The 57,671-nt window shown below is 54.1% G+C and carries 50 protein-coding genes (1 of these 50 running past the window's edge); 34 read left to right on the top strand and 16 right to left on the bottom strand.

The features are described 5' to 3' along the window. Positions 1-445 precede the first annotated feature (445 nt). The 17 genes from AAC060_RS12405 to AAC060_RS12485 all read left to right on the top strand — a co-directional run bounded on the left by AAC060_RS12405 (position 446) and on the right by AAC060_RS12485 (position 23,435). Positions 446-3,496 (top strand): TonB-dependent receptor, encoded by a 3,051-nt coding sequence (locus AAC060_RS12405; protein ID WP_339826680.1) that lies wholly within the window; start codon positions 446-448, stop codon positions 3,494-3,496. Positions 3,497-3,649: 153 nt separating this feature from the next. After that, complete coding sequence (locus AAC060_RS12410; RefSeq protein ID WP_339826682.1) at positions 3,650-4,390, top strand: FadR/GntR family transcriptional regulator; 741 nt, start codon at positions 3,650-3,652, stop codon at positions 4,388-4,390. A 339-nt stretch (positions 4,391-4,729) separates the two neighbouring features. Further along, complete coding sequence (locus AAC060_RS12415; protein ID WP_339826684.1) at positions 4,730-7,798, top strand: TonB-dependent receptor; 3,069 nt, start codon at positions 4,730-4,732, stop codon at positions 7,796-7,798. 153 nt (positions 7,799-7,951) lie between these two features. Next, a complete protein-coding gene (locus AAC060_RS12420; RefSeq protein ID WP_339826686.1) occupies positions 7,952-8,692 on the top strand; it encodes a FadR/GntR family transcriptional regulator in 741 nt (246 codons plus the stop codon). Positions 8,693-8,828: 136 nt separating this feature from the next. Then, positions 8,829-11,102, top strand: a complete 2,274-nt coding sequence (locus AAC060_RS12425) for a polysaccharide lyase 6 family protein (RefSeq protein ID WP_339826688.1) — start codon at positions 8,829-8,831, stop codon at positions 11,100-11,102. Positions 11,103-11,134: 32 nt separating this feature from the next. After that, positions 11,135-13,285, top strand: a complete 2,151-nt coding sequence (locus AAC060_RS12430; RefSeq protein WP_339826690.1) for a heparinase II/III family protein — start codon at positions 11,135-11,137, stop codon at positions 13,283-13,285. Further along, complete coding sequence (locus tag AAC060_RS12435; RefSeq protein WP_339826692.1) at positions 13,282-13,656, top strand: cupin domain-containing protein; 375 nt, start codon at positions 13,282-13,284, stop codon at positions 13,654-13,656. The genes AAC060_RS12430 and AAC060_RS12435 overlap by 4 nt, the downstream gene beginning before the upstream one ends. Then, on the top strand, positions 13,653-14,939 hold the full coding sequence (locus AAC060_RS12440; RefSeq protein WP_339826694.1) for an MFS transporter: 1,287 nt from the start codon (positions 13,653-13,655) through the stop codon (positions 14,937-14,939). The genes AAC060_RS12435 and AAC060_RS12440 overlap by 4 nt, the downstream gene beginning before the upstream one ends. Before the next feature lie 44 nt (positions 14,940-14,983). After that, positions 14,984-15,739 carry a 3-oxoacyl-ACP reductase family protein gene (locus AAC060_RS12445; protein WP_339826696.1) on the top strand — a complete coding sequence of 252 codons (756 nt, stop codon included), beginning with the start codon at positions 14,984-14,986 and terminating at the stop codon, positions 15,737-15,739. Positions 15,740-15,769: 30 nt separating this feature from the next. Beyond that, positions 15,770-16,423 carry a bifunctional 4-hydroxy-2-oxoglutarate aldolase/2-dehydro-3-deoxy-phosphogluconate aldolase gene (gene eda, locus AAC060_RS12450; protein ID WP_339826698.1) on the top strand — a complete coding sequence of 218 codons (654 nt, stop codon included), beginning with the start codon at positions 15,770-15,772 and terminating at the stop codon, positions 16,421-16,423. A 9-nt stretch (positions 16,424-16,432) separates the two neighbouring features. Further along, positions 16,433-17,464 carry a sugar kinase gene (locus AAC060_RS12455; RefSeq protein ID WP_339826700.1) on the top strand — a complete coding sequence of 344 codons (1,032 nt, stop codon included), beginning with the start codon at positions 16,433-16,435 and terminating at the stop codon, positions 17,462-17,464. Between the two features lie 628 nt (positions 17,465-18,092). Next, on the top strand, positions 18,093-18,497 hold the full coding sequence (locus AAC060_RS12460) for a hypothetical protein (protein WP_339826702.1): 405 nt from the start codon (positions 18,093-18,095) through the stop codon (positions 18,495-18,497). Between the two features lie 130 nt (positions 18,498-18,627). Further along, positions 18,628-19,644: a YHYH protein gene (locus AAC060_RS12465; RefSeq protein WP_339826704.1), complete on the top strand. Its 1,017-nt coding sequence runs from the start codon at positions 18,628-18,630 to the stop codon at positions 19,642-19,644. 1 nt (position 19,645) lies between these two features. Then, positions 19,646-19,951, top strand: a complete 306-nt coding sequence (locus AAC060_RS12470) for a hypothetical protein (protein WP_339826706.1) — start codon at positions 19,646-19,648, stop codon at positions 19,949-19,951. Continuing rightward, positions 19,948-21,207: a YHYH protein gene (locus AAC060_RS12475; RefSeq protein ID WP_339826708.1), complete on the top strand. Its 1,260-nt coding sequence runs from the start codon at positions 19,948-19,950 to the stop codon at positions 21,205-21,207. The genes AAC060_RS12470 and AAC060_RS12475 overlap by 4 nt, the downstream gene beginning before the upstream one ends. Then, positions 21,204-22,283, top strand: a complete 1,080-nt coding sequence (locus tag AAC060_RS12480; protein WP_339826710.1) for a HupE/UreJ family protein — start codon at positions 21,204-21,206, stop codon at positions 22,281-22,283. The genes AAC060_RS12475 and AAC060_RS12480 overlap by 4 nt, the downstream gene beginning before the upstream one ends. Positions 22,284-22,343: 60 nt before the next feature. Continuing rightward, a complete protein-coding gene (locus tag AAC060_RS12485; protein ID WP_339826712.1) occupies positions 22,344-23,435 on the top strand; it encodes a YHYH protein in 1,092 nt (363 codons plus the stop codon). 22 nt (positions 23,436-23,457) lie between these two features. Here the strand turns inward: AAC060_RS12485 and AAC060_RS12490 are convergent, their stop codons facing one another. From AAC060_RS12490 to AAC060_RS12500, 3 genes are all read right to left on the bottom strand, one after another. Then, the gene (locus tag AAC060_RS12490) at positions 23,458-24,141 is read right to left on the bottom strand and encodes a response regulator (RefSeq protein WP_339826714.1); all 684 of its coding nucleotides are present in this window, start codon (positions 24,139-24,141) and stop codon (positions 23,458-23,460) included. After that, on the bottom strand, positions 24,138-25,625 hold the full coding sequence (locus AAC060_RS12495) for an ATP-binding protein (RefSeq protein WP_339826716.1): 1,488 nt from the start codon (positions 25,623-25,625) through the stop codon (positions 24,138-24,140). Before AAC060_RS12495 ends, AAC060_RS12490 begins: the two co-directional genes overlap by 4 nt. A gap of 311 nt (positions 25,626-25,936) precedes the next feature. Then, on the bottom strand, positions 25,937-26,719 hold the full coding sequence (locus AAC060_RS12500; RefSeq protein WP_339826718.1) for a pyrroline-5-carboxylate reductase: 783 nt from the start codon (positions 26,717-26,719) through the stop codon (positions 25,937-25,939). Between the two features lie 184 nt (positions 26,720-26,903). On the opposite strand from AAC060_RS12500, the gene proB reads away from it, so the two are divergent. Further along, on the top strand, positions 26,904-28,070 hold the full coding sequence (gene proB / locus AAC060_RS12505) for a glutamate 5-kinase (RefSeq protein ID WP_339826720.1): 1,167 nt from the start codon (positions 26,904-26,906) through the stop codon (positions 28,068-28,070). Here the strand turns inward: proB and AAC060_RS12510 are convergent. Beyond that, the gene (locus AAC060_RS12510) at positions 28,067-28,531 is read right to left on the bottom strand and encodes a MarR family transcriptional regulator (RefSeq protein WP_339826722.1); all 465 of its coding nucleotides are present in this window, start codon (positions 28,529-28,531) and stop codon (positions 28,067-28,069) included. The genes proB and AAC060_RS12510 overlap by 4 nt on opposite strands. 186 nt (positions 28,532-28,717) lie before the next feature. On the opposite strand from AAC060_RS12510, the gene AAC060_RS12515 reads away from it, so the two are divergent. The 3 genes from AAC060_RS12515 (at position 28,718) to AAC060_RS12525 (ending at position 32,928) form a co-directional block, all read left to right on the top strand. Continuing rightward, positions 28,718-29,893, top strand: a complete 1,176-nt coding sequence (locus AAC060_RS12515; protein WP_339826724.1) for a DUF3667 domain-containing protein — start codon at positions 28,718-28,720, stop codon at positions 29,891-29,893. A gap of 4 nt (positions 29,894-29,897) precedes the next feature. Then, a complete protein-coding gene (locus AAC060_RS12520) occupies positions 29,898-31,529 on the top strand; it encodes an alkaline phosphatase D family protein (RefSeq protein ID WP_339826726.1) in 1,632 nt (543 codons plus the stop codon). Between the two features lie 220 nt (positions 31,530-31,749). After that, a complete protein-coding gene (locus AAC060_RS12525) occupies positions 31,750-32,928 on the top strand; it encodes an LL-diaminopimelate aminotransferase (RefSeq protein WP_339826728.1) in 1,179 nt (392 codons plus the stop codon). A 52-nt stretch (positions 32,929-32,980) separates the two neighbouring features. On the opposite strand, the gene AAC060_RS12530 is transcribed toward AAC060_RS12525, so the two are convergent. After that, positions 32,981-34,522 carry a nitrilase-related carbon-nitrogen hydrolase gene (locus AAC060_RS12530; RefSeq protein ID WP_339826730.1) on the bottom strand — a complete coding sequence of 514 codons (1,542 nt, stop codon included), beginning with the start codon at positions 34,520-34,522 and terminating at the stop codon, positions 32,981-32,983. 177 nt (positions 34,523-34,699) lie between these two features. Between AAC060_RS12530 and gntA the strand changes: the two genes are divergently transcribed. Both gntA and AAC060_RS12540 read left to right on the top strand, forming a co-directional pair. Continuing rightward, positions 34,700-35,404, top strand: a complete 705-nt coding sequence (gene gntA, locus AAC060_RS12535) for a guanitoxin biosynthesis heme-dependent pre-guanitoxin N-hydroxylase GntA (RefSeq protein ID WP_339826732.1) — start codon at positions 34,700-34,702, stop codon at positions 35,402-35,404. After that, positions 35,401-36,000, top strand: coding sequence for an urea carboxylase-associated family protein (locus AAC060_RS12540; RefSeq protein ID WP_339826734.1), 600 nt, complete (start codon positions 35,401-35,403; stop codon positions 35,998-36,000). The genes gntA and AAC060_RS12540 overlap by 4 nt, the downstream gene beginning before the upstream one ends. A 21-nt stretch (positions 36,001-36,021) precedes the next feature. On the opposite strand, the gene arsB is transcribed toward AAC060_RS12540, so the two are convergent. Genes arsB through AAC060_RS12560 form a run of 4 tightly spaced genes read right to left on the bottom strand, consistent with a single transcriptional unit; the run spans position 36,022 to position 38,372 of the window. Then, positions 36,022-37,047 (bottom strand): ACR3 family arsenite efflux transporter, encoded by a 1,026-nt coding sequence (gene arsB, locus AAC060_RS12545; RefSeq protein WP_339826736.1) that lies wholly within the window; start codon positions 37,045-37,047, stop codon positions 36,022-36,024. Further along, positions 37,047-37,559: an arsenate reductase ArsC gene (locus tag AAC060_RS12550; protein WP_339826738.1), complete on the bottom strand. Its 513-nt coding sequence runs from the start codon at positions 37,557-37,559 to the stop codon at positions 37,047-37,049. The genes arsB and AAC060_RS12550 overlap by 1 nt, the downstream gene beginning before the upstream one ends. Before the next feature lie 4 nt (positions 37,560-37,563). Then, positions 37,564-38,046, bottom strand: coding sequence for an ArsI/CadI family heavy metal resistance metalloenzyme (locus tag AAC060_RS12555; RefSeq protein WP_339826740.1), 483 nt, complete (start codon positions 38,044-38,046; stop codon positions 37,564-37,566). After that, positions 38,043-38,372, bottom strand: a complete 330-nt coding sequence (locus AAC060_RS12560; protein WP_339826742.1) for a metalloregulator ArsR/SmtB family transcription factor — start codon at positions 38,370-38,372, stop codon at positions 38,043-38,045. The genes AAC060_RS12555 and AAC060_RS12560 overlap by 4 nt, the downstream gene beginning before the upstream one ends. A 309-nt stretch (positions 38,373-38,681) precedes the next feature. Here AAC060_RS12560 and AAC060_RS12565 point away from each other — a divergent pair, with 309 nt between their 5' ends. Genes AAC060_RS12565 through AAC060_RS12575 form a run of 3 tightly spaced genes read left to right on the top strand, consistent with a single transcriptional unit; the run spans position 38,682 to position 40,897 of the window. Next, positions 38,682-39,371: a glutathione binding-like protein gene (locus AAC060_RS12565; protein ID WP_339826744.1), complete on the top strand. Its 690-nt coding sequence runs from the start codon at positions 38,682-38,684 to the stop codon at positions 39,369-39,371. A gap of 46 nt (positions 39,372-39,417) precedes the next feature. Continuing rightward, complete coding sequence (locus tag AAC060_RS12570) at positions 39,418-40,038, top strand: 2-hydroxychromene-2-carboxylate isomerase (RefSeq protein ID WP_339826746.1); 621 nt, start codon at positions 39,418-39,420, stop codon at positions 40,036-40,038. 34 nt (positions 40,039-40,072) lie between these two features. Next, on the top strand, positions 40,073-40,897 hold the full coding sequence (locus AAC060_RS12575) for a crotonase/enoyl-CoA hydratase family protein (RefSeq protein WP_339826748.1): 825 nt from the start codon (positions 40,073-40,075) through the stop codon (positions 40,895-40,897). An 89-nt stretch (positions 40,898-40,986) separates the two neighbouring features. Here AAC060_RS12575 and AAC060_RS12580 read toward each other — a convergent pair whose 3' ends face one another. Next, positions 40,987-41,421, bottom strand: a complete 435-nt coding sequence (locus AAC060_RS12580; protein ID WP_339826750.1) for an acyl-CoA thioesterase — start codon at positions 41,419-41,421, stop codon at positions 40,987-40,989. 6 nt (positions 41,422-41,427) lie between these two features. Beyond that, positions 41,428-42,846, bottom strand: a complete 1,419-nt coding sequence (locus tag AAC060_RS12585; protein ID WP_339826752.1) for an MFS transporter — start codon at positions 42,844-42,846, stop codon at positions 41,428-41,430. Between the two features lie 294 nt (positions 42,847-43,140). On the opposite strand from AAC060_RS12585, the gene AAC060_RS12590 reads away from it, so the two are divergent. The 8 genes from AAC060_RS12590 to AAC060_RS12625 all read left to right on the top strand — a co-directional run bounded on the left by AAC060_RS12590 (position 43,141) and on the right by AAC060_RS12625 (position 50,886). After that, positions 43,141-43,677 (top strand): helix-turn-helix transcriptional regulator, encoded by a 537-nt coding sequence (locus tag AAC060_RS12590; protein ID WP_339826754.1) that lies wholly within the window; start codon positions 43,141-43,143, stop codon positions 43,675-43,677. Between the two features lie 88 nt (positions 43,678-43,765). Further along, positions 43,766-44,125, top strand: coding sequence for a hypothetical protein (locus AAC060_RS12595; protein ID WP_339826756.1), 360 nt, complete (start codon positions 43,766-43,768; stop codon positions 44,123-44,125). A 61-nt stretch (positions 44,126-44,186) separates the two neighbouring features. Beyond that, entirely contained in the window at positions 44,187-44,630 is a 444-nt protein-coding gene (locus AAC060_RS12600; RefSeq protein WP_339826758.1) for a hypothetical protein, read from the top strand. Between the two features lie 88 nt (positions 44,631-44,718). After that, positions 44,719-46,146 (top strand): glycosyl transferase family protein, encoded by a 1,428-nt coding sequence (locus AAC060_RS12605; RefSeq protein WP_339826760.1) that lies wholly within the window; start codon positions 44,719-44,721, stop codon positions 46,144-46,146. 4 nt (positions 46,147-46,150) lie between these two features. Continuing rightward, positions 46,151-47,284, top strand: coding sequence for a hypothetical protein (locus AAC060_RS12610; protein ID WP_339826762.1), 1,134 nt, complete (start codon positions 46,151-46,153; stop codon positions 47,282-47,284). A 103-nt stretch (positions 47,285-47,387) separates the two neighbouring features. Further along, a complete protein-coding gene (locus AAC060_RS12615) occupies positions 47,388-48,302 on the top strand; it encodes a sulfite exporter TauE/SafE family protein (protein ID WP_339826764.1) in 915 nt (304 codons plus the stop codon). Then, positions 48,302-49,072, top strand: coding sequence for a TIGR02186 family protein (locus AAC060_RS12620; protein ID WP_339826766.1), 771 nt, complete (start codon positions 48,302-48,304; stop codon positions 49,070-49,072). Before AAC060_RS12615 ends, AAC060_RS12620 begins: the two co-directional genes overlap by 1 nt. A gap of 272 nt (positions 49,073-49,344) precedes the next feature. Further along, on the top strand, positions 49,345-50,886 hold the full coding sequence (locus tag AAC060_RS12625) for a DUF87 domain-containing protein (RefSeq protein WP_339826927.1): 1,542 nt from the start codon (positions 49,345-49,347) through the stop codon (positions 50,884-50,886). A 101-nt stretch (positions 50,887-50,987) separates the two neighbouring features. Here AAC060_RS12625 and AAC060_RS12630 read toward each other — a convergent pair whose 3' ends face one another. The 5 genes from AAC060_RS12630 to AAC060_RS12650 all read right to left on the bottom strand — a co-directional run. Then, the gene (locus AAC060_RS12630; RefSeq protein WP_339826768.1) at positions 50,988-53,708 is read right to left on the bottom strand and encodes a valine--tRNA ligase; all 2,721 of its coding nucleotides are present in this window, start codon (positions 53,706-53,708) and stop codon (positions 50,988-50,990) included. A 150-nt stretch (positions 53,709-53,858) separates the two neighbouring features. Beyond that, positions 53,859-54,527, bottom strand: coding sequence for an enoyl-CoA hydratase/isomerase family protein (locus AAC060_RS12635; protein WP_339826770.1), 669 nt, complete (start codon positions 54,525-54,527; stop codon positions 53,859-53,861). Continuing rightward, positions 54,524-56,617, bottom strand: a complete 2,094-nt coding sequence (locus AAC060_RS12640) for a S9 family peptidase (RefSeq protein WP_339826772.1) — start codon at positions 56,615-56,617, stop codon at positions 54,524-54,526. Before AAC060_RS12640 ends, AAC060_RS12635 begins: the two co-directional genes overlap by 4 nt. Before the next feature lie 55 nt (positions 56,618-56,672). Beyond that, positions 56,673-57,152, bottom strand: a complete 480-nt coding sequence (locus AAC060_RS12645) for a DUF2497 domain-containing protein (RefSeq protein WP_339826774.1) — start codon at positions 57,150-57,152, stop codon at positions 56,673-56,675. Between the two features lie 55 nt (positions 57,153-57,207). After that, positions 57,208-57,671, bottom strand: partial view of a TolC family outer membrane protein gene (locus AAC060_RS12650; protein ID WP_339826776.1) — the end only. 1,000 nt of this gene lie beyond the right edge of the window; 464 of the gene's 1,464 nt are visible here — the last part of the coding sequence; the start codon falls outside the window, past its right edge; its stop codon occupies positions 57,208-57,210.

Consider the following 57,671-nt stretch of genomic DNA (forward strand, 5'->3'; position numbering starts at 1 on the left):
GTTTCCAGGGCTTGCCTGACCGCAGGCTCACCTTTGGTGCAAGCATCAAGTTCTAGGGAAAAGTCGCACCGACTATCGCGATCATCTAGCTCAGGTGATTGCCGGAAAACTCCAGCGTTTTAGCTCGATAGCCGGAGCGAGGCTCTTGCATGTGGCGTATTGTACCACGGTAGATGTTTTTGAATTAATCGGCTGACAATCGCCGGTTTTGCAGGACCCTGAAAAGGGATTTGGCGCAGCGGGAGCTTGAACCCGCTGCGCCATTTTTATTGGGCGTCCGGTATGACTAAAGTATTGGTAAACCATTGTTATAACCAAACTTACGCTAACGGTATGACATCAATATTATAATTGGTATACTTTAATGGTTGACAATAAGGTCGGCCATCGTCCATCTTATCCCCAATAAGCAAAACAATAGCTTAAACATAGGGGAGAAGATCGAATGGAAAAGGCAAGCAGAACTGTGCGCGGTGTTTCGGCGAACAGGCGCTTCTCAGCATTACTTTTGGGCAGTACAGCGATGGCGCTGGTGGCAACGCCAGCCATCGCGCAAGTCGAGGCGGCTGCTCCAGACGACACTGCCATCATTGTGACCGGTATCCGGGCAACCATTCAGGATTCAATCGAAACCAAACGAGATTCTACCGAGATCGTGGACGCACTTTCCGCCGACGAAATTGGCGAGCTTCCGGCTTTGTCTATTGGTGAAGCGCTGGAGACGCTAACCGGAGCCGCTTCCCACCGCGAGCAGGGCGGGGCATCAGAGATTTCCATTCGTGGTCTCGGGCCGTATCTTGGGTCGACGGTGATCAATGGCCGTTCAGCGTCAAACGGCAGTGGCGATCGCTCGGTCAATTTCAGCCAGTTTCCATCCGAGTTGTTCAACAAGGTCGGGATTTATAAAACCCAATCGGCAAGCTTGATCGAAGGCGGTGTTGCCGGGCAGATCACGCTCGAAACAGTGCGACCAATCGATTATGGCAAACGCCGTATCCAGGGTGATTTCAAGATCAACATGAACCCGGATAATCTGGATATCGATTCCGACCAACGCTTTCGGAAATTCGGCTATCGCGGAACCCTCAGCTATATTGATCAATTCAACGTTGGTGACGGCGAAGTCGGCATTTCCCTTGGCTATTCGCGCAACGTGACGAGCAATCCCGAGCAGGAAGCCAATGTCAGCAACACGTTGAACTATTGTAAGAATGACCCCACAGACACTAGCAGCGGTGTTTTCGATGATGGCAATTGCAATTCGACCCGGCCAGATACCGCAGGGACGGAAGATTTTGTCATCGGCCGGAACAGCTATGCTTATCGTCAGAATATTACCGATGATGTGCGTGATTCCTTTTTTGGCGCTGTCCAGATCAAGCCGACTCCCGATGTCGATATCAATATGGATTTTCAATATTCCAAGCGACTATTTAAGGAACGTCGCAACGATCTCAACTTCGCCGAAGGGCGCCGCGTTGATGGCGTCGGTGATATAAATCACCTGCCGTTTGACTTGATCGTCGGCCCCAACGGGGAGCTGCAGCAGTTCACCAATGAAACCCGCGTCGAGACAAATAGTGAATATCTTGAGCGCAACGAAGACTATTACGGCGGTGGTTTGGCGATCGATGTCCAGGCGACAGACCGTCTGAAATTGTCGACCGATTTTTCATATTCGGAAACGAAGCGGGTTGAGGAAGCGGTTCAAGTCCGCATGCGTATCGAAAACCAGGAAGATTTCGATGGCAATGGTGGACTTTATGACCTGGCCGTCGAAAGCGATGGAAGTAATCAAAACGATAAGGTCGAAACCGCCTATTTGGTCCGTCAGAATGGCTCCGAAATTTTCAATCTGTTCGTGCAGAATTTTGACGTCAACAATTATGACTTGTTCCAGGACAACGCACGGACGCGATATGACCTTGAACAGAAGCGAACCAATAGCATCTTCGCTGCGCGTGGTGATTTCGAATATGAAATGGATGGCCTTTTGTCATCAATCCAGGGCGGTATTCGTTACCAGGAACTGGAATATCGCGATGTTCCGGGCGCTTCCGGTCCTAATCGTGTTGAAGTGACCTATAGTGATACAGCTCTGGCTGCGGCCAATCAGGCTTGCCGTACGGCATTCCCCGAAAGTGGATTTCTGGATTCGGTATCGGGCGGCAATCCTCTGATAACCAACGTCGATGCCAGTGGGAATGTTATCAGCACTACGAATACATTTGCTACGTTCGATGCGCTTTGTCTGGCCCAGACAATGGAGGGCCTGGATCCACAAGGCATCACTTTCGACGAGAATGGTGTCCCGGTCTATCCCGACGGAAATTCTGATTCGGTACAAAATACCAATGTCGGCGAGAAGACCTGGGCGGGATATATCCAGGCCAATTTCAATGGAGATTTTGGAGCGGTCCCGGTTCGCGGTAATTTGGGTCTTCGTGTCGTTAAAACCAAGGTCAATTCCATTGGCCTTCGCACCACGCTGACGTCGAATGTGGATCCTGTCACTGGTGTGGTCACGCTATCGGAAGATCAGGCCAATTTCGTCTCGGACACGGTGAATAACAGTTACACAGAATTTTTGCCGAGCTTCAACTTCGTGGCGGATGTCGCGCCCAAGATACAGGCCCGTTTTGCAATATTCAGGGCTTTATCCCGCCCTGATCCATCAAGCTTGGGCTATGGACGGTCTTTCGCCGCCGCCAATAATGATGATGATGCCACGTCGGTGATCGAAGCGCTGGGCGTGGTTACCGCGAACGGAAATCCAAACACTCAACCGCTGCTATCGTGGAATTTTGATGCCGCATTGGAATGGTATCCGGATGCGGATACGATTCTTGCCGGTGGCGTATATTATAAAAGTTTCAATGGCGGCTTTGATACTCTGGGCGTGACCGAAACCTTCATCGTCGATGGTCAGCCGATTAGTACCGTGGTGAGCACGTCCAACACTACCGGGAAAAATAGCACGATCTTCGGCTTTGAAGCAACGGTGGCGCATCGTTTCAGCTATTTGCCGAAACCACTGGATGGTCTTGGGTTCAAGCTGAGCTACAATTTTGCGAGCTCGAATTTTGAATTTCAGGATGACACGCTCGGTGCGTTTAGCAGTGTACAGTTGGATGGAACGCTTCAGGCCGTTGAAGCGCTTATCCCGCCAGCGGAAATCTTCGGATTATCAAAGCATGTTCTTTCCGCGCAGCTCTACTATCAAATCGGCGGTTTTGATTTCCAGGGCGTCTACAAATATCGTAGCAGCTACTTTCAGCAGTTTATCGCCACTCCTGGTCGTGTCCGCTATGTGCAGGATACGGGCGTATTCGAAGCACGCATTTCATACGAGCTGACGAAAAATATCAAATTCACTATCGAAGGCATCAACCTTTTTAACGAACCGCGGATCAATTCTCGCGGGACGTTGGAAGACTTCGGTGCGGCGCAAGTATATGGACCTCGCTATTTCGCTGGCGTGAAGTTTAAATTCTAGGCTCCAACAGGGGGTTGGCGCAGTGGGAGCTTGAACCCGCTGCGCCGATATTCCCGGATTGGACCAAGTTAATAGTACGACTAGAAATTGGTATAGACCTGCGGTAAGAGAGTTTGGCGATAAGCATAGTAATTCAATAGGATGGGTTGGAATATGGTTGAAAAGCGGCTTTTCCATTCTGTGGCCGAGCAGATTAGTGGTCTTATAAAAGACGGTGTTTTCCCAACAGGTACGCGGCTGCCCGGTGAGCGCGAGCTCGCGGAGCGCTTTGGCGTGAGCCGGGTGACGATAAGGGAAGCGGAAATTGCGCTCCAGGCCATCGGACGCATTGAAATCAAGACGGGATCCGGCGTCTATGTTTGCGAAGAGCAGCCCGGTAACGACGCCCTCCTTCCGGAAGTCAGTGCGTTTGAACTGACAGAAGCGCGCTCCTTGTTTGAATCGGAAGCAGCTGCGCTGGCGGCCCGTAATATCTCGGATGAGCAATTGCTGAAACTGGAGGAGCTGATCGACCAGATGGCTTCCCCCGACGAAGCCATTTCTACAGATGCCGATCAGCAATTTCATGTGCTGATTGCCAAGGCATCGGGCAACGCGGCGATCGTCTATACCATTGAGTCCCTCTGGCGAATGAGGGAGGAATTGCCTGATGTTAAGGCCACCTATGAATCGGTCTGCGAGACAGATGCGTCTTACCGCGCCAAAGAACATCAGGAAATTTGCGATGCTTTGCTGGCGCGTGATTCCGACGCTGCCAGAAATGCAATGCGCGAGCATTTCAATCGATTGATCGAGGCCATGCTCGATGCGACTGAGAAGCAGGCGCTGGCCGAGGTGCATCAACGCGCTTCGGAAAGCCGGCAACGGTTTCTGACTCCGGCCAAATTAAACTAAGCCCAAATTTTCCCCGATGTCTGTACTACCAATTGGTATGAATTAAGTCACTCTTTGGTGACGAAAATTGGTTGACTGGATTTTCGACTCCTGATAGGCGGTCCTTGCAACCACTATGTAAGGAACACTGGGAAAAATTTTCGGGGCTCTTCTTTATAATCTTATGTAGCAAAGTCGGCTTCTTCAGCTCCGGTCGACGAACCATTTTATTCTTTAAAAATTTAAACTGAACATGCGGTCACCGTAGCCAAACTGCTGCTCGGTCTCGCATCATCTTCATGATCTTAGCCAATCAAAATTGGCAGGATTCTGGGTGCAATACTTATGGGAGAGTATGCTATGAATCGGGAAAAGAAGGTGGTCCTCGGAGGACCGTCGCGCACGAAATTTTCAGCAATGTTACTGGCCAGCACGGCTTTGACGTTAACGGCTTTACCGGCGTTGGCGCAAGATCAGGCGGCCCGTAATGACAATGTCACTGAAGATGGTAATGCCATTGTCGTTAGCGGCATCCGCGCAACCATGCAGGACTCGATTGAAACCAAAAGAGTAGAGACCGAGATTGTGGATGCGCTTTCGGCCGACGAGATTGGTGATCTCCCAGCGTTGTCCATTGGTGAAGCGCTTGAGACTTTGACCGGCGCAGCCTCCCACCGTGAACAGGGCGGTGCAACTGAAATCTCTATCCGTGGTCTCGGGCCGTTCCTGGGATCGACCGTCATCAATGACCGCTCGGCTGCGAATGGCAGCGGCGACCGTTCGGTGAACTTCAGCATGTTCCCGTCCGAGCTTTTCAACAAGGTGGCGATCTATAAAAGCCAGTCGGCGAGCATGATTGAAGGCGGCGTAGCCGGGCAGATTTCGCTCGATACGATCAGGCCGGTCGATTATGGCAAGCGACAGATCCAGGGCGAGTTCAAATTGAACTATAATCCCCAGAATTTTGATATCGCCAAAGACCAGCGTTTTCAGGATTTCGGCTATCGCGGTACCGTCAGCTATATTGACCAGTTTAACGTCGGCGACGGGGAAGTTGGTATATCCCTTGGTTATTCTCGCAGTGAATCAACCAACCCCGAGCAGGAGGCCCGGGTCAGCGATACCGCGAATTATTGTCGCAATGTTCCAGCCAGCACGACCGTTGGCGTCTTTGACGATAACAATTGTGACACGCCTAGGCCGGATACTGCCGGAACGGAGCCCTTCGTTGTCGCGCGCAACAGCTATACCTATCGTCAGAATATAACCGACGATACGCGCGATTCGTTATTTGCGGCAGTGCAGATAAAGCCCTCGCCCGATGTCGACATCAATATGGATTTCCAATATTCGAACCGCCTTTTCCGGGAAAATCGCAACGATCTGGTTTTTTCCGAAGGGCGTCGTATCGACGGCCTGGGTGACTCCAATGCATTGGACTATCCGTTAATTGTCGGCGAGAATGGCGCTCTGCGTCAATTCACCGGCGAGACAAATATCGAGACCAATAGTGAATATGCGGAACGTTCCGAAAAATATTACGGAGGCGGGCTGTCGATTGACGTGCAGGCGACGGACCGACTGAAATTATCCGGAGATTTCTCCTATTCGCAGACGCAGCGGACCGAGCAATCTACCCAGGTTCGCATGCGAATCCAGAACCGGACAGATATTTTTGGTGTAGGGGGACAATATCCGCAATCACGGGAAAGCGATGGAACCACCTCGAACAACCGTATTGAAACCGCCTATCTGATCGGCCAAAATGGCTCGCAAACCTTCAATACAATAGTGCGGCAATTCGACGTGAACAATTATGACCTGTTCAGCGACAATGCGCGAACGCGCTATTCGCTTTCGCAGGATCGCTACAATAGCATATTTGGCGCGCGTGGAGATTTTGAATATGAAATGGAAGGTTTCGTAACCTCGGTTCAAGGTGGAGTTCGCTTTCAGGAGCTTAAATATCAGAGCGTTCCGGGTGGGGTGGTCGGGACCAGCCGAACGGAAGTAGTATATAGTAACGCTGCCCTATCGATAGCGAATCAGGCCTGTCGCACGGCTTTTCCGGAAACGAACTTCCTGTCGTCGGTATCCGGGGGTAATCCGCTGATTACCAATGTGGATGCGGCCGGCAACGTCATCAGTACGACCAACAGCTATGCGTCGTTCGACGCGCTGTGTCTTGCGCAAACGCTGGAAGCGAATGATCCGAAGGGGATCGCTTTCGACGACAACGGCGTCCCTATTTATCCCGACGGCAATTTTGATGCGATCGCGAATAATGACGTGAACGAGAAGAGCTGGGCCGGCTATCTTCAGGCCAATTTTGAAGGAGACTTAGGTGCGCTGCCCATTCGCGGCAATCTGGGATTGCGTGCGGTAAGAACCAAAGTGCTTTCGAACGGCTTCAGAGGTGCATTGACGGCCACGCCGCTGGTAGGTGGAGGGTTTAGTCTTGCCCAGGACGATAGTCAGCCACTCGTCCCCATAAGCGCGAGCAGTTCTTATACGGAATATCTACCAAGCTTGAACCTGGTTGCGGACGTCAGACCGGATATGCAGGCAAGATTTGCTGTGTTCCGTGCGCTCTCCCGGCCCGACCCATCCAGTCTGGGCTACGGCCGGACTTTCAGTGCAACGAACGATACGGATGCAACATCGATTTCAGAGATTATTGGCTCTGCATCGGCCAGCGGCAACCCCTTTTTATCGCCATTGCTGTCCTGGAATTTCGATGCCGCGCTGGAATGGTATCCCAACAAGGATACGATCCTTGCCGGGGGCGTTTATTACAAAAGTTTCAATGGCGGATTTGAACCTGTTGGCCAGTTTGAAACATTCGAAGTTGACGGTCAGCAGCTTCAAGCTTTGGTTACAACCGAGCAAACAAGCAGTGATGCAAGTACGATCTACGGTTTCGAGCTGACGGCGGCCCATCGGTTGAGCTATCTTCCGGCGCCGCTTGATGGCCTCGGGTTCAAGCTTAGCTACAATTACGCAAGTTCCAATTTTGAAACCCAGGATGGTCTGTTGGGTGCCGTTGGCGAAGTTCAGGCCGACGGATCCATCGTTACCAGTGAAGCACTGATCCCGCCGGCGAATATTTTTGGCCTGTCGAAGCACGTATTGTCGGCACAACTTTACTATCAGATTGGCGGCTTCGACCTTCAGGGGGTGTATAAATATCGTAGCCGTTACTATCAGTCGTTCGTCGGTGATTCAGGCAGCCGTCTTCGTTATACAGATGCCGCGGGCGTGTTCGAGGCGCGTATCTCTTACAAATTGAACAATAATATTCGGTTCACGCTCGAAGGTCTCAACCTCTTCGGCGAGACAAGGACCGATTTCCGGCCGACAGTCGGCGATCTGTCCCAAAATCTTGTTTATGGACCGCGTTATTTTGCGGGCGTGCGGGCGAAATTCTAGAGGCTCCAACTATGGGCGGCGCGACGAGAGCATAATCTTGTCGCGCCAATAATTCTCAATTGAGGTCTTATTTGGAATCATGTTCTTTTTACGGGTCAACGACAACGGCGATCATGTGACAGTCGAGTGTAGCGAAATTATGGGATTGATAAAATGGTCGAAAAACGACTTTTCCATACAGTGGTAGAACGCATAACCGATCTAATCAAAAATGGCAGTTTTCCGGCGGGAACGCGTCTGCCGAGTGAAAGAGAACTGGCGGAGCGCCTAGGCGTCAGTCGAGTAACCATTCGAGACGCAGAAATCGCGCTTCAGGCGATCGGGCGGCTCGTTATCAAGACCAGTTCCGGTGTTTACGTTGCGGAAAGCCAACCAGATGACGTTCAGCAACTCCCCGCATTTAATGCCTTTGAAATGACCGAGGCTCGGCTTTTGTTTGAGTCAGAGGCTGCTGCGCTCGCCGCGATCAATATTACCGATGAGGATTTGAACAAACTCGAGGAGTTGATCAGCCAAACGGCGTCCTTCGACGACATCCTCGGTGCCGAGGCGGATCTTCAATTTCATTCGCTGATCACCAGAGCATCGGATAACGCGGCCATCATTTACACGATAGAAGCGCTTTGGCGTATGCGCGACCAAGTGCCCGAACTTGAGCCACTCCATGAGTTGATACGCCAATCCGATTCCGGTGATCGAGCAAGGGAACATCGCGCTATTCTCGACGGTTTGCGGGCACATGATCCCGTCGCAACGCGGAATGCCATGCGCGCCCATTTTAGCCGGTTGCTCGCCGCCATGCTCGAAGCGACTGAAAAGCAGGAGCTGGAAGAATTGCAGCAGCGGGCATTGGAAAGCCGGGAGCGCTTTCTTGTTCCCGCGCAGGCAGCGTGAATATTGCTCTTGCAACGCATTATTGTCATACCAATTGGTATTACAAGAATTTATATTTGGTAATATACATTGGTTGACTCTATTGGACGCTCCTGATAGCCAGATAATATAACGATAAAAGTGAGGATGTTGGAAAATGCGGTTAGGTCTTAGCCTTGCTATTATATGCGTTGCTTCAGCGGCTACGCCTGCGCAGGCAGAGCAATATTTTGTCAAGAACCAAGCGGAATTTGTGACCGCCGAGAAAAAGCTGGTGGCGGGCGACGTCATCATCCTCGCCAACGGCAGATGGCATGATTTTGAAATCAAAATTTCCGGCAAGGGAACCAAGGCAAAGCCCATCACGCTGATCTCCCAGGACCCGGGAAAGGTTGTAATTACCGGCCAATCCAATCTGCGGATTGGCGGCGAATATATTTTGGTCACAGGGCTGGTTTTCCTGAACGGGTACAGCCCCACAGGCGAAGTCATTTCATTCCGCCGATCGAAAGATGATGTCGCCCGAAACAGCCGGGTAACAGAGGTGGTTATCGATGGTTTTAGCAAGCCCGATCGCTATGAGTCTGACTATTGGGTCGGGATGTACGGCAAGAACAACCGGTTCGATCATAATCATCTCTCTGGCAAGACCAACAAGGGGGTAACCTTTGCGGTGCGGCTCGACAGCGAGGAAAGCCGTGAAAACGGCCACCAGATTGATCATAATTATTTTGGTCCGCGGCCGGTGCTGGGCTCTAATGGTGGCGAGACGCTTCGTATCGGAACCAGCCATTATTCGATGTTCGACTCCAAGACGTTGGTCGAAAACAACTATTTCGATCGCTGTGATGGCGAAGTGGAAATCATTTCTTCCAAATCGGGTGGCAATATTTATCGCGGGAATGTTTTTTACCACTCCAGTGGTACATTGACGCTGCGTCACGGTGACGGAAACCTGGTCGAAAATAACGTGTTTTTCGGTGGCGGTAAGGATCACACCGGCGGAATCCGGGTGATAAACCGCAAGCAAATCGTCCGGAACAATTATATGGAAGGTCTGTCCGGAACGGGCTTCTCCAGTGCGCTGACCGTGATGAACGGCGTGCCCAATTCGCCGGTCAATCGCTATGTTCAGGTCGATGGTGCAGTCATCGAACGCAATACCATCGTCGACAGCAAGCGGATTACGCTTGCTGGCGGGGCGGATGAAGAGCGGTCCGCGCCTCCGATCAACAGCAGCTTCAGGGCCAATATAATCGGCGGGTCTGGCGATGGTGAATTTGTCAGCATCGATGATGATGATATTTCGGGGATCGCATTCTCTGACAATTTGCTGATCAAGGGTACGGTTGGAAAGCCGATAAGCGGTGTGAATGCCAAGTCTGTCGGCATGACTCGCCACTCCAACGGATTGCTCTATCCTGATGACCCGGCATCGCAAAATGTCGGTATTGCAAAAGATCTGAGTCCAGTGACGATCGATGAAGTTGGTGTGTCCTGGTATCCCAAGCCGCGGAACGAAGGGCCATTTGGCAGCGGCAAGACTATTTTCGTTTCGTCCGGGGAGGATAGTCTGGTGGCGGCCTATGCACAGGCGGAAGCCGGCGACACGCTACAGCTTGGGTCGGGCACTTATGTCGTCAACAAGGGGATCGCGCTGGACAAGTCTATTTCCATCGTCGGTCCAGCAGAAAAGACAGGCGGCGCGAAAGCGGTGATCTCTTTCACGCGCCCTTCTCTTGTAGAAATAAAACAAGGCGGGAATTTGCGGCTCGCCAATCTCACGATTAGCGGCAATCTGGCGCCGGATTCGGTGGGCAATTCAGTCATCCGCACCACGAGCTATCCGATTCAATCGAATTTTGTCATCGAACTTGACCATGTGACGGTCCGGGACTTGGTCGTGAATAAGTCGTTCAACGTGATCACGCTTGGAAAAAGCACTGTGGCCGACCGCGTGGACATCAGGAACAGTACATTCAGCAATATATCCGGCACGGTCGTACAGGCGGCCGCCGAGACCGAGGATTATGGTCAGTATAACGTAGAATATGTCGATATTACGGACAGCACATTCAGCAATGTCCAGGGCAAGGTTGCCAATATCTATCGTGGTGGCAGAGATGAAAGCACTTTCGGTCCTCATTTCAAGCTGACGGGTGTGACGATTGAGAATGTCGGTAAAGATCCGAGCAACGCATCTGGCGCGTCACTCGAATTGCATGGAGTTCAGGTCGGGAATTTGTCGCACAACAAATTCATGAATTCTGCGCCGCTAAAAATCGTCCAGACAGTGGGAACGCCCGAGGTCACGGTGACGGACAATGAATTTATTTCAACGCCTGCACCAATTGTCGAAGAACTGGAGTGGCCGGGCGCGCCGCGCATTGATTTGAGCGCCAATATCTTTACCGATGCGAAATCCAAATGAGAGGGTCGCTTCTCTTTTTAAGCTCTTTGGGTTTGGCATCTCCTGTCGCTGCGGCTGATCATGGTCACACCTCCCTGACCGGTTTGGCCGCAGCGACCTCAGATATCCGGACGAATAGCGCTCCGTTATTTGCCGCAGAGGTCGAGCGCTCGACGAAATTTGTAGAGTCGATGATGGAAGCAGGCGTGGTTGTACCCACACCCAAGGACCCGGGCGGCGGCTATACACACGAACAGCATAAGCGCAATTACAAGGCGATCTATGAGGGCGGGCAGCTCTACCGGATTACCGGCGAGCAGAAATATGCCGATTATGTTCGCGATGTTCTGCTGGCATACGCCGACCTGTATCCGACGCTGGGTGACCATCCGGCGAAGGCCAATCAGAATACCGGACGTATTTTCTGGCAGGTGCTGAATGATGCCATGTGGCAGGTCTACAGCATTCAGGGCTATGAACTGATCCGCGCCGGTCTCAATGAAACCGACCGCAAACGGATTGACGACGATGTTTTTCGTCGTGCGGGGCATTTTCTTTCGGTGGATTCGGAAAGAACCTTCAATCTCATCCATAATCATGCGACCTGGGCAACGGCGGGGGTCGGCATGACCGGTTATGTGCTGGGCGACCGGGATATGGTGGATCGCGCTTTGCTGGGTTCGGCCAAGGACGGCAAGACCGGCTTTTTGCGGCAGACCGATCTACTCTTCTCTCCCGACGGCTATTATGCCGAAGGCCCCTATTATCAGCGCTTTGCCTTGATGCCCTTCATGATCTTTGCCGGCGCGATCGAGGAAAATGATCCGGCCCGGAAAATATTCGAGCATCGCGACGGCATATTGCTGAAGGCGCTTCGGACGACGATTCAGTTAACTTATGGCGGCTATTTCTTCCCGTTCAACGATGCGATGAAGGACAAGAGCCTCAATACCGCCGAACTCTATCACGGCGTTGCAATTGCCTATGCCAAAACCGGTGATCCAGCGCTTCTTTCGATAGCCGAAGGGCAGGGGCGTACCGTCCTCACCAAAAATGGCGAGAAGGTAGCACGTGATCTGGCGGCCGGGAAGGCGACGCCTTTCCCCTTCCGATCGCTATTGCTGCGCGATGGTCCCGACGGCGATCTGGGTGCGGTTGCGATATTGCGGAACGGCAGCGGACCGAAAGATCAGGCGCTGGTTGCCAAAAACAGCTCGCAAGGGATGGGCCATGGCCATTTCGATAAGCTCAGCTGGCAATATTATGACAATGGCAACGAGATCATCACCGATTATGGCGCAGCGCGTTTCCTGAATATTGAGGCCAAAGAAGGCGGTCGGTATTTGCCGGAGAACGAGAGTTGGGCAAAGCAGTCCGTCGCTCACAATACGCTGGTCGTTGACGAGAAGAGCCATTTTGACGGCAATGTCAAAGTTGCGGATACGATGGCGCCCAAACAGCTATTCTATTCCGATGCCGACGGCAGCCAGATCAGTTCTGCATCGATGAGCGGTGCCTATCCCGGTACGAGCTTTACCAGAACGATGGCGCTGTTGGCGGTTGACGGATTGTCGGCACCCGTCGCGCTCGACATCATGCGCGTGAAATCGGACGCGCCACATCAATATGATCTCCCTTTGCATTATCAGGGGCATATCATGCGGGTCGGCTTTGATAGCCAGTCCAACATTGTCAGCCGTCCGGTTCTCGGAGCCGAAAACGGTTACCAGCATATTTGGGTCGATGCTGCCGGAAAGCCGCAGGGCGACAATGCGTTCCTGACATGGCTGCTTGACGGACGTTTCTATACCTATCGCTATGTCGCGCAGGAAGGTGCGGAATCCATTCTCGCCGAGATCGGTGCCAACGATCCCAATTTCAACCTGCGTCGTGAACCGATGTTGATCCAGCGCATCAACGGCGCACAAAATACCGTTTTCGCCAGCCTGCTGGAATCGCATGGCCTTTATGACGGTGCGGCAGAGCAGACGACTGCAAGTGACAGCCAGATAAAATCGCTGCGGCTGGAAACGGACAACGGCAAAGACATAGTGTCGATTGAAACGCTTGCCGGAACCCGATTGTTATTTGCAATTTCCTACGACACCGATTCCCGCAAAAGCCACAGCGCAACCGTTGGCGGGAAGAAAATCAGCTGGAAGGGTTATGCGGCCCAGATAAAATCAGGGGGGACGGGCAATTGAACAAGGTTGATGCCAAAGCTGGACAAAGCGGTGCCTTTGTTCACTCCGCCGACGTGGAAACTGAAGATCTGGGCGGTGGCATAAAGCGGCAGATGCTCAGCTATGGCCCCGATATCATGAATTGCCGACTGTGGTTTGAAAGCGGTTCCGCCGGCGATATCCACGATCATTTTCACAGCCAGACAACCTATATCGAAAGCGGTCTATTCCTGGCCCATGTCGATGGCGAAGAACGGAAAGTCGGGCCCGGCGATAGCGTCTACATCCAACCTAATGTTCCGCACGGCGTGACCTGCCTCGAAGCAGGCAGCCTGATCGACAGCTTTAGTCCGGCGCGTCAGGACTTTCTAGTTTCGGGAGAGAAATCATGAGTGGGGCTTTGAAAATTGGAAAATTTCGCTGGGCGATTGTCAGCCTCGTCGCTGTGGCGACGATCATCAACTATATTGATCGTGGAGCACTCGGGTTTTTGTGGCCGGAGATTTCTGAAGATCTTGGCCTGACCAAAACCGACTATGCGATTATCTTGAATGTCTTCACTTTTGCCTATGCATTTGGTCAGACGCTGTTCGGAAAAATATTCGACTGGATTGGTACCCGGCTTGGCTTTGTGCTTTCCATTGTCGTCTGGTCGGCTGCAACCATGTTGCATGCAGTCGCAACGGGCCTGACAAGCTTCGCAATCTTTCGCGGTTTCCTCGGTTTGTCCGAGGCAGGGAACTGGCCAGGCGCGACCAAAGCGAATGCCGAATGGTTCCCGATCAACGAACGCGCGCTGGCTCAGGGTATCTTTAATTCGGGCGCGGCCATTGGCGGGATAATCTCCGCCCCGATCATCGGCATATTATTCGTCTTTCTGGGAACGTGGCAGGCAACCTTTATCGCGGTAGGTGCGCTCGGTTTCCTATGGCTGGTGCCGTGGCTGATCATCTACAAGTCCGGACCGGAAGCCCATCCATGGCTTTCCGCTGCAGAACGCGAATATATTCTTACCGGACAAAAAAACGCCGAGACCAACGAAGTTGCGGACTATGCGCCGAGTTCAGGCGAAATATTGTCGCGCAAGGAAAGCTGGGGCGTAATCATGGCATCCTTCTTTCTCGACCCTATCTGGTGGCTGTTTGTCGGCTGGCTTCCGTTATATCTCTTTGAGACCTACGGTTTTGGCGTCGAAGAAATCGCCAAATATGCATGGGTTCCTTATGTTGGCGCGATGTTCGGCGCATGGTTCGGCGGGCTGCTCGCGCAAAACCGGATCAAGGCGGGCTGGACGGTCAACAAGACTCGCAAGACGGTCATCAGCCTTGGCGGATTGATCATGCTTGTGTCGCTGTTGATGACCACCCAAGCGGCAACGCCGCTGGTCGCGGTTCTGCTGATGGCGGCGATCCTCTTTGGCTTCCAGACGGCGGTTGGCAATATCCAGACTTTGCCGAGCGATTTCTACGACGGGAAATCGGTCGCTTCGCTCGCAGGCTTTGCCGGGACAGCAGCCAAGCTAGCGGTTGTCGGGCTGAACTTCCTCATCCCGGTCATCACGGTCAACAGCTATACACCGGCCTTCGTGGTTGGTGCCGGTCTGGCCATTCTCACCGTATTGTCCGTGTTCGTCTTCTGCACCGACATCAAACCACTCAAACCAAAAACTGCATGAAGCATTTTACTTTTAACCTTCCCCATAAATAAACAGGAATAATCATGACAAAATTCAAAGGCAAAACAGCAATCGTAACCGGCGGAAGCCGCGACATCGGCCGCGCCATTTCCGTGAAATTGGCAGCAGAGGGTGCCAATGTTGTGGTCAACTATTGCAACAACAAAGACGCGGGCGATGAAACGGTCGCTGAGATTGAAGCTGCTGGCGGCAAAGCCATTCTGGTTCAGGCCGATGTTACCAAACAGGCAGATGTCGATAAATTGATCGGCGCATCGCGGGAAGCCTTTGGCGACAAGATTGATATTCTGGTCAATGTCACTGGTGGACTGGTTGCGCGCAAGTCGCTGGACGAAATGGACGAGGAATTTTTCAACCATGTCATGCAGCTCAACGCAACCTCGACCTTCATGGTCAGCAAAGCGGCGGTACCCTATATGCCCGAAGGTGGCGCGATCGTGAATCTGGCTTCTCAAGCCGGTCGTGATGGCGGCGGACCGGGCGCGATGGCCTATGCGACGTCAAAGGGTGCAGTAATGTCCTTCACGCGCGGTTTGGCCAAGGAACTGGGACCAAAAGGCATTCGGGTCAATTCGCTCTGCCCCGGGATGATCGCGACGACGTTCCACGACAAGTTCACCAAAGATGCGGTGCGTGAAAATGTCGCCAATTCAACCCCGCTCCGCCGTCAGGGTCGTGCAGAAGAGACTGCTGATGCGGTTGCGTATCTGGCGTCGGATGAAGCATCCTTCATCACCGGCACGAACATCGATATTAATGGTGGCCTGCTGTTCTCGTAAGCGCGACAGGTTCAAGAGAAAGAATAGAATATGAGCAAAACAATGGCGCAAATCCTGGAATCGAAATTCCGCGCCGCGCCGGTCGTGCCGTTGATTGAGGCCGATGATCCCGCCATAGCCGTCAAAACGGCCAAGGCGCTGCAAGCGGGCGGGCTGGATGTCATAGAAGTCGTTTTGAGAACCGATGCCGCGCTGGATTGCATGGCCGCGATCATTGCCGAAACCGATGGCGTTGTGGTCGGGGCAGGGACGATTTTAACCGTCGACGATGCCAAGGCCGCAGCGGCCCGGGGTGCGCAGTTCATCGTATGTCCCGGTCTGGTCGATGCGGTTGTGCATTTCTGTCAGGAAAATGATCTTCCGGTTTTTCCAGGAACGATGACCGCTGGTGAAGTACAGCGAGCGCATTGCCTTGGTCTCGAAACGGTAAAATTCTTTCCTGCAAAGCTCGCCGGCGGGGTGCCTATGTTAAAGGCGCTTTCGTCGGTGTTCCGCAAAATGCGCTTCATGCCAACCGGCGGTGTCTCGGCGGATAATCTCGGCGAGTTTCTTGCCTTGCCGTCGGTCATCGCCTGCGGAGGCAGCTGGATGACCCCGAAAGCAGCGATCGATGCAGGCGATTATGACGCCATCACAAATCTGGCGCGCGAAGCCATAGCGCTCGCAAGCGCCGCAAGACCATAAGGAATTATCATGACGGACTTTTTGTCATTTGGTGAAATCATGCTGCGTCTGAAGACGCCTGGCCATGAACGTTTTTTCCAGTCACCCAGTTTTGAAGCCACTTTTGGGGGTGGCGAAGCCAATGTCGCGGTTGCGCTCAGCAATTACGGCCTGTCCGCCGGATTCGTCACCGCATTGCCCGACAATGATATCGGTGCATCGGCGATTGGCGAGTTGCGGCGTTTTGGTGTCGATACTTCACTGATCCGTCGCTCTGGCGATCGTGTCGGTATCTATTATCTCGAAGCCGGTGCCAATCAGCGCCCGTCCAAAGTGGTCTATGATCGTGCCCATTCCTCCATCTGTGAATGCGGTCCCGGTGATTTCGACTGGCAAAAGATTTTTACGGGCGTCAAATGGCTCCACATCACCGGCATCACGCCCGCGCTCAGCCAGTCAGCAGCTGATCTGAGCATAGAATGCGTGAAGGCCGCTAAAAAGGCTGGCGTCACGGTGTCATGCGATTTCAACTTTCGCGGAAAGCTCTGGAAATATGGCAAGACCGCGCCTGAAGTCATGAGCGAGCTCGTCAAATATGTTGATGTCGGCATCGCCAATGAAGAAGACTGCCAGAAGTCATTGGGCATCAGCGTTGATGTCGATGTCGAAACCGGCGAACTCGATACCGCGAAATACGAAGCACTCTCCGAAAAGGTTCTCGAACTCTATCCCGATATGTCGACGATCGCGATTACTTTGCGCGAAAGTCACAGCGCAGATCGCAACGGCTGGTCGGCTTGCCTGCGGACGCGGGACAAGGGCTTCATGCTGTCCCGGCACTATGAAATCACCGACATTGTCGACCGCGTTGGTGGTGGTGACAGCTTCGCCTCGGCACTGATCTATGGTCTCAACGCTTATGATGACCGGCAGCAGTCGCTCGAATTCGCGGTTGCAGGCAGTTGTCTGAAACATTCGATTCTCGGCGATTTCAACCGGGTTAGCGTCAGCGAAGTCGAGAAATTGATGAGCGGTGACGGTTCGGGCCGGGTGCAGCGATAGGCTTTCATATTCGAAATAATCAATCCTGATAGCCGCTTTGGCGCGCAGGGAGGGCATCCCAAGATCGAGACTATCGTCTGGTACTCGAGGTCCAAAATGGGGGATATTTTGGCACTCGTGATAAAACGATCTTGGGATGTCCAACGGCTGCGGACATGAATTTACTCCGTGTCAGCATTTTTAAACATTACATCCTTATTCTATCCACAATCCCGCTCTAATTGTCATATCAGGCAGCACGGAAAAGTGATTTTCCTTCTGCTGCGAACCCGGTCTTGGCGGCGTCCCTCGCACTCAAGTCGGTCGCGAATGCTGACGGTGTTGATACCGTCGATACTGATGAAATTTAAGGATCATTGCCTATCAGGTTAAGTATTTGAAATTCCCGGTTACACCGCAGAAAAAGCTAATGCTCCCTCGCTAGCTTGCGGTGCAGGTGCCGCTGCCATGGCCAAAACCAGTCCCTCCCCCAAAGGCTAATGCGGCGGCACCATTATTCAGCTTTGTATATTCGTTCGATTATAGGGGTTCGGTGTTCAGCCGGCCTAAACATTCAGAAGAATATCTGTGCTCCATTCCGAACCGGCAATGCCCGCCTGAAACGACGATCAATAGAAAGGTCAAATCCATGGTAACAACCAAGATTGTAAAGACCGCCGTGACCGGACTGGTCAGTTGTTTCTTGTGCGCAAGCGCGAGTGCTGAAGTTCCGACCGAAGTTGATACGCCCGAACGTTTTTCAGTTCTCGTAACCTATGGGGAAGACAAATGCCCGGAGGCAGAGGGCGACGAAATTGTCGTTTGTGCCCAACGACCCGAATCAGAACGTTACCGTATCCCCAAGGAACTTCGCGAAACCGCAGAAGAAGACGTCGGTGAACAGAGCTGGAGTTCGGCGGTCGCGTCCCATGACGAGGCCGCACGGCCAGGACGCCCTAATAGTTGTTCAGTGGTCGGAACATATGGTTTTAGCGGCTGTCAGTCGGCGATCATGCGCCAGTGGTTTGACGAGCGTTCCAATAGCGGCAATTAGGCTCGGGCATTGTCCCTGAACTTGGCAAGCGTCATGTCTGATGCTTAGCGGGATGCGCCAGTCATCCATATTCCCTCCACATTGATGATCTAATCCGTGTCCAGTCCAGATTTTATATGGAGGCACGAAAATGCTGAGCGCCCTTGAAAGAAAACTTCCCCTGTTTTTAACAACCAGTCTGGCGATACTCGCGCTCGGTGGTTGCGGCGGTGATGATAGTGGCACCGACACGACGATAACGCTGCCCGACAGCTCAACCTCTACGCCGACACCAACGCCCACTCCCACATCCAGCGACGTTACCACCGAGGATGTCGATTGTCCCTATAGCGGGAGCTATATGGGAAATTATAGCAGCGCCGGGATGCTGACCGCGACCTGGAGTTGGTCATGTGACGGCACAAACCGCAGCCTTACCGGCAATGGTCTGCCGGACCATGCTGTTGGTACTTTTCCCAATACCGGTAATCCCAATACAATTTCTGCCCAGACGGTCAGTGGTTCAATGACATTGACCCCGACTATGGGCACCACGAATACCGCGATCGGCGGGCCGGGCGGTGCAGCAGTCTATGCACGCAATAGCGTCAAATTTGATCCGGGCACAGCCGGGACCTGCCCCAGTACGATGTCAGCAGCTTCCGACTGCAATCTTGCAAATGGCACTGACCAATGGCGTGTTGAAGCGCTCGGCCAGGACACGTTCGATTTTGGTGAAGATGTGAACAACGCTCATGTCCAACCCACCGGTGAATATCATTATCACGGGATGCCCGAAGGCATACTCACCAATGCCGGCGCCTCCGACAGCAACAAGAAAATGGTGCTGATCGGCTGGGCGGGTGACGGTTATCCGGTTTACGGACGTTATTGTTATTCCACTGCAACGGATTCCACGAGTGCGCTGAAAGTCTGCACCGGAAGTTATATCAAGGATACGGTCGCCGATTCTGGCCGACCGTCGACCAGCCTTGTTCCGCTTGGCGCGTTCCTGTCCGACTGGACCTATTCGGCCGGCTCCGGCGACCTTGATGACTGCAATGGGCGCACCGGCGTGACACCGGAGTTTCCGGACGGCATCTATTATTATATGGCAACCGACAGCTATCCTTACATGAGCCGCTGTCTGAAAGGGAATATCAGCTAATATGAAACACGTAAACCGGACCGTCTTCGGTACAGCATGTATTGGCGCAGCGGCCGCGCTCGCCCTTTTCGGAGCGACGCAGATAAACGCGCAGGGAGGCTCCGATCGCGGACCTCCGGGTGGCGGTAAAAAGCCGACCGAGGCGATGCTAAAGGCCTGTACCGCAAAGAAGGCCGATGATGCCTGCTCTGCGGAAGGTCCGGATGGGAAGGCCGTCGCCGGCAGCTGTTTTGCACCGGCTGGTCGGCCATTGGCGTGTCACCCCGCAGGCAAGCCTGCGGGCGGAGCGGAGCGCGGCGGTCAATGACAAGGAATAGGCAGGCAGCGCTTGGCACAGCGGTTTTCGGCGCAGCGACTGTGCTGGCCATTTTCGGTGCGACGCAAATAAATGCGCAGCGTGGACCGGAACGCGGACCGCCCGGCGATGGTCAGCAACCTACCGAGGCGATGCTAAAGGCTTGTACGGCCAAGCAGGCTGACGATCCATGCTCCGCAGAAGGCCCTGGCGGCAATCAGGTCACAGGCAGTTGCTTTGCACCAGCCGGCCGGCCCCTCGCCTGCCGGCCCTCGGGCGGGGCTATCGGTCCAGGCAACCGTCCTCCGCAGGGGCAGGTCAATCTAGGTGCACCGATCGAGTCAACCCGGGCCCAAACGTTCGGAGTGCTTTGCAGCGCGCAAACCGATGTCTTGAACCCGCAAATCGGTTTGAAGAGCGAAGCCAAATGGTCCTGCGAGCGAGGCCAGCGACTGTTGGTTTCAAATGGTATCCCCGATCATGCAATTGGCAAATTCCCCAACCCGGGAAACCCTAACAGCATTACAGTGCAATCGTTCAGCTATGCTGTTGCAGCGGATCCGGTTGCGCGGACCGGGAGCGGTGTGCGGGTCAAGGATTCCGGATTTGCGCTCAATGGTATTCCCTTTGATCCCGGCACAGCAGAGCGTTGTCCTGATAGCGCGACCGATGCACAGGCGTGCAGGGGGCGTGAAGGCGAATGGAGTATCGAGGCATTGGGCCAATCGATATTCGACTTTGGCACAGACAATAATCATGCCCACGTACAGCCCGGCGGTAAATATCATTATCATGGTATCCCCGAAGCGATGCTGTCTGCACAGGCGCAAGCCGGAAAATCGATGGAGTTGATCGGCTGGGCGGCAGACGGATTCCCGATCTATGCGCGATATGGTCATGATCTCGCGAAGTTCATGACCAGCGCGCTACGGCCGATGAAGTCCAGCTATCGCCTCAAGCCCGCAGCAGATGCCGGACGCCCGAGCACGGTGACCATCCCGATGGGGGCCTTTACCCAGGATTATGAATATGTCGCCGGTCTGGGTGATCTCGACGAATGCAACGGCCGGTTTGACGTCACACCTGAATTTCCCGAAGGTATATATCACTATTATGCGACCGACAGTTTTCCGTTCGTCCAGCGCTGCGTAAAGGGTTCCACCGATAGCCAGCCAACGGTCCGTCGTGAACCGCAAGGCGGCGAAGGCGGCGAGAGACGAGGCAGGGGAGACGGCAAGCGTCCGCCGCGGGGACAGGGTAAACGATGATCCGTTTGCTGCTGGCGCTATGGCTGCTGGCTTTTGCAGGGACCGCTCAGGCGCATTTGCTGCCGAAACAGAACGCGACAATGAAAATCGTCGACGACAGCGCCAATTTCGTCGTTTCCGTCCCCGTCTCCGCATTGGTAGATGTCGACGATGATCGGAACGGGCTGTTGTCCGCACAGGAAATCCAACAGCACAGCAAAGATATCGAGCGGCAATTCACCGACCGGTTTAAAGTCACAAATGCTGGAAAGTCTGGCAAAGGGCTGATGGCCTGGGTTGTCCCGCCGCAAACCGACGGCGATTTGTTGGACAGTGATTATGTGGTGATATTACACCGGGTTCAATTCGACGAGCCTCCGCAGAATCCGAAAATCAAAACCGATCTCTTCGGGACCGGTGATGGCGAAGAACAGATGACGATGCGCGCCACTCTGGGTGTGGATCAGGAAGTTGCAATGCTCTCTGCAAGCAACGGCCAGCATGAATTTTTCAGAGGGCCATTAGCGGTGTTTGGTGATTTTGTCCGGCTTGGCATTGAACATATATTGGGTAGCTTGGACCATCTGCTGTTTCTGCTCACAGTCATCATTGCCGGGGCCGGCTGGCGTTACTGGCTGGGTGTCGTGACGAGCTTTACCATCGCACATAGTATTACGCTGACGCTTTCCGCACTCGAGATATTCTCGATACCTGCAACCATTGTAGAACCGGCTATCGCCGCCAGTATCGTGTTGATGGCCGCACTTAACCTAAAATACGGCCCCAATGATCGCGCCAATATTGGCTGGGGAAGAATATCCATCGTATTCGCTTGTGGACTGATCCACGGATTTGGCTTTGCTTCCGCGATTGGTGCGATGCTCTCGGGCACGAGCAGTCTTGTAGCCACGCTGGCTGGATTCAACATAGGGATCGAGATTGGCCAGTTTGTTTTTCTCGCCGGGGTGTTGCTGATCATTCTCGCTTTCCGCAAGGTCGGTGCGGGCGATTGGACCCGTTATATACCGAAGCTGGCATCAATCGTCGCACTGGCTGCTGGCATGATATTGTTTTTACGCCAGACGGAATTGGTGTGAATTAGCGGTTGGCGCAATCGGGAAGCGCCAATCGAAACCGTTGAAATACAGGGGCACAAAATGATCAAGAGAACGCTGCTATTATCGATGTCGCTGCTGCTCGCATCGTGCGGTGGCAATCCTGTCGCACCGACCGATATTTCCTCGGTCGATCTCGAGACGCTTTCTCCCGCCGAGCGCGAAAATTACTTGCAGGAGGCTGCAACATTTTTCGAACAGGCCAATATTATCGGTACTCCATCTCTCGTCGAGTGTACCTTGTCCGAAGGGGCCAAAACCACCTGCTTTTCCATCACAGTGAAACCGACGCCCGGTGATTATACGCCCGGACCCTGGTGCCCGCGCAATATCAGCGATGGTAAGGAAAAATCGGGAATCTGGCTGGAAGGAGGAAAAATATATGACGCTGACGGGAAATTTTTGCAGAATCTGAGCGATTTTTATCAAGATGACGAGTGGCAGATGTTCGATCCCACTACCGGCAAGATCAACGTCACGGACAGTAAGGAAAAATGTGCGGCTGCCGCTCGGCCGGATGTGGACGAAAAATATCAGAATCACTGTGTCGAGTGTCAGATGGAATATATGCCCGCCGGAAGCAGTATGACTTACGTCATTCCTGTCAGACCGCTTGCATCAAAATCCAGTTCCCGGACGCAGGGAGGAGCGGGCGTTGCCATCAATGGCATCTGGCTGGATGGTCCGGCACCCGTAGACGCCATTCTCGACGCGCATACGCTTGCCCCGTTTGATGATTGTGGTGGTCATGTCAATCTGCATGTCGGCTATCATTATCACGCCGTAACCGATTGTCTTGTCGACAAATCGTCAAAGGCCACTGACAAGCGCGACGCGCCGGTGATCGGGCTGGCGATGGACGGCTACAAGATCCTCACGCATAAACTTGGCAATGGTGAAATGCCCGCTAAGCTTGATAGTTGCCAGGGGCACAGCACGGCAGAATATGGTTATCATTATCACGCGGGCGCAGCGGGATCGAACCAGATACTCAGCTGCTTGACTGCCCAGCAGGGATGCTCTTTCGAGGGCATTGGGGAAAGCTGTGATGCGTCTGTCAGGCGTGGCCCACCGGGCGGGGGCGGGCCGCCGCCAGGTGCAGACGGGCCTCCGCCCAGTCCCAACGGAGAATGATGCTTTTCGCCCTGACGATCAGTTAGTCGTCGTCAAAACGATAGCCAGCACCATAAACGGAGGCAATGCAGCTTGTTTCAGGGTCGACGCTTGCCATCTTCCGGCGGATATTCTTGATATGGCTATCAATTGCCCGATCGCCTGATTCCAGAGACTGCTCACCAATCTTGTCGAGCAATTGATCGCGTGAAAAAACCCGACCCGCATGCTGTATCATCGTTGATAATATATTATATTCGGATGCCGACAATTTGAGCCAGGTTCCGCGCCAGGCGATGCGTTTCCCGGCATCATCGACCAAATATTTGCTGGCAGCAGGATCGGTCGTCACGCGGCCTTCATATCGGCGGATAAGAGTGTTTGCCCGGGTTACCACCTCCCGCGCGCTAAACGGTTTTGTGACATAATCGTCCGCCCCGTCGGTCAAGCCTTTCAGCTTGTCTACTTCGTCGGTCCGGGCGGTCAGCATCAATATTGGTACCGCACTGAATTTGCGCAGTTCCCGGCAAATGGTCATGCCATCGGATGCAGGGAGCATCAGGTCCAAAATAATCGCGCTCGGGGGACAGGATCGAACCGACGAAACAACCGAGCGACCATCGGGAAATATCTGTGGCTGATGACCGGCACTGGTAAAATAATCTGACAGGATTGCGGCGATCTTCTGATCATCTTCGACGATGAAAATAGTGCGGTCTTTAATCATGGCTGGGGGGCCTCCAATGGCAAGTTTAATTCGATCAATAGTCCCCCCAAATTTGAAATTCTGGCGGAAATTCCGCCGCCGTGTGCTTCGGCAATCGTCTTGCATACAGCTAGTCCGAGCCCACTGCCGCCGGATGTGCGGTCCCGCGCTTCGTCAATTCGAAAAAGCGGCTCAAATAGACGAGATATGGCGCCTGCTGGCACTCCCGGGGCGCTATCCGCTACTGAAATGGTGACGAAATCACCGGCTCTTTTCAAGTCGATTTGGATCATTCCGGGCGCATCGGTATAGCGCAGTGCATTGGTCAGCAGGTTGCCCAGCAGATGCTCGATCCGCTTGCCGTCCCAGATGACCGGCAGCGAGGTCTGGTGGCCCAAATTCACTCTCATGTTCAATCCGGCTTTCAGCAGCAGCGGCCTGAATCTCTCGGTCACGTCTTCAATCAGCTTCACTGCAGCATAGGGGCCAAATGTGCTCGGAGCATCCGAGAGATCGGAGACAGCCATGAAGTGCAGATCTTCGATCAACTCGCCAAGCCGCCCGGTCTCTTCCTGCAAAGAGGTGATTGCGGACTGGTCGAGCGGCCTGATGCCATCCTTCAGCGCATCCAGCTCTCCCCTCAAGACGGTAAGCGGCGTCCTCAGTTCATGCCCTATTTCGGCCAGCCAGCCCCGCCTTGCCTGATCGGACCGCGCAAGGCTCTCCGCCATCAGGTTGATATTCTCGCCCATGGTTGAGACCTCGTCTGTGCCTGCGGAGTCGGCCCGGACATTGAAATTGCCATTGGCGATTTCTTTCGTCGCGCTTTCCATATTAGCCAGTCGCCGGGTGCCGGCGCGGGCAAAACCCCATGCCGCCAGCGCTGCGAAAACCATCAATGCAACCACCAGCAGCGCTGCGTTGACATATTGACTGCGCAGAAACCTGGCATCAACCCCGCCGGGTGTCGGTCCATGCGGAATGATCTTTGCCGTGCCGATATTTTCACCGTTTAGCGTGATCGCTCGTGCCATCATTTTTGGGCCGTCTTTCTGCGGCGGCGGCGGGCCTGCTATTTTCTCTCCGCTTGCATCGAACAGCAGCAATCGGGGTGCGAGGAAATTGGGCGGTTCAATTCCTCGAGGAGGCGGTCGCCGTTGGCCCGGTCCTTCGTCAGGAAATCGTTTATCTGGCCGGCGTGGCGGACGACCTTCTGGTCCCAAAGTAGATGTCCTGCTGGGAATTAGCCCTTCTCGAACCATGTCTCCGTGTACGCTTTTCAGCGTGATCTGGCCTGCTTCCAAAGCTTCAATGCCGCCTTGTTCTGCAAGCTCTTGAGAAATAAGGCCAACATATGCCTCCAGCGTTTCAGCATCCCGCGCGTCCAGATAATCGGCGAAGCCGCGGCTGAGATTCCATGCCATGACCGTTGCCATCGCCAAAGAAGCGATCAGCCCGGTGACGGCGACCAACAGGAATAATTTGTGAAATAATTTTAGCTTCATTGCCTGCTTATCTGTCCATCCAATTCTGATTGATAGGACATAATTGTGGACTAAAGTTGAGTATCGGGAATTTCTAAATCGTCAGGCATGGCTAACGAAGAGCACAGGTTGCTTGGCGATGCCCCGGCCGTCGTAGCAGATTCAAGACTGTCGGGTTATCCAGTCCGAGAAAGACCTTGAGGATAAGCGATCACCGCGTGCCCTGGCAGGTTGAACCAGCATGTGCGCATATCGTAAATTCGTAGCTTGGACCAATCGCCCACTAAACACGCGAGTCGTCCAAAGCTACGAATTGTCGGTCTTTACGGTGTCTATCGGAGTTCGGTTGCGCGCTGGTAAGCCGCCTGCAGCGTGTTGCGGATCAATCCGGAATATTCACCGTTACCGTTCAGCGCATCGAGGCCCGCTGCAGTGGTGCCACCCTTACTGGTTACATTCGTGCGCAATGTCTCAAGCGACAGGTCTGATTGCCGAGCCAGTTCCAGTGTCCCGCTAACGGTTCCGAGAACCAGGCTTTTGGCGTCTTCTTCGCTGAAACCCAGCTCTTCTGCCGCTTCGACATAGGCGCGCAGCATTTCGAAAACATATCCCGGCCCGCTGCCGGCAACCGCCGTCAGCCGATCAAGCATGTCTTCATTGTCCACCCAGACGATTTCGCCCGAACATAAGGCAAGCTCTTCTATGCAGCTGGATGCTGTTACGGGCACTTGCCCATGCGCATAGAGACCACTCACACCCTTGCCGATCATCGCAGGCAGGTTGGGCATGATCCGGATGACGGACCGACCCGGTGCATGGGCTGCCAATTTTTCGGCAGAATATCCGGCCGCTATCGAACTTATAACGCCCGAAGGACTTAACCGGGCCAGATAGGCGGGAAGCACGTCATCAATCAGCTGCGGCTTCAGCGCGACGATCAGATAGTCAAACATTTGCTCGCCCAGCTCTTCGACAGAGCCAACCTGTGTTACACCTTCTGGCAGTTCCGGCTTGGCCGGGTCCGCAACGGTAAATTCATGATCGGTGTTGGCGGCCCATGCCTTCAGCAGCGCACCGCCCATGTTTCCGCACCCGAGGAGCAATATTTTTGTCAAATTAATCTCTTGCTGTTAGTGTTAATGAGGTTGAGTGATGTGCTTAGTATTCAAAATAGGCATATCAACAAATGGTTGTTTATCATAGCTTTCATGCAAAATCAGATGTTTCGATCACTAAATTATTGCACAGGATAGGTTCAATCCCTACCTCCATCGAAGAGTAATAAGGGCATCAGGTCAAATGGTACAAGGTAAAACGATCGTTGTGAAAGTCGGCTCAAGCCTGCTTGCTAACGAAGAGCGGCTCACGCCACGCTGGGCTTTCATGCATAATCTGCTGGAAGACATCGCCCGGTTACGGGAAGGCGGAGCGAAAGTCATATTATGCTCGTCCGGCTCCGTCGCGCTTGGTATGAATATGATCGGCGAGCGGCCCGAGACGGCTGGTCTGCGGGACAAGCAGGCCGCAGCGGCTTGCGGTATGCCGCTGTTGCTCAATGCTTATAAGCAGGTTGCCCACGAATATAGTTTTGAAATTGCGCAGGTGCTGGTGACATTGCGCGATCTGGAGGATCGTAAACGGTTCCTGAATACCAAGAATACGGTCGATCGGCTGCTCGACGCCAATATCATGCCGATCATCAACGAAAATGACACAATCACTACCGAAGAAATCCGGGTTGGTGACAACGACCGGCTGTCTGCGAAAATTGCGCAAATGCTGCAGGCGGACGAGCTGATCATCCTGACGCAGGTTGATGGCCTGTATGACAAAGACCCGTCCGAGCCCGGCGCCAAGCTGGTAGAGGAAGTTACCGATGTCTCGCCCTATCTGGCGGTGACCGAAGGCGTAAGCAGCCTGGGGAGCGGCGGGATGCTGACGAAGATACAGGCGGCCCATATGGCGCAAAACTCCGGCTGCGATACGCGGATTGCCCATGGAGAATATGAGCATCCGGTCACGTCCGTGTTGAATGACGAAAGACGGCATACAAGAATTCTTGCCAATGAAAGGCCGGAATCTGCCTGGGCGAACTGGCTATCAGATCGTCTGCAGATGGCGGGGAGCATTGTGGTAACCGAGGCGACCGCCGAAGCGTTCAAATTGGGCCGACGGAATATTGGCCGGGAAGATGTGCTCTCGATCCAGGGGCCTTATGTCAAAGGCGATGTCATCCATATATATAATGAAGCCGGCAACGAGCTGGCGAGAGGCCTGACCAATTTTTCGTCTGATGAAACCATGGCCCTGGCGCGGAACCCTACGATGACGGCTTTGCAGCTACTGGGTTATAAAACCCTCGGCACGCTGATTACCGACAAGAATATGATCGTATTGGATGACCGGCACCTGACATGGGATTTGCCGGCAGATGAAGTGATGACCGAAGTTACGCCTCAAAGCTAGATTTCGCCGACCTCAAGAATGGGGGCGGATTCGAGCTTGTTCGCATCCATCATCACAGCGATGCGCTGGACCGACGAGATCAGCAGATTCTGTTCCCATGATTCCAGTTGTGACAATGAAAGCAAAAAGTCTTCCTGCAGCAATTCCGGCGCATTTTCGATACATTCCCGACCTTTCCCGGTCAAAACTATCTCCACCGAGCGTCGGTCATCCTCGCTTTTTTCGCGGGTGACCATCGCCGATTTTTCCAGGCGATCGACAATTGAGGTTACCGTTGCATGAGACAAATGCACCGTTTTCGCGATGACCGACGGCTTCGCCCGACCGTCTTTTTGCAACGCCTTCAAGAGTAGAAGCTGTGGCGTCGTCTGTCCGGTTTCTTTCTCCAGCTTCTTCGACTGTAAATCGATTGCCCGGTTAATCTGGCGCAAGGCCACCAAAAGTGCGTTTGAGTTTGACATAACAAGCCCAATATAGATTTATTGCGTCAATGGCCTAGGTAATTGCACATATTTTTTGACGGACGCTAGAATCCGTCCGTTCGGCATTGCTCCGAAAATGGTCCAGGCACGAACGATCCCCGACGCCATCGAATGCATTGCAAAAAGCTGCTTGCCTTATCAATCGAATAGGCCAAACTGCATGTTATGTCGAAGGAACTGGAAGCAACGGGAGCCGCTGTGGAAGGCGGTCTGTTAGCCAAAGCATTGGATGGACACAGCGCTGGATCAGCGGATGACGGAGGTTCAAATTGCCTCAACTGCGGTGCGCCTGTGGCCAGCCGCTATTGCTGTAATTGCGGGCAGGCGGCGCATGTCCATCGGTCGATCAGTGCTTTCTGGCACGATATATTGCATGGTGTCCTGCATTTTGAAGGAAAAATCTGGCGCACACTGCCGCTTTTGGCGTGGAACCCGGGCGACCTGACCTGGCGCTATGTGCACGGGGAGCGCGCAAAATTCATTTCGCCGATGGCGCTATTCCTGTTTTCAGTGTTTATGATGTTTGCTGTGTTTTCCTTTTTGGGCGCTCCGTTTGCCAGCGATGATATTGTTGTAGCGAATGAAGAGGCCAGCGCAGCAGGTGTTAAACCGCTCGGACGGCTGGATCAGGAGATTAGTGCCAAAGCTACGCAATTGTCGCAAGCAACGGGAGAGGATAAAGCCAAGCTCGAGCAGGAAATTCTCGGCCTCAAAAAAAGTCGCAACATGATGTCCAGTCTGACCGGAGAGGACACGCCTTATCCCGGTGTAAGTTTGAGCGACGGTGACACCGAGATAGGCAATTTTACTGCAGATGAACTCGACCAGATTGAAACAGGGCTGGAAGATATCAAGGAAGGCAACGCGCTTACCGAGGGTAGCAGCGTCAGCACCGGATCGTCAGGGGCTGACAAATGGCTCCGCAATGCGTTTGAGGAGATAAAGGCCAATCCCGAGCTGCTGCTCTATAAACTGAAAGCCAATAGCTATAAATTTGCTTGGTTATTAATACCGATTTCACTGCCCCTGGTCTGGTTGACTTTAATTGGCCGGCGCGGTTTTCATTTTTACGATCATGCGGTTTTTGCCACCTATTCGATTAGCTTCATGTCGCTGCTGTTCATCACCTGCGCGCTATTGGCCGCCGTCGGGGTGCCAGAGCTAATATGGACCTCGCTGATAATATTCTACCCACTATTCCACATGTACCGGCAGCTGCGCCATGCATATGGGCTTGGCAGGGTAGAAGCTGTTTTCCGGTTGATCGCGCTATTGGTGTTTACCGTCATCAGCCTGACTTTATTCTTCGCTATTTTGCTTGCTCTGGGTGTTTTGGGATAAAATTATGACCATGAATATTGATCGCCGCCAATTGATGGCGCTGGGAACATTTGGGCTCGGTGCGCTTAGCATGCCGGCGTCGGCAGCCATGATTGGTGGTAAGGGTTTTACCCATGGCGTTGCTAGCGGCGAGCCTTCACAAGGGTCTGTTCTGCTATGGACACGCTACGTCGGGAGCGCTGATAGCAAGCTTGCCGCAGAAATATCCGCGAGCTCCGATTTCTCGAACGCCAAAATGGTGGGCGAAGTGAAGGCGCTGGCCGATCGCGACCATATCGCCAAGATCACGGTGCAGGGTCTCGACCCGGACAGCTGGTATTTTTATCGCTTCATCGGCCCCGATGGCTCAAAATCCGTGACTGGCCGTACCCGTACGCTGCCGGAGGGCCCAACCCGCAAATTCACCATCGGCGTAGTCGGCTGTTCCAATCTGCCCTTCGGCTATTTCAACGCCTATGCCCACGCGGCCCAGAATAGTGAACTCGACCTCATCGTGCATACCGGTGACTATCTTTATGAATATCCGGTCGGGACCTATCCTTCCGAAAAAGAGGCGGTGGCCGGGCGGCAACACGATCCATTGACGGAGATGGTCCATTTGGCGGATTATCGTCTGCGCTATGCGGCCTATCGCAAGGACCCAGACCTGCAACGCATTCATCAGGTACTTCCGATGATCGCGATGTGGGACGATCATGAGTTCACCAACGATACCTATAAAGACGGCGCACAAAATCACGACGCCAGCGAGGGCGATTGGGAAACGCGCAAACGTATCGCGGAACAGGTCTATCGGGAATGGATGCCGGTCAGCGACAAGGAATATGGCAGTCCTCGCTGGAGTGATTATCAGATTGGCGATCTGGCAACATTATTTGTCACTGAGAGTCGGATCACCGCCCGCAGCGAACAGCTCGATCTCGGGGCCGCGCTGAAAGGACAGCAGGATATCCAGAAGGCGCTCGAGACCTTCCGCGATGACGCCTGGCAGGATCCGGCACGCGAAATGATTGGGAAAGAGCAGGCGGCCTGGCTGAACGCGGCGATGCGCAAATCAAAAGCTTCCGGCACCAAATGGCAGGTCTGGTCACAGCAATGCGTGATGGGTGAGGTCAAGTTGCCGCAGGAGGCGACCAACTGGGTCTCCGATGATGCTCCCGACTTTGCAAAGCAACGTTTGGCAGTGGGCACAATGGCGGCGAAGCTTGGATTGCCGATTAACTTTGACAGCTGGGACGGCTATCCGAAAGCACGCGAGCGGTCGCTTTCGATGGCCCAGCAGGCAGACGCCGATTTAATCGTACTGTCGGGTGATAGCCACAATGCCTGGGCGTTCGATTTGGAGACAAAGGACGGTGTTGCAGGCGTTGAATTTGCTGGGCATAGTGTTAGCTCACCGGGTTTTGAAGCCTATACCAAGGGTGTCAATCCTGCTGTGGTGGCTACAGAGGTTATCAAGGCCAATCATCAGTTGAAATGGACCGATACTGCGCATCGCGGCTATATGACCGTTACCCTGACGCCCGAGAAGGCCATGTCGACGTGGCAATTTCTAGATACGATCCGGACGAAGTCGATCGCACTCGCGGGGAGCCAGACGCAAACTGTTTTGCGGGGGACGAATAGATTGGTTTAAATATTCCCCGGTAGAGGTCCGTTTTAAAAAAGCGCCTGGATAACCGGGGGGAAGCAGCATGGTTAGGTCTTGGGTTTTTGCTTTGATTTTCATCAAGAGCAATGCCAGTCGCACGAGATGGTCTCCTGTCCGCGTAAAGGCACAGAATTCCTCGACAATCACATAAAAGTTGCGCAAAGCAGCGGTTCCATGAAACTTGAGCAATGAATCGATCAAAATAATGTCCGAAGAATTTTACCGCATCAAACGCTTGCCGCCTTATGTCTTCGCTGAAGTGAACGCGATGAAGGCCGAGGCGCGAGCGCGGGGCGAGGATATTATCGATCTCGGCATGGGCAATCCTGACGGCATGCCGGCGAAGCATGTGATCGACAAGCTTTGCGAAACCGCCAATGATCCTAGCGCGCATCGCTATTCGGCATCGAAGGGCATCAAGGGGCTACGGCTGGCGCAGGCGAAATATTACAAACGCCGTTTTGACGTCGATCTTGATCCCGAGAGCGAAGTCATCGTGACACTCGGCTCCAAAGAAGGGCTGGCCAATCTCGCGCAGGCAATCACTGCGCCGGGCGATGTCGTACTCGCGCCCAATCCGTCTTATCCTATCCATACATTCGGCTTCATCATCGCGGGCGCGGCAATCCGCTCGATTCCCGCTGCACCGGGACCGGATTTCTTCACCCGGCTGGAATATGCGATGAGCTATACCGTGCCGAAACCTTCGGTGCTGGTAATGGGCTATCCGAGCAATCCGACCGCTTATGTTGCCGATCTCGATTTTTACCAGAAAGTCGTCGATTTCGCGCGCGAGCACAAGCTCTGGGTAATCAGTGATCTGGCTTATGCCGAGATTTATTTCGGCGACACGCCGACGCCATCAATGCTCCAGATTAAAGGGGCGAAGGATTGCGTGGTCGAATTCACCAGCATGTCCAAAACATACTCCATGCCCGGCTGGCGCATGGGCTTTGCGGTCGGCAACCAAAAGCTGATCGGTGCTCTGACGCGGGTAAAGTCCTATCTCGATTATGGTGCCTTCACGCCGATCCAGGTCGCAGCGACGGCAGCGCTCAACGGCCCGCAGGACATCATTGCCGAAAATCGTGCGCTTTATAAAAAGCGCCGGGATATCATGGTCGAAAGCTTCGGCCGTGCCGGCTGGGACATCCCGCCACCCGAAGCGAGCATGTTCGCCTGGGCTCCGATCCCGGAACAGTTCAAACATCTAGGTTCAATGGAGTTCTCCAAACGGCTGATCGCGGAGGCTGGCGTGGCCGTAGCGCCGGGCACCGGTTTTGGCGACGAAGGCGAGGGCTTTATCCGGCTGGCGCTGGTCGAGAATGAACAGCGCATCCGGCAGGCAGCGCGGAGCATCAAGAAGTTCCTGAGCAAAGGTTGACGGGCTCGCGGTAACTGAATGGCGTCCGATGAGACGCCATTCAGCGTAACGCCTAGCCTTTCCAGAGTACCCGATAGAGATCGAAGCGGCGGTCTTTCAAATTCTGCACAGCGCCGGATTGGCGGCTGGTGAGCAGGCTTGTCATCGACAGATCGGCAATCGCGATGGTTTCGGTGTTGGGCGCTGTGTCTGCTGCCACGCCGTCCCGCGCGAACGGGAAGTCGGATGGTGTCAATATCGCGCTTTCGGCATAGTGGATGTCCATATTCTCGACATTGGGCAGGTTGCCGACCACGCCGGACATCACGACATAACACTGGTTTTCGACCGCGCGGGCTTGGCAGCAATAACGCACCCTTAGATAGCCGCGCCGTTCATCGGTGCAGAATGGAACGAACAGGATCATCGCGCCCTGATCGACCAGATGGCGCGCCATTTCCGGGAATTCGCTGTCATAGCAGATCATCACCCCGATCGGTCCGCAATCGGTCGGAATGGCCTCGGCGCCAAAGCCGCCCTTGATATTCCACCAGCGGACTTCGCTCGGTGTCGGGTGCAGCTTGTCCTGGGTGTAAATCGCGCCATTGCGCAGGAAGACATAGGATATGTTGCGAATATCGCCATTTTCCATCCGCGTTGGATGGGAACCGCCGATGATGTTGATATGATAGGAAACCGCCAGCTTCTCCATCACTTCCTTGAACCGTTCGGTATATTCGGCGATTTTCTCGATCGCCTGCGCCGGGTCCAGTTTTTCGCCTTCAAGCGACAGCAATTGCAGCGTGAACAATTCCGGGAAGGTTACAAAGTCCGCACCATAATCGGCTGCGACATCGACAAAATATTCGACCTGCTCTTCAAATTCGGTCTGCGAGGCAATCTTGCGCATCTGGAACTGCACTGTTGCCACCCGCACTGATTGGGGCAGACGATCATGCGGGCTTTGAGTCACAAGCTTTGCTTCGACTGCCAGCGGATTTTCCCAAAACATATGCACGGCGTTGCCGCCAGACGGCTTGTCTGTCGGCATATAGTCTTTCAGTATCCCGAGCGGCACAAAGCCCTGATTGAGCTGGAAATTGATCACCGGGTCGCGGAACTGCTTGTCTACCACGGCAGCGAGATAATCGGCCGGATCGGGATATTTGCGCTTGCGCCGGGCATAGCCGGGCAGCCGCCCGCCGAAGATGATCCCTTTCAGTCCGAGATGCTGGCAGAGCTCGCGCCGGACCTTGTAGAAGCGCAGCCCGATGCGCAGTCGCCGGTAATCCGGATCGACACTGACTTCCATGCCATAGAGAATCTCGCCGTTCGGATCGTGCCGCGCAGCAAAGCCGCCGCCGGTGATTTCCGACCAGCTATGCGCCGCGCGGGCGGTTTTCTCGGAGATCTGGAATGTCGCGCAATGGCCGACAATTTTGCCCTCATATTCCGCGACCAGCTGGCCATCGGCGAAATTATTGATCTGGCCGCGCACTTCCTCGGCGGTGTAGCCTTCGCCTTTGCCGTACACCTTGCGCGACAGGGTCGAGATTTTCCTGGCATCTTCCAGTTCCGCCATGCGGATGATGAGCTTTGCTTTTTCTGCGGTCATCCGCGCCTATTAGCGGGCTTTTAAACCGTGGGGAAGCGATGTTGTTGAAGTGGGGAGTTCGCGCTCGATATTTTACCCGCTGATAATCGCGCCGGTATGAAACGAAACTGACGGAGCGATTTTTGCTGCTATGGAGACGGGACGGAACGCTTCCGTTTTTTAAGCGTAAGGATCGGCATGAACCATTCAAACCTGTTAGATAAAGACTATAAGGTCAGGCGCCTCGAAGAGCTGCAGGACACGATCGGTGCGATGATTTCGCAGCCGGAATTCCCTTGTGTCGGCGCCAAATCAGCCTTGGCCCGTGACAATCTTAAAACCGTGGTTGCCCACCGGATCGACAGCAGTTGGGACGATTTGACAATCCATCGCGAACTGCTCGCCTGGGCCCGCGAGTATCGCGAGTGCGACGAAGGTTTCCGCAGTCTGGCCGTCATATTCGAAGGGCCGGAGAATCTGTCGGAAGTCGAATTTGAAAAATTGATGTGGGAAAGAATCCAGTCGATAGCCGACAAGGACGCGTGGCTGGGTCAGTCCTATGACGAACGGGTCAGTGCTGACCCCAAGGACCCCCATTTTTCGCTCAGCTTTGGCGGGGAGGCATTTTTCGTGATTGGCCTGCACCCCCATTCCTCCAGGCCGGCCCGCCGCTTTTCACAGCCGACTTTGATCTTCAATCTTCACGACCAGTTCGAGCGCTTGCGGGAAGAAGGTCGCTATGAAAAGATGCGCGACACTATCCTCGATCGTGACAGGAAGCTGGCGGGGGACATAAATCCGATGCTGGCAAAACATGGTGAGTCCAGCGAAGCCCGCCAATATAGCGGCCGGCAGGTTGATGATGACTGGCAATGCCCGTTTCAGGATCGGCGAACGACATGAATGTGACGCGTATCCCGCCACGTTCGGGCGCAGCATTCCGGTTGCTGAAAGGCCAGTTCCTCGAGGTGATCGATCCGGACGGCGGGCAGGTTTCCGACCTGCTTGCCTATAATGCCGATGATGTCAGGGAAGTTTTGTCGAACGGCCGGACCTTTGATTATGAGGAAACCATTCGACTGAGCGAAGGCAACCAGCTTTGGTCGAACCGCTCTAACCCGATGCTCAGGATTGTACATGATACGGTGGGCTCGCACGACTTCCTGCTGACACCCTGCAGCGAAGATACGTTCAAACATTTCTACCCTGACAAGCCGGTCCATCGCGGATGTTTCGGCAATCTGGCAGAAGCGCTCGCTCCTTATGGTGTTGAACCGGATGATATTCCCTGCGCGTTTAATGTGTTCATGAACGTGCCGGTCGATCAGGCAAGCGGAAAGCTGGAAGTCCTCCCGCCAACGAGCAAGACCGGCGATGTCATCCGCTTGCAGGCAGAGATGGATCTTGTGATCGGCCTGACGGCCTGCTCGGCTTATGCATCCAACGGCGGGAGTTTCAAGCCGATCGACTATAAGGTTCTGCCAGACGTAGCGGACTGAACAACCCGCTCTACCTTGTTTTTAATCGGCGAAACCTTTCTTCGTCCTGTTTGCTATCGCAACCAATGAGAGCATGACCGGCACTTCAACCAGCACGCCGACCACCGTTGCCAATGCCGCGCCGCTGGACAGGCCGAACAGGCCGATAGCGACCGCAACCGCCAGTTCGAAGAAGTTGGAAGTCCCGATCAGTGCGCAGGGCGCTGCGATATTATGCGGCACTTTCCATGCCCATGCCGCTGCATAGGCAACTGCGAATATTCCGTAGGACTGCAGGATGATCGGGACAGCGATCAGCACGATCAACACCGGCTGCTCCAAGATAGTTTGCGCCTGAAATGCAAATAGCAACACGACCGTCGCCAGCAGGCCTATGATTGATGCGGGTTTGAGCCGCGCGGTGAACTGATCCACCGCCGCAACATCATTGTCATGACTGGAGATGACCATGCGCCGGGTGATGGCCCCGGCAACCAACGGCACGACCACGTAAAGCAGTACGGAGAGAAGCAGAGTCTGCCACGGAATGGCGATATCGGTTACGCCAAGCAGCAACGCGACAATCGGGGCAAAGGCGACGATCATGATCAGGTCGTTCACTGATACCTGCACCAATGTATAGGCGGCATCGCCTTTGGTCATTTGCGACCAGACAAACACCATTGCAGTGCAGGGGGCTGCGCCGAGCAGGATCAGGCCGGCAATATATTGCTGCGCGTCTTCGCCGGATATGATCCCGCTATAGATATAATCGAAGAACAGCACAGCAAGCGCGGCCATCGTGAACGGCTTGATCATCCAGTTGACAATGACGGTGATGATCAGCCCCTTGGGCCTGCTGCCAATGTCCCGCAGACTGCCGAAATCGACCGCGACCATCATCGGATAGATCATCGCCCAGATCAGCACGGCGACGACGAGATTGACCGAGGCATATTCAAGGCCCGCGATCAGGCTGAATAACCCGGGCGCGATATTGCCGAGCAGCAGACCAGCCACGATGGCCAGGCCAACCCATAACGAAAGCCAGCGTTCGAAAAGTCCCATTATATTTTCCGTTCCCTTGCGGTTTCGTCGGCGCCGATTGCTGCCAGGCGGGTCTTCAGGCTGAGTTCGTCCAGTGCGTCGATCGGCAGGTTGAGCAGCAGGCTGATCCGGTTCCGCATATAGCGCAAGGCCGTCAGAAACGCCTCGCGCTGGCCATCGCCTTCGACAGCGGCCGGGTCTTCAATGCCCCAATGGGCAGTCACTGGATGGCCCGGCCATATAGGACAGGCTTCGCCAGCCGCATTGTCACAGACGGTTATGATAAAATCCATCCGGGGGGCGTCCGGTGCAGAAAATTCCTCCCAGCTTTTGGATCGCAAGCCACTGGTCTCAAAATCCAGATGATCGAGAATTTCAAGGGCCATGGGGTGGACCTCTCCTTTGGGAAAGCTGCCTGCGCTATAGGCGTGGAAGCGACCTGCGCCATCGCGGTTTAGCAATGCCTCACCCAATATAGAGCGCGCCGAATTTCCCGTGCAGAGGAACAGCACGTTATAAGTCTTGCCGGTCATATATTTATCCGCAGCAAGAGGAAGAGGCCGCGGGTTGCGGCTTCATTTCTGGTGTGCAGCAAGCCCCGTCGGCGGCATTGCCGGAGGCGAGCTGGCCAAGATCGACGCGATTGCCATAATCGGTCACTTCGCCGTTGGTCAGAAAGGCTTCCCAGGCCACGCCATCGGGATCCGCAGTCCAGTTTTTCTCCGATTGCGCGTAGCAGCAGGTGGTTGCGCCTTCGTCAAATATTGCGCCGCCGGCCTGGTTGATCCGGCTATAAACCTCGGCCAGTTCTTCGGCATTTTCGGACTGGATACCGATATGCTCGACGCCGCGATTTGCGCCTTCGTGGCTGGACATAGCAAAATTGACGCGTGGGTCATCGAGCATCCATTTCGCGTAATCGTCTTTCAGGACCGTAGGCTCCGCGCCGAACAGGCTGGTATAGAAAGCGACCGACTTGTCGATATTTTCGACGGAGAGATGAATATGCATTCTTTTCATTTGCAGGCTCCTTGTGAAACGAGAAGGTCCACCGCGCAGGCGTTACCAGCACAGCAATTTTCGAGCAGATAGGCGACGAGCTGATTCATCGCCGCATAGTCCGCCCGGTAGATCAGGGTACGGGATTGGCGTTCCTGACTGATCAGACCGGAGCGTGTCAGATGGGCGAGATGGAAAGACAGGGAACTGGGCGGAACGCCAAGCGTCTCGGCTATCGCACCGGCAGCAAGACCATCTTTGCCCGCCTGCACCAGCAGGCGGAATATTGAGAGTCTATGCTCCTGGGCGAGCGACGCCAAGGCGCTGACAGCCTGATCGGGTTCCATGTGCGACTCCATTGATTCGATAATCATGGAAATATAAAAATAACGGTCATCCGTCAACTGTATTTCGACCATTGTGGAAATATCAGTCAATGCTCGTTGACCGAGTTGCTTTGATGCTCGCCTCTGTAGAGGGGAATATTGTCATATTTTGCTGTCCTACGGGACGGCTTTTGTGCCACGCTGCATCATGATGTTTAATGACCCGAAATATGCAGTTTTGACCCCGCCGGTGCGGTCGATTGCACCATCGGGAATTTGAAAACATAACACTGTAAAGTTTGTAAAGTTCATTGGGGATGGTTCGCGCTTATGATTGATTTATATTTTGCTCCCACACCCAATGGCTGGAAGATATCGGTCATGCTCGAGGAGAGTGGGCTCGATTATAATATCAAATGGGTGAACATCGGGGCCGGCGAACAGTTCGAGCCGGAGTTTCTCGCGATCAGCCCGAACAACCGGATCCCGGCGATCGTCGATCATGATCCTGCGGATGGCGGAGAACCGGTTAGTATATTCGAGACCGGTGCGATCCTGCTTTATCTGGCGGACAAAGCGGAGGAATTTTTGCCGCACGATCTGCGTGGGCAGATTGCGGCGACGGAATGGCTGATGTGGCAGATGGGCGGGCTGGGCCCGATGATGGGTCAGCATGGCCATTTCAAACTCTACGCACCAGATCGGATTGAATATGCCACCGAACGCTATCGCAAGGAGGTGCTCCGCTTGTTTGGTGTGATGGACCGGCGGCTGGCTGACCATGACTATCTCGCCGGTGAAGATTATAGCATCGCCGACATGTCCTGCTTTCCCTGGGTGCAGACTTACAAGCGCCAGGAAATAGATCTCGGTGATTTTGCTCATGTGAAGCGCTGGTACGAGACGCTCAAGCAGCGCGAAGGTCTGCGGCGCGGGATGGCTGTTGGCCGGGACAAGATCAATCGCAACCCGCAGGACGACGCGCAGACGCGCAAGACCTTGTTCGGGTTGGAGGAATAGGAAATAGCCACTCCCCTTAAGCGGGTGAGGTAAAAAAGGACCGAATATGACCACAGTAGATTTTTACTTCGATCTCTCCTCTCCATGGACGTGTCTCGCCTTCCATAATATCCAGCCGATCATCAAAGACAATGGCGCGGCAATCATCTGGAAACCGTTCCTCGTTGGCGGCGTGTTTAATGCGGTGAATCAGGATGTGTACGCTGCGCGGGAAAATCCGGACAATCGCAAATTCGTCCACAGTTTCCGCGTGCTAAAGGACTGGGCAAAGCTCGCCGGTCTGCCGATGAATTTTCCAAGTGAACATCACCCGGTCAAGTCGGTTCATGCGATGCGGTTATGTTGTGCGCTGGAGGATGATCAGGCGGCACTGCACAAATTCGCGACCGCTGCATTCCACGCTTATTATGGTGATCAGCGCAATCTGGACGATCCGGAAGTGTTGATCGCGATTGCAAACGAGGTCGGGCTGGACGGCGCCACTCTGGCCGCGCGGACGCAGGAACAAGTGATCAAGGACCGGCTGCGCGCCAATACCGAAGAGGCGATCGCCCGCGGTGCCTATGGCTCGCCCAGCATATTCGTGCCTTTTGGCGAGGGTGAAAGAATGTATTTTGGCAATGACCAGTTGCCGCTGGTTAACTGGGCGATTAAACAAGGTTCATAAAATTTTATCGAATCCAGCAAACCGGAGCCTTGTCATGTCAGATCGCGTCACCATTACCGTCAAAGATCATATCGCCGATGTCCGCTTCAACCGGCCGGACAAGATGAACGCGCTCGACGCCGAGCAGATCGATGCGATTGTCGAAGCCGGTGAAAAGCTGGCAGCGATGGAAGGTATAAGAGCTATCGTCCTGTCGGGCGAGGGCAAGGCCTTTTGCGCCGGTCTCGATATGGGCAGTTTTGCCGCATCGGCCGCATCCGCATCAGAAGAGAATAACGATGGCGACAAGTCACCACTCGCTAACACCCTGACCGATCGCACCTTTGGTAATGCCAATAAATATCAGCATATCGTATTGCTCTGGCGGAAGTTGAAGGCACCGGTTATCGCCGCGATCCACGGTCCGTGCATCGGTGGTGGTCTGCAATTTGCCAGCGCTGCCGACATCCGCGTGGTCGCACCGGACGCAAAAATGTCGATCATGGAAATGCGCTGGGGTCTGATCCCGGACATGGGAAGCTTCACCACCTGGCGCAGTTTTGTGCGCGACGATATCCTGCGCGAACTCACCTATACCAATCGGATATTTACCGGCGAGGAAGGCAAGGAACTGGGTTTCGTCACCCATTTGTCGGATGATCCGCACGCCAAAGCGATGGAAATTGCGACCGAGATCGCGAGCAAGCATCCACAAGCGGTTCAGATCGCCAAAGATCTGATCAACAAGCTGCCCGATATGAACGAAGACGAAATATTGATGATGGAATCGATCGGTCAGGACAAGGTCAGCCGCACGCCCAATCAGGTCGAGGCCGTTATGGCGTTCATGCAGAAACGCGCTGCGAAATTTACGGACTGATTTGCCTGATACCGTTCGTCTTGAGCCTGTCGAAGGACCACTCGAGACTTTGACAGGCTCGGTGCAACGACAAGACTGACGAGAAGGCGCTAACCGGTGGTTCGCATCTTCTCCAGTTCTGCGACGACTTCTGGGCGCAGCGGCTTGCCCTCACCGTCGGTGCGACAGACGATGATCGAATCGCAGGTGGCGATACAGTGACCGTTCTGGAACATGGCCTGTGCGATCACATAGCTGGATGTCCCGATTGTGCTGACGCCCGAGCTGATCTCGACGTCATCGGGATATTGCCCTTCGCGGAGATAGTTGATTGTCACGACCGCGACCATGCTCCGCTCGTTTTTCGGTCGGTCGCCCCACGGTCGGAGCGCGCGGTTCAGCCGGACCCGCGCATTCTCGAACATTGACGCGAAGGCGACATTGTTGAGATGCCGGTTCGGATCAATATCCTGAAAACGCGTCTGGGTTACTATAGACACGGGATAGTTTTCGGCAATCAGCTGCCATGCTTCGGGACGGGCCATATTGTCTCAGTTCATCTTTGCAACAAGGTCTTTTTGCAGCGTCTTGCAGGCAAAGATATAGAGACCGCCCGCGATAAAGAATATGCCGACGATATAGATCATCGACCAGCGAAGTCCTTCCGCGCTTGCCGTCAGACAGGCACCGGCCTTGGCCGCTCCAAGGGTCGCGATCAGGTCTTCCGGTCTGCCTTTGCAAATCTGACTGGTCAGTTCTGCAGCAAACTGCGAGCTGGCAAGATTGGCGCTCATCAACATGTCGCTCGCTATCCCCATGACAAGAGGGCCGCAGCCATAGCCAATGAGGTTGACGATGAACAGGAACAGGGCAACGGCGGTTGCCCGTGACTGCGGGCTCGCAACGCCTTGGCAGATAGTATATTGGGCACCGAGATAACCATAATGAAGGACGGCGGCGAAGAGCAGGGCTGTCAGGGCGAAGGGCACGCTATCGGTGGTGAAGCCGATCCAGTAGAGCGGCACGCAAATGATCAGCATGACACCCGGCAGCCAGGCGACCACGTTGGGATAGCGACCGCTCATCTTCTCGGTCAGATAGCCAGTAAAAAATGCACCAACGGACGCGGCGAGACCCAGCGGAACGGCAATCTGCAGCGTCACTTCCGAGATGGACATTTCATGGACGCGCTGAAAAAAGGCGACTTGGAAATTGCTGACGCCATAGCCGACAAAGGCAACCAGAGCGGCTGCGATCATGTTGATCCAGAAGCTGCGCTTGGCGGATAATTCTCTGACCGTCTCCGCAATGCCCATTTTTCTCGGTTTGGTTGCAGTCGGGGGATCAGCATAGCCGCGCGGCGGCTCCTCGACGGTGAAAAGGAAAATCACGCCGAAAATTACTCCGGGTACACCCAGCGCCAAAAATGCCTCGCGCCAGGAAAATAATTCGGTGATCGGCCCGCCAAATGCATTGGCCAAGACGCCGCCCAGTGTGATGCCCATCGTGTAGATGGCGATCGCTCGGGCGCGGCTGCGCGGCGGGAAATAGTCGGAGATGATCGAATTGGCCGCAGGCGTTAGACCGGCTTCGCCTATGCCGACGCCGATACGGAAGACGAGCAACGCAATGAAGCTGCCCGCTATCCCGCACATTGCAGTCATAAGCGACCACAGGATGACACTGGCAGCAATGATCTTGACGCGGTTCATGCGCTCGGCAAGCCGGGCAATCGGGATGCCCATCACCGTATACATGAGCGCAAAGCCGAAGCCGGATAACAAGCCAAATTGCCAGTCCTGCAACTTGAACTCTTCAATGATCGGCTGGGCGACGACGCCGATCAATATGCGATCGATGAAGTTCAATGTGTAGAGAAGCATCAACGAAATTATTACATAGTTCCGATACCCGCCAGACCTATATGCCAACCCGGTATTCGTCACGGGCTCTGCCTGTGTTGCGCTCATGCTCTCTCCATTTTTTTCATGTTGATGGCCTGTACGCGCAGACAAGTCCAGAGGACTTTGTGACGTTTTGTGTCAGGGTTGTAGTCATGGTCCAATATGAATGAATTTTACGGAATGGCAGGTTTCTGTTATTGTAACGACGAGTATCAGGCGGTCCAGCCGCCGCAATAAGGGGGCAGATATGGCGCAGCGAGTGCGTTTCTGGCAATTTTTGGGAGCTTTGTGCTTCGGATTTGTCGCTGGATACAGGCCCTATCAATCTCTGAACATGCGATTCCATCGGTCTCTTCCGGTATGAGCAATTCTGTGACGGAAAGACTGAACGACGGACAGCGGGATTGTTTGAGGCTCGTGCTGGCGCATCACAATTCCAAGGAAATCGCACGGAAACTGGGCGTGTCGCCGCACACTGTGGATCAGAGATTGCGCACTGCCATCCGTATTCTGGAAGTGCAGTCGCGCTTCGAAGCGGCACGCAAATTCGCTGCATTCGAGGCAGACGACCGATATCAACCGTTGATATATCAAATGCCGGATGTTGAGCCGGGGAGAAAAAACGGGGAACCGGACTCGTCAACCGGAAGGACCGTGAGGGACAGGACAGGTTCCACAGATGATATTTCAAATGCAGATGGCAATATTGCCATTATGACATTTGGAAAATCAGAATTCAGGCACCCGCGACTTCCTGTTCCGCGATATCGTGGCGAGAGGAACAATCTCGGCACGGTGGAGCGATTGGGTTGGATTTTGGCGATTGCGATTGGGTCCGCATTGTCTTTCGGTGGCCTTATCGCGGGGTTGGAGGCGCTATCCCGGCTAAAAGGGTGATCAACACTCTAGTCAGGCCTGCGCATCCGCCCTTCGATTTGTTAACTTTGAATAGTTTGAAATATTGACTCTGGGGAAAGGGAAATTCATGCTGAAACAAAGACAAAATGCTGCAGAGGATTTGGCGAGAAGACTGTTTGCTACCGAACAAGCGGTTGATCAGGCGATTTGCAAAATGGCAGATTTAGCCGGATATATGCCGGTAGCGAGGACGAATGCAAATTTATCGGCTGTGGTAGGTCAGGAAGCGATATCGCAGGCCGCTGAAACCCTTTCTGCATTGGTCGGGGCGAGAGGACAGCTGATAGCAACGCATAACCGGTTGGCGGAAACGCGGGATCAAATCGGATTGCAAGCCATGGCCCTGGGCAGCGGGGATATGAAACCACCGATGCTTCAAAATAGGGAAGAGGGGAAAATTGTTACTTTAGCAGAACATGCAGCCTAGCTATTGTGTCCGCATCTGTCCAAAACGCGATTGAACCGCCGATAACAGCGGCCTTGCCGCTGTGATTTTCAATACGATATGGGCCTATATCTACTATATATCTCTTGTGACCTGCTGTGGATATGCAATTTATCGCGGTTCCCGTTCTGAATATTTCGGCGCTGCTATCATGATAATCGGGTCGATTCTCACGTTGGTTGTTAGCAGGATATTTGGAACGTCCTGGACGAGCGTGGAAGTGGGTATCTTTGCAATTGATATAGTCGCCTTGTTTGCACTGGTTTATCTTGCGTTCAAATCCGATCGCTTCTGGCCAATGTGGGCAACCGCCTTTCAGTTGCTTGCAGTAACCATTCACCCCATGATGATGGTTGTGCCACAGATAACGCCTTGGGCGTTTGGCACTGGAGCTGTGTTTTGGGCCTATCCGATGTTGCTGGCACTGGCCATCGGATCCTATGAATATTTGCCGCTGATGGCCGATCATGAGATCAATCCCGACTAGTATCGGGTCACGATCCTGACATTTGTTTCTAATCATTGTCGTCACTTTCTGCAGCGGCAACGCTTCTGCGAACCGAAGGAGCAAAACTATGGTAATCAATATTCTTTTGCCGTTTTTGGACTTTCTTCAAAAGGAAATGCTGCTTTTCGCGAGCCTGTGCTTTCTGCTGGGATCGGCTGATGATCTGGCTTTCGATGGACTGTGGATCTTTCGCAGCTTGAAACGCAGGCTGTTCGTTTATTCCCGTTACGAACGGGCAACCGTTGAAACTCTGGACCAGTCCGCACCCGATTGCCGACTGGCTATATTCGTACCGGCCTGGAAAGAGGCTGAGGTGATTGGCGCAATGCTAGGGAGATGCTTGCGACAATGGAGATCAAACCGATATCGCATTTATGTGGGCTGTTACCCAAATGATCCGGCAACCATTGCTGCGGTCGCGGCTGCGTCGTCTGGAACGGAGAATATCAGGATCGTAATCTGTCAACAAAACGGGCCGACTACGAAGGCGGATTGCCTCAATCATCTGTGGGATGCGCTTTGTAAGGATGAGATCGAGGAAAAGAGCGATTTTAAGGCGGTTGTGCTCCACGATGCCGAGGACCTTGTTCATCCTCAAGAATTACGGCTTCTCGGATATCTGATCGGACGGGCCGCACTGGTTCAATTGCCGGTCATTCCGCGCCGGGCAAGCAAGTCGCGTTGGGTCGCCGGCCATTATGGCGACGAATTTGCTGAATTACATGGCAAGCAAATGGTGATGCGCGAAGCGCTGGGTGCTTCGATCCCCTCTGCTGGCGTGGGCTGCGCTTTCGCACGGGATGCCCTTCAAAAATTGGCCATGCGGACAAAAGGGACGCCTTTCGACGCGCAAAGCATGACCGAAGACTATGAACTCGGGCTCAATCTCACGGGAGGAGAAGCTCGGGGCATTTTTGCGCGATTGCGAGACCGGAATGGACAGTTGGTTGCGACGCAGGAGTTTTTTCCTGAAAAGCTTGAAGATGCCATTCGTCAGAAAAGCCGGTGGATCGCCGGAATCTCCTTGTCCGGATGGGATCGAATGGGATGGAAAAGTAACTGGCGAGAGAATTGGATGCGACTACGTGATCGTAAGGCCAGTCTGGCGGCTATCGTTATTGCTGTCGCTTATGTGGCGGTAATTTTGACAGGTGGACTGCTTCTCGCCGAACTATTTGGTTTATACAAACTCCAGCCCGTTTCCGAATCTCTGAAAACACTGCTTTTCGTTAATGCCGGTTTCCTGATGTGGCGATTGCTGTTGAAAAGCTATTTCGTCTTCGCACTTTATGGCCTTCGGGAAGCGTTGATCTCGATACCGAGAACGGTCGTTGCGAATGTAATTAATATTCTAGCGGCCTGGCGCGCCATCGGTCATTATGTCGACCAGCTTGCCGGTCATCCCGTGAATTGGGAAAAAACACATCATTTTTATCCCAAAACTGAGGAAATCCAGAAACTTAGACCCAATCATTCAATTGCTGAAAGGAGCTGATGCATTGGCTGGAGCGGTCGCCGGTGCGCCACTTCGTGCGTTTGGAACCATAATATCCATATGGATGATGGTACGCGTCATCGCATGGAATATTCCTTCGGATATTGTCATAGATTCGATTGAACCAGTGATTGGTAATTCGGCAATCCGCTACGAAGTTTCACAAACTGACAACGCAGGTGTGCAGCGCTGGACCGGATCCCATTTTTCGAAGCGGGTCGCTAGGCCGGACAATGATGGCGAAAAAAATGATCTCCTGTTCCCATCCTATCTTTCGCAAGGATCGATTGATCAGATCTCCGAGGATCGGTCCATTCCTAAACGATATTTCTTGCTGGCGAGCATGCAAGCAGTGGACGTTAGTTACACGCTTCCAGCCGGCACATCACTCAAGCATCCACCAAGAATTTCGCGAGGGATTGGATCGAATATACTTCCGGAGCAAAATTTGGCCGCCAAGCAAGGCGGGAATGGACTTCAAGGTTATGCATGGGTTTTCGCGAGGCAAGTCTCCCCAAGGGGAGAACCGCAGTCGAGAGGGGGAGGTTCCATCATATCGAATGGGCAATATGGCGGTAGCCAGGCCGGTGTCATCTTGTCCTATCCGATATTGGCCAAGCCGGACCCCGAAATCGCGGTTTACGGGAGATTGACCACCGCGCTGGCGCCGCTGGCCCAAGAGGAAGCCGCTCTTGGTGTCCGGTTGCGGCCGGTTCAGGCCTTGCCATTTTCTATCCATGCCGAAAAGCGGCTGGACGCGGATTCGGGCGGGGATCGGGGAACAGCTTTTTATATAGCTGGTGGTACGGGCCCTGATCCTATCATAGAAAATATTCTGCTCGAGACCTATGGTCAGGCGGGATATGTTTTAGGTGAATACGACAGCTATTTCTTTGACGGGTCTGCTACCTTGCAACGTCCTGTCGCTGGATCCGGAAGAAAGAAATTATATTTTGGAGCAGGCGTCTGGGCTGGCGGTGAACGTAAGATCACTCGATTGGATATTGGACCGCGAGCGGAAATCAGAGTTCCTGTTGGTGCCACATCCGCGCGCCTCTCCGTCGACTGGCGGGTTCGTGTTGCTGGCAATGCGCGGCCAGAAAATGGTTTGGCGATAACCGTTTCAACTGGATTTTAATTGGGCGGAGTTTTGTTCCTCTTCCGCAAACGGATTGATTTCTGACGTTGCAAGCAGCAACGCCCTTTATCCCGCAACAAAAAGAGATTAGTCCAATTCGAATATGGACATATACCTCCCAATCGCGAATCTCTCCGTCAATGCGTTTGTCATAGTCCTGCTTGGCGGGCTTGTAGGAATTTTGTCCGGTATGTTCGGTGTCGGCGGCGGGTTTCTGACTACTCCGCTGCTCATTTTCTACGGCATACCGCCGACGGTCGCAGCGGCATCCGCATCCACTCAGGTCACTGGGTCCAGTATTTCAGGTGTCGCCGCCCATATGCGCCGCAAAGGCGTTGATTTCCGGATGGGGGGAATATTGGTGGCTGGCGGTCTGGTTGGAACGGTTATCGGAACGCTACTTTTCCAGATTTTGCAAAGCTGGGGCCAGATTGATACGGTCATCAACGTACTATATGTCCTAATGTTGTCGAGTATCGGCGGGTTGATGTTCAAAGAATCCCTGCAAAGCGTAAGGGCGCTTCGTGCAGGCAAGCCGATGCCTGCGCGTAAGAGACGTCATCATCCCTTGGTCGCCAATCTGCCATTCCGCTGGCGTTTTTATCGCTCCGGCCTTTATATTTCGCCGATCGCGCCTTTCGTGCTTGGCCTGCTCACCGGAATTTTGACCATGTTGCTGGGCGTCGGCGGCGGCTTTATCATGGTACCGGCGATGCTCTATCTGCTGGGCATGGGCGCGCAAGTGGTGGTCGGAACCTCATTGTTTCAAATCCTGTTCGTGACCATCGCATCGACGATGATGCACAGCATGACGACGCGAGCGGTGGATATCGTTCTGGCCTCGTTGCTGTTGCTTGGCAGCGTGACCGGTGCGCAACTGGGCGCAAAATTCGCGCAGCGTATGCGACCCGAATATTTGCGGCTGAGTCTGGCAGCCATGGTGCTGCTTGTAGCAATACGCATGGCATTAGGTTTGGGCTTTCAGCCCGATGAAATTTACACGGTGCAGCTCCTGTGATGCGGCGGCGCGCTCTTGTGTCTCGCTTGCTAGCGGTCCTCGGTATCGCCATCATGACCGCGGCCGCGACCCCGGTGCTTGTTCCGGAAGTATCGCAGGATCGTATCAGTATCAGGGGCGATTTTAACGGTGCACAATTGCTGCTCTTTGGTGCCATCACCTATCCGGCGGGTACGCGCAATACCGATCAGGCAGATATCGTGGTTGTTCTCAAGGGGCCGGTTGAATCCATTGTCGTCCGTGAGAAACAGCAGATAGCAGGTATCTGGATCAATGCGGCAAGCAGCGAATTCCGTTCCGCCCCCGGTTTCTACGCGGTTGCTTCGTCCAAACCGATTGACGAGATTGTCGATGGCAAAACTGCAGATATCTACGAATTGGGACTAAATCATTTGCAGCTTTCTCCAGCGGGCGCGATTGACAGCCGTGAACTGGATCGCTTCGTTGACGGGCTGGTGGATCTGAACGCCCGCGGAAATCTCTTCAAGAATTTGCCCAATAGCGTCAAGATCACCAACAGCGTCTTGTATCAGGCGCGGATCAATCTGCCCGCGAGTGTTCCGGTAGGCGATTATACGGCGGAAACATTCCTGATTCTCGACGGTCGGGTAGAGGCGGCAGAAGTCAAAGAGGTTACGATTGAAAAAATCGGCATGGGACGTTTTATCACCAATTTATCCCAGAAGAACGGGTTTCTTTATGGCTTGATTGCTGTGTTCATTTCGGTTTTTCTAGGATGGTCCGCCGGTTATCTGTTCCGCAAGATGTGACGTCTATTCTACACAAGCGTGCGAATTTACCTTTCTTTAGGCTCGGTAAATCTTCCTTAACCATGATCTATTAATCCGGTGTTTTGACCAGTAACACAGGAACAGCCGCTATGTCTGACATGGGTTCTCATAATTTCCCCGCATCTGCACCTCTGCCGGTTTCAGGTAATGAAACGCAGGACCGTAGTAGCCACGCTCCCGCTCCGAAGCGTACCGAAGGCCATAAAATTGGCGAAGTCATCGAAATCGCGGGATCGGGTTCCAAAATTGTGATGGACAGTGCCGTTCTGAACAGGTTGCTTGATCATCCCGATGCGACGGTCAAAATGGCTGGTCAGGTGGGCAGTCAGGTCAAAATTCGTGTTGGGCAGACATGGCTGCTGGCCAATATCCGGACTCAGAGACTCTATGAAGGGCAGTCGGGGCTGGTGGTCGCCGACATCGATTTTCTGGGCGAAGGTGACGAAGAACAGCTGACCGGGCATATTTACAATTTTCGGCGGGGTGTAACCCGCTATCCAACGCCGGCGTCGCTGGTTTACGCCGTGACTACGGCAGATCTAAAGCAGGTCTACGCCTCGGATGGCCGCGCTAATGTTGAAATCGGTACGGTCTATCCCACGGACGATATACGCGGCGCCCTATATGTCGATGCCATGCTTGGTAAGCATTTCGCGCTTCTGGGATCGACCGGTACCGGTAAGTCGACTTCTGCGGCTCTCATTCTCCATAAAATCTGTGATCTCGCTCCCGAAGGTCACATCATCATGATCGATCCGCACGGTGAATATTCTGCCGCCTTCAAGGAAAACGGCAAATTGTTCGACGTGAACAACCTGAACCTGCCTTACTGGCTGATGAACTTTCGCGAGCATTGCGAAGTGTTTGTCCAGTCGAGAGGCGATGCCAAACAGATGGACTGCGACATTCTCGCGAAATGCCTGCTAGCTGCAAAAGCAAAAAGTCAGGCATCCGCGAGTATCGCAAAACTGACTGTGGATTCACCCGTGCCCTATTTGCTGTCCGACCTGACGGCGATACTTCAGAATGAGATGGGCAAGCTCGACAAGGCGACCAACAGTGCGCCCTATCAGCGGCTAAAATCCAAGATTGACGAGATCAAGGCCGATCCACGTTACAGCTTTATGTTCTCCGGGATGCTTGTTGGCGACACAATGGCGGCGTTTCTTGCCAAGATTTTCAGACTGCCGTCCGAAGGGAAGCCGATTTCGATTATCGATGTCTCGGCAATGCCGTCCGAAATCACACCTACTGTTGTTTCTGTGCTCAGTCGCCTGGTGTTCGATTACGCTATATGGGCCCGCAACGAGCCTCAGCGGCCGATGCTTTTGGTCTGCGAGGAAGCGCATCGATATATTCCTAATGATGATGTTGCCGAGGAAAGCAGTGTCCGCGATATTCTCAGCCGGATCGCCAAGGAAGGCCGTAAATACGGTGTTTCTCTGGGTCTTATCACCCAGCGTCCGTCGGATCTGGCCGAAGGTGTACTCTCGCAATGCGGTACAATCCTGTCGATGCGCCTCAACAATGACCGGGATCAGGCCTTTGTGAAAGCGGCTATGCCGGAAGGTGCGCGCGGATTTCTCGACTCCATTCCCGCCTTGCGCAATCGCGAAGTGATTTGCTGTGGTGAAGGCGTCGCGATTCCGATCCGCGTCTCTCTCGATACACTGGCTGAGGACCGGCGTCCGGCTTCGGAAGATCCGCTATTCTCCGAGTTATGGCGCGAGCAAGGTGGCGAAGAAGAAATCATCCAGCGGGTTATCAAGCGCTGGAGAGCGCAGGGCCGGTAAACACCAACCGGACCGTTTGTCCATTTCCATTAGTTGTTAATCGATGACCGGTAGCAAATTCTTGGCCATCGATTACGCTCCTAGTGCGGCGCGGTGCGGGATCATCCCAGCCGATCGATGGCTTCCTGTAATCGTTCGGCTTCCGCTTCTTTTTCCGCCAGATCAGCGCGGGCTTTCTCGACCGCCTCCGGTTTGGCCTTTTCTACGAAATTTGGATTGCCAAGGCGTCCGGCTAGTGACTTGGCTTCTTTCTGAGATGCTTCCAGCGCTTTGGTCAGACGGGCTTTTTCTGCCTCGAAGTCGACTGCACCTGCAAGCGGCAGTATATAGGTTGCACCATCCACCACGATTTGAGCCGTCGCGCCTTCGGGGGCCGCATCAAAGGAAAAGCTTTCCAGCCTGCCAACGCGGTCCAGTGCAGAGCTTTGCCGCTCGATACGCTCTGCCAGAGCATCATCGCCATCGCGAACATGGGCGGACATTTTTGTTCCGGGCGGAATATTGAGTTCGACTTTTGCCGTGCGGGTGGCCGAGATGAGACGAATGAGCCAGTCGACTTCCGCTTTCGCCTCCTTGTCGATGTCCGCTTTCGGCTCGGGCCATTTGGCTACGATCAGATCATATTCTCTGTCGCCCATGCTGTGCCAGAGTTCTTCTGTTATGAACGGCATGAACGGGTGAAGCATAACGATGATCTGGTCGAGCACCCAGCCAGCTACGATGCGGGTTTCATCAGCCGCGCTTGGATCTTCGCCCTGTAAAACTGGCTTGATTAGTTCCAGATACCAGTCGCAGAACCGGTCCCAAGTGAAGTGATAGATGGTGTTGGCCGCCGCATCGAAGCGCAGGTCGGTCAGCGCCTTGTCGAGTGCGCGCTGCGTTTCGACCACTTCGCTGATGATCCAGCGATTGACGGGCAGGGCGGCTTCGGGGGCAGCGAGCGTCTTGCTTGCACCAATGCCGTTCACTTCGCAGAAGCGCGACGCATTCCACAGCTTGGTGGCAAAATTGCGATAGCCCTCGACCCGCTTGTCATCCATCTTGATGTCGCGGCCCTGGCTTTCCATCGCCGCCATGAAGAAACGTAGCGCATCGGCGCCATATTGATCGATCAGGCCGAGCGGATCGACAACATTGCCCTTCGATTTGGACATTTTGGAACCATCTTCGGCACGGACTAGTCCGTGGAGATAGAGCCGCTTCCACGGCACTTCACCCATCATCTTGATGCCCTGCATCGCCATTCTTGCGTCCCAGAAGAACAGAATGTCAAAGCCGGAGATCAGCAGATCATTTGGATAGTGGCGTTTGAGATCATCGGTCTGTTCCGGCCACCCGAGTGTGCCGAAGGGCCAGAGCGCGGAGGAGAACCATGTGTCGAGGACGTCGGGGTCGCGGGTGAGTGTTACGCCAACGCCAGCTTGTGCTTGTGCTGAGGCTTCATCCATAGCTACATAAATTTTGCCGTTTTCGTCAAACCAGGCGGGAATCTGGTGTCCCCACCAAAGCTGCCGCGAGACACACCACGGTTGGATATTCTCCATCCAGTTGAAATAGGTTTTCTCCCAGGTCTTGGGCACAATCTCGATACTGCCATCCCGGACAGCCTTGATCGCGGGTTGGGCGAGTGTCTCCGCATCGACATACCATTGGTCAGTAAGCCACGGCTCAATCACCACACCGCCGCGATCACCAAATGGCGTCGCGATTGTGCGCGGTTCGGCATCATGCTCGGTCTCTTCGCCATCTTTGTTTTTCGAAACATGCGGGATCAGGAAACCAAGCTCCTTCAGCCGCTGCACAACCAGCTCGCGGGCGCCGTTGACGCCGTCTTTCTTGAACCGGTGCAGTCCGATATATTCTTCAGGCACCAGTCCGTCTGCCGTCTGGCAGACATTGGCTTCGCCATCGAGCATATTGAGCATCTCGCCTGCCGCAAAGCCAGCGCGCTTGCCGACCTCGAAATCGTTAAAATCATGGCCCGGCGTGATTTTAACCGCGCCTGAACCCAGTTCCGGATCGGCATGTTCGTCGGCTACGATCTTGAAGCGACGTCCGGTTATCGGCTGCAATATTTCCTTGCCGACTACGCTTTTGTAGCGCTCGTCGCTTGGGTGCACGGCAACCGCCATATCGGCCAGCATCGTTTCCGGTCGGGTGGTCGCGACCTCAATGTAGTCGCGTCCGTCATCCAATGTCACGCCGTCGGCCAGCGGATATTTGAAATGCCAGAAATGGCCCTTGGTGTCAGTGGTCTCGACTTCCAGGTCGGAGATCGCGGTTTTCAGAGCCGGGTCCCAGTTGACCAGCCGCTTGTCGCGGTAGATCAGGCCGTCATTATAGAGATCGACAAAGACCTTTAGCACGGCCTCGTTCATGCCTTCGTCCATGGTGAAACGTTCGTTCGACCAGTCCATCGAACAGCCGAGACGGCGCAACTGCTTGGTAATCGTGCCGCCGCTTTCCTCTTTCCACGCCCACACTTTCTCGACAAATTCCTCGCGGGTGAAATCGGTGCGCTTTTCCTGACGCTCGTTCATCTGTCGCTCGACCACCATCTGGGTGGCAATACCCGCATGGTCCATGCCGACGACCCAAAGCGCATCCTTGCCCTTCATCCGCTCGTGGCGGATGATTATATCCTGCAATGTATTGTCCAGAGCATGGCCTATATGCAGGCTGCCGGTGACATTGGGCGGTGGATTGACGATGGTAAACGGTTCGCGATCGTCGCGCTCCGGACGGAAAAGGCCCTTGGTTTCCCAATGCTCATACCAGCGCGCTTCAATGGCGGCGGGGTCGAAATTTTTATCTAAGGTCATGCTCAGCCTTTGGCATTGGTTTTCACCGTAAACAACAGGCAATTGTCCGTTAATGGTGAGCCTGTTGAACCACGCCTATAGTAATATAGCGCCCTTCGACAGGCTCAGGACTAACGGAAAAGCAGCAATCTGTTCGTTTGTTTCGGCTGGCTAGCCCAATATTGCGTCAATTTCGGCATTGGCCTTGGCGCGCAACTGCCGCTTGCAAGCCTTGAAGGCAGGCTGGGCCGCCAGTTCCTGCGCACACGCTACGGCTTGGTCCAGCAATTGACTTGGCTCGACCAATTCGTCAGCCAGCCCCGCGCTCAAAGCTTCTACCGGAGTCAGCAAATGCGACGACAGAGATAGGCGCCGCCGCCAAACGGGGTCGAGCCAATGATCAAGGATCGCTTGCGGCACCGGAGGGAAGGGAAGGCCCGCCTTCGCTTCCGGCAGGCCGATCTTGTAATCGCCCTGCGCTGCGACAATCCAGTCCGCTGCAAGAGCCATAATCCCGCCAGCGCCAATAGTGTTGCCGTTAAGCGCGACCACCACCGCACAGGGCAGGCGATGCAGGGCCGCTGCAAATGCGTCGATAGCCGCTGCTGCGTGAATCTGGCCCGCTTTGTCCAGCGTCGCCACGATTTTCGTGTCCATGCCGCAGGTGAAATGTTCACCGGCACCAGTCAGAACAATACCATTTTTTGGAGGGTCCTTGGCCAATGCCTGCAAGGCCGCGATTCCTTCCTCCAGCAGAGCCGGATGGAGGGTGTTGCGTTCACCGTTGGTCAGCGTGACGATGATCGTCCCATCGCGCTCGTCGGTCGGGAAAAAGCTCACTCGCCTTCGCCTTCCTGATCGCCCGCCGCAGTCCATTTGTCCATCCAGTTAAAGACCGCCCGGTACCATTGCACACTATTCTTGCCCTTGAGCACCCAGTGGTTTTCATCCGGAAAGATCAGCAATTTGGACGGGATGTCCATTTCCTGCGCAACGGTGAACGGCATGATACTTTGGGTATAAGGGATGCGGAAATCCTTCTCGCCGTGGATGAACAGCGTCGGTGTTTTCCAGTTGGCGATCTTGTTGACGGGATTCCATTTTTCCGGACTGGGTCGTGTCCACCAGTTGCCGCCATGATCCCATTGGTCGAACCAGAGTTCTTCTGTGCTCAGCGCCATAGCGCGCAAATCAAAGACACCGGCATGGGTGATCAGACAGTCGAACCGGTCGGGCCAATTGCCGGCAATCCAGTTCATCATATAGCCGCCATAAGAGCCGCCCAAAGCGCAGGATCGCTCGCCATCGATCTGCGGGTCGGTTTTCAGTGCCGCCTCATAGCCTTTTTTCAGATCTTCAAGTGGCTTGCCGCCCCAGTCCAGATTGATGCTGTCGGTAAATTTTTGACCGTAGCCGATAGAGCCATGGAAATCGACGGTAACCACCGCATAGCCGGGGGCCGCCATCAATTTAGGGTTCCAACGGGTGGACCAGCTGTTGCCGAAACTGCCCTGTGGTCCGCCATGCACCAGAAACGCCATCGGCAGTTTGCCGGACGCGCCCTGTGGCTTGATAATCTGTCCCCAGACCTGTTCGCCGTCGGCGCCAGCAAAATCAAAGCGCTTGATATCGACCGCATCGATCTGGGCTAGCTCACGGCCGTTGATGTTGGTCAGCTGCCTGACGGTGCCGTCCGCTGCACGGCGATATAGATCGGTAGGGGCCTGCAGGCTGTTCATCGTGTAGATCAGAGACCCATCCTGCAACGGAATGGTTGTGCCAACATTGCCGCCCGCTGTCAGGCGCGTGACTTTGCCCGTCTCGACTTCCACTGCAAAGGCGGGATGATCCAGTACCTCCTGCGCGGTCACGATCAGATATTTATTGTCCGGCGTCCAGACGATCGAACCGACCGAGCGGTCCCAATCCTTGGTCAGGGCGATAGCTTCGTCTTCATCACTGCCTTGCTTGCGGAGCTTTACAACGAGACGATCGGCCTCATAACCGGGACGCTCCATCGCTGCCCATGCTAGCCATTGCCCGTCCGACGAAAAGGCCGGCAACGTGTCCGTAGCCTTGTTATTGGCCGTAAAATTGACGGTTTCATTGCCATCGGCCTTGGCACCGTAAATATCGATATTGGTGGATTTTGGTTCATTGCGGTCCGCAACTCTGAGCGCGAAGAAGACACCGTCCTCTCCCGGTACCCAAGTAATTTCCTCACCGCCTCCGAATGGTTTGGAAGGACTGTCGCCGATCAGATCGCCGTCGAGGGCTGAGCCTTCGCCCGTAATCTTTCCGTCTTCCAGTCCAAAGGCAAATATCCGGCTATAATTGCCCGGCGTTTCCCAGCTCGACCAGTGGCGGATGAACAATTCATCATATTCGCGGCCGGTACCCGGTCCGGGCTCGGCCCTGTTTCCGCTTTCCTCACAACCGAACGTCGGGCAGTCTCGGGCGATTTCGCCCCAGAGCGCGATTTGTTTGCCGGTCTGAGACAGTTTGAAGCCGGCAATATCGGCTTTTAGTTCACTTGCCTGAACAGGCTTTCCAACTTTATCCCCAGAAATGATGTCTGCATGCCAAAGCTGTTCCGAACCACTGGCGTCGCTGAGATAATAGAGGCTGCCATCCGGCGCGAAAGCCGGGCTATGTTCGCTTTTTCCAGCCACGTCGAGAATCCGGACGGGTGTGGCATCGGCGGCATCAATTTCCAGGAGATATAGCGCATTTGACCGTTCGTAGGTTTCGGGCTGCGTTTCTGTCACGTCATAGGCGGCCCATTTCTCGTCGGGAGAAACACTGACCGATCCCATCCGTTTCAGCGTAGCAAGATCCTCCGCCGTCATTGGTCTGGCCGAAGCAAGAGTTGGTACAATGGCGCCGGTCAGGAACAGGGCCGTAGTGAATATTTTGAAAAATTTTGTCATGGCCACGGGTTTAGCACGGCTATCTGACATGGCAATTCAGTTTAGCGACGCAGGCCTATTTGTCGTTTAATCGCTGGATTTCGCGGGATACCAATTCTTCGACGAGGTCGGGTAGATTCTGGTCCAGCCATTGTTTGATCAGTGGTCGCATCACTTCACGGGTCAGGTCTTCCAGCGACGTACCGCCTGGCTGGTGCTGTGGTATCCGACGTTCTGTGGCGCCTTTTTCGACCAGTGCCGAGAGCGATTGGCGCATGCTATCAAGCTTGTTGTCGTCAATCAGCCGTTCTTCCTGGCGGCGGTCTCCAAAAACGCCTTGTGCGGATGAACTCCCCCCTTCCGGCAGTTCGTTGGTCAGTTCGAGCACTTCTTCGTTTGCCGGCTTTATGTCCGGGACAGCCTGCAGCGCCGGTTTCATCGGGGTTTTTCGACGTTGTTGGGGGCGATCCTCATCAATCGCCTTGTCGTCGGCAATGATGCGTTTGATCGACGAGAGGATTTCCTCCATCGATGATTCTCTATTTTGTTCAGCCATGTGCGAAACCCCCAAACTTATACTCTGTTGCCGAAACTGATCGCCGCCATTCATTCTATCGGCGCGCCGGTATCTCAGGCAACGGCTCTATCTCCGCTTTTTGCGCCTGGGTGTCAACGGTTCTGGTCGCCTGCGGTTCCGGATTGGGGTCGCTTTGATAGTCATAGAACATATCGTCGACCCGCTCGTAATTGACCTTCGGATCATAAAGCGGTCCGCCTTCGAGCCCCAGATCCCGCGCTTCCGCCCGGCCCATCGCTGCGAGCAGGGAAAAACCCGCGACATAACTGTTGCGCCGCGCCGTCACTAGCTGCACTTGCGCGTTTAGCAATTCCTGTTCGGCGTTCAGTATGTCCAAAATGGTCCGGTTACCGACGGAATTTTCCGCCCGCACTCCCTCCAGCGACAGGCTGGCAGCGGCCACGGCGCGCTCCGAAGACTGGATGACCCGTTCCGATGCGCGCCAGCTGGAATAAGCTGCACGGGTCTGTGAAATCACATCGCGCTCAACCGCAATCA

The sequence above is a fragment of the uncultured Parasphingorhabdus sp. genome, from assembly GCF_963975555.1.
GTDB lineage: Bacteria > Pseudomonadota > Alphaproteobacteria > Sphingomonadales > Sphingomonadaceae > Parasphingorhabdus.

What these genes read in the sequence shown, in the direction of transcription:
- AAC060_RS12405 (WP_339826680.1), top strand. Translation starts at nt 446, where the DNA reads ATGGAAAAGGCAAGCAGAACTGTGCGCGGTGTTTCGGCGAACAGGCGC.
- AAC060_RS12410 (WP_339826682.1), top strand. Translation starts at nt 3,650, where the DNA reads ATGGTTGAAAAGCGGCTTTTCCATTCTGTGGCCGAGCAGATTAGTGGT.
- AAC060_RS12415 (WP_339826684.1), top strand. Translation starts at nt 4,730, where the DNA reads ATGAATCGGGAAAAGAAGGTGGTCCTCGGAGGACCGTCGCGCACGAAA.
- AAC060_RS12420 (WP_339826686.1), top strand. Translation starts at nt 7,952, where the DNA reads ATGGTCGAAAAACGACTTTTCCATACAGTGGTAGAACGCATAACCGAT.
- AAC060_RS12425 (WP_339826688.1), top strand. Translation starts at nt 8,829, where the DNA reads ATGCGGTTAGGTCTTAGCCTTGCTATTATATGCGTTGCTTCAGCGGCT.
- AAC060_RS12440 (WP_339826694.1), top strand. Translation starts at nt 13,653, where the DNA reads ATGAGTGGGGCTTTGAAAATTGGAAAATTTCGCTGGGCGATTGTCAGC.
- AAC060_RS12445 (WP_339826696.1), top strand. Translation starts at nt 14,984, where the DNA reads ATGACAAAATTCAAAGGCAAAACAGCAATCGTAACCGGCGGAAGCCGC.
- eda (WP_339826698.1), top strand. Translation starts at nt 15,770, where the DNA reads ATGAGCAAAACAATGGCGCAAATCCTGGAATCGAAATTCCGCGCCGCG.
- AAC060_RS12455 (WP_339826700.1), top strand. Translation starts at nt 16,433, where the DNA reads ATGACGGACTTTTTGTCATTTGGTGAAATCATGCTGCGTCTGAAGACG.
- AAC060_RS12460 (WP_339826702.1), top strand. Translation starts at nt 18,093, where the DNA reads ATGGTAACAACCAAGATTGTAAAGACCGCCGTGACCGGACTGGTCAGT.
- AAC060_RS12465 (WP_339826704.1), top strand. Translation starts at nt 18,628, where the DNA reads ATGCTGAGCGCCCTTGAAAGAAAACTTCCCCTGTTTTTAACAACCAGT.
- AAC060_RS12470 (WP_339826706.1), top strand. Translation starts at nt 19,646, where the DNA reads ATGAAACACGTAAACCGGACCGTCTTCGGTACAGCATGTATTGGCGCA.
- AAC060_RS12475 (WP_339826708.1), top strand. Translation starts at nt 19,948, where the DNA reads ATGACAAGGAATAGGCAGGCAGCGCTTGGCACAGCGGTTTTCGGCGCA.
- AAC060_RS12480 (WP_339826710.1), top strand. Translation starts at nt 21,204, where the DNA reads ATGATCCGTTTGCTGCTGGCGCTATGGCTGCTGGCTTTTGCAGGGACC.
- AAC060_RS12485 (WP_339826712.1), top strand. Translation starts at nt 22,344, where the DNA reads ATGATCAAGAGAACGCTGCTATTATCGATGTCGCTGCTGCTCGCATCG.
- AAC060_RS12490 (WP_339826714.1), bottom strand. Translation starts at nt 24,141, where the DNA reads ATGATTAAAGACCGCACTATTTTCATCGTCGAAGATGATCAGAAGATC.
- AAC060_RS12495 (WP_339826716.1), bottom strand. Translation starts at nt 25,625, where the DNA reads ATGAAGCTAAAATTATTTCACAAATTATTCCTGTTGGTCGCCGTCACC.
- proB (WP_339826720.1), top strand. Translation starts at nt 26,904, where the DNA reads ATGGTACAAGGTAAAACGATCGTTGTGAAAGTCGGCTCAAGCCTGCTT.
- AAC060_RS12510 (WP_339826722.1), bottom strand. Translation starts at nt 28,531, where the DNA reads ATGTCAAACTCAAACGCACTTTTGGTGGCCTTGCGCCAGATTAACCGG.
- AAC060_RS12515 (WP_339826724.1), top strand. Translation starts at nt 28,718, where the DNA reads ATGTCGAAGGAACTGGAAGCAACGGGAGCCGCTGTGGAAGGCGGTCTG.
- AAC060_RS12520 (WP_339826726.1), top strand. Translation starts at nt 29,898, where the DNA reads ATGACCATGAATATTGATCGCCGCCAATTGATGGCGCTGGGAACATTT.
- AAC060_RS12525 (WP_339826728.1), top strand. Translation starts at nt 31,750, where the DNA reads ATGTCCGAAGAATTTTACCGCATCAAACGCTTGCCGCCTTATGTCTTC.
- AAC060_RS12530 (WP_339826730.1), bottom strand. Translation starts at nt 34,522, where the DNA reads ATGACCGCAGAAAAAGCAAAGCTCATCATCCGCATGGCGGAACTGGAA.
- gntA (WP_339826732.1), top strand. Translation starts at nt 34,700, where the DNA reads ATGAACCATTCAAACCTGTTAGATAAAGACTATAAGGTCAGGCGCCTC.
- AAC060_RS12540 (WP_339826734.1), top strand. Translation starts at nt 35,401, where the DNA reads ATGAATGTGACGCGTATCCCGCCACGTTCGGGCGCAGCATTCCGGTTG.
- arsB (WP_339826736.1), bottom strand. Translation starts at nt 37,047, where the DNA reads ATGGGACTTTTCGAACGCTGGCTTTCGTTATGGGTTGGCCTGGCCATC.
- AAC060_RS12550 (WP_339826738.1), bottom strand. Translation starts at nt 37,559, where the DNA reads ATGACCGGCAAGACTTATAACGTGCTGTTCCTCTGCACGGGAAATTCG.
- AAC060_RS12555 (WP_339826740.1), bottom strand. Translation starts at nt 38,046, where the DNA reads ATGAAAAGAATGCATATTCATCTCTCCGTCGAAAATATCGACAAGTCG.
- AAC060_RS12560 (WP_339826742.1), bottom strand. Translation starts at nt 38,372, where the DNA reads ATGGAACCCGATCAGGCTGTCAGCGCCTTGGCGTCGCTCGCCCAGGAG.
- AAC060_RS12565 (WP_339826744.1), top strand. Translation starts at nt 38,682, where the DNA reads ATGATTGATTTATATTTTGCTCCCACACCCAATGGCTGGAAGATATCG.
- AAC060_RS12570 (WP_339826746.1), top strand. Translation starts at nt 39,418, where the DNA reads ATGACCACAGTAGATTTTTACTTCGATCTCTCCTCTCCATGGACGTGT.
- AAC060_RS12575 (WP_339826748.1), top strand. Translation starts at nt 40,073, where the DNA reads ATGTCAGATCGCGTCACCATTACCGTCAAAGATCATATCGCCGATGTC.
- AAC060_RS12580 (WP_339826750.1), bottom strand. Translation starts at nt 41,421, where the DNA reads ATGGCCCGTCCCGAAGCATGGCAGCTGATTGCCGAAAACTATCCCGTG.
- AAC060_RS12585 (WP_339826752.1), bottom strand. Translation starts at nt 42,846, where the DNA reads ATGAGCGCAACACAGGCAGAGCCCGTGACGAATACCGGGTTGGCATAT.
- AAC060_RS12590 (WP_339826754.1), top strand. Translation starts at nt 43,141, where the DNA reads ATGAGCAATTCTGTGACGGAAAGACTGAACGACGGACAGCGGGATTGT.
- AAC060_RS12595 (WP_339826756.1), top strand. Translation starts at nt 43,766, where the DNA reads ATGCTGAAACAAAGACAAAATGCTGCAGAGGATTTGGCGAGAAGACTG.
- AAC060_RS12605 (WP_339826760.1), top strand. Translation starts at nt 44,719, where the DNA reads ATGGTAATCAATATTCTTTTGCCGTTTTTGGACTTTCTTCAAAAGGAA.
- AAC060_RS12615 (WP_339826764.1), top strand. Translation starts at nt 47,388, where the DNA reads ATGGACATATACCTCCCAATCGCGAATCTCTCCGTCAATGCGTTTGTC.
- AAC060_RS12620 (WP_339826766.1), top strand. Translation starts at nt 48,302, where the DNA reads ATGCGGCGGCGCGCTCTTGTGTCTCGCTTGCTAGCGGTCCTCGGTATC.
- AAC060_RS12625 (WP_339826927.1), top strand. Translation starts at nt 49,345, where the DNA reads ATGGACAGTGCCGTTCTGAACAGGTTGCTTGATCATCCCGATGCGACG.
- AAC060_RS12630 (WP_339826768.1), bottom strand. Translation starts at nt 53,708, where the DNA reads ATGACCTTAGATAAAAATTTCGACCCCGCCGCCATTGAAGCGCGCTGG.
- AAC060_RS12640 (WP_339826772.1), bottom strand. Translation starts at nt 56,617, where the DNA reads ATGACAAAATTTTTCAAAATATTCACTACGGCCCTGTTCCTGACCGGC.
- AAC060_RS12645 (WP_339826774.1), bottom strand. Translation starts at nt 57,152, where the DNA reads ATGGCTGAACAAAATAGAGAATCATCGATGGAGGAAATCCTCTCGTCG.